This window comes from Psychrobacter sp. TWR1-1-1 (genome assembly GCF_049895865.1).
In the GTDB taxonomy this organism is placed as follows: Bacteria; Pseudomonadota; Gammaproteobacteria; order Pseudomonadales; family Moraxellaceae; genus Psychrobacter; species Psychrobacter immobilis_A.
Genome location: NZ_JAFCTE010000004.1, coordinates 1 through 57671, shown reverse-complemented (window position 1 = coordinate 57671; position 57671 = coordinate 1). Strand labels below are relative to the sequence as shown.

Below are 57671 nucleotides of genomic sequence, written 5' to 3'. Positions count from 1 at the left end.
CAGTTGCGGGTTTGGCAATCATATAAGCCGTACCAAGGCTCAGTACTACGGCTGACACCGTCACTTGATTGGCAGTCACCTTTTGCTCGACCAACGCATCACTTATTGGGCGCAGCTGATCTTGAAACTGAGACTTGAGCTGATATAGCGACATGAGGCAAGCCAAATATAGTAAGTCTATTAATGTAGCAACAAAAGTTGATCAGGTAAATACTTAAGCGTTGTTAGCAGTCAAATTATCATAAATGAAATCCTGACTTACAGCTTAGTGATTCACGATTTTATCTTAACGCTCGATATTTGGTCATCAAACAGTCGGCTTTTACAAGGAATCTTAGCCGCTCATGTCAGCATTGATCGTTTCATGTGATACAATTTCCAGCTTCTTAAAAACGCCTTTGAAAATGCCGCGAGCCAATCACCATGCAAAGCCTAGTTACCCTTGTTCTGGTATTAATGCCAATGTTTATTGGCTTTGCCATTCCTTCTCATCCAACCATGACAAAGCTTGCAGATAAAGGCTTATCTTATCTGGTATTTATCATCTTAGCGCTGATTGGTATCGAGCTGTCACAAGTTGAAGGACTTGGCAGTCAGATAGGCGAAATTGCGCTGTATGTGACCATACTATCGATTTTGACAATTGGCAGTGGTTTGTTTGCCCTGATGTTATTTGACCGACTGCGCCCATGGCATGCCAAAAAACCCAGCGTAAAATCTAAAGAACATCGCGTGAGTATCCGTGGTAGCCTCGCTCAAGTCATCTGTGTCGTCATTGGTATGGTGATTGGTTATTTCTTACCAGACAATTATATGCCGCCTGAAAATACCATGACGGTGATGCTGATGATATTAATTTTGTTGGTCGGCATTGGCTTAAAAGGCTCAGGTATTACGCTAAAAGAAGTGCTGCTGAATAAGCGCGGCGTTGAGATGAGTGTCATCTTTACACTAGCTGTATTGGTTGGTGGCTTGATATTTGCGCTGATGTTCAGTGAGGTATCGTGGACCAAAGGCTTGGCACTGGCGTCAGGATTTGGTTGGTACTCGCTATCAGCAATCGTCATGACCGATGCTTATGGCGCGGTTTGGGGCAGTGTCGCGCTATTTAATGACTTGGTGCGTGAGTTTTTTGCGCTGATATTTATTCCCGTGTTTATGCGTAAATATCCATCAGCAGCAGTTGGACTTGGCGGCGCGACGAGCTTGGATTTTACCCTGCCAATTATTCAGCAATCAGGTGGTCTAAAGGTCGTGCCATTGGCGATTAGTTTTGGCTTTATTATTAATATTGTCTCGCCAGTGCTGATGGTGGTATTTTCGGCGTTGGGGTAAGGTTAAATTTTGATGATTGGTAGTCATTAACCATCATCTGCAACGTTATTCAAATAACTCACAGTGCTTGGCATATTCACCATATTTTTGCATATCAGAATCATATTCAAGATTCAAGATTCATCAAATCATGAACTTCACTACTCGCCATTAAAGTTGCGCGGCGTTGTTTGCCTCAATATTTTTAAGATTGAGCTTTTCAAAACTTGGATCTATAAACGCTGTATCTGTAACTATAATCTTATTTGAGCACTCATAAGTACGGATACGCTCAGCATCGATATTATATTGCAACACTAAATTATTCTTAATAATTAGCGCGCGATTGCGTGATAAAGAATCGAAACCAAAAGTCGCTAAAGCATCTTTATCTATTTCACTTGTCGCTGCATGACCGAAAATAAAAACATTGGCTTTTGGGCGATCATTAAGATTTTCTGCTATTTTCACAAATACTGCATCATAGATATCAGATAGCTGACTGCTCATTTGCGAGAAAAACCCATTGAACTCCATTTCAAGTGCCTCGCCTCCCTCAATTATTATTTCACAGCCTTTAGCATCAATTACTACATTGGGTCGCGTTTCAGGGCATTCGTCTATAGCATCAAGCACACCATCGCCATCTAAATCGCTATCTGCCTGCATCGTTCTGATATTTTCATCTTTAGGTAGCTTTTTAGACGGCGCAGTTGTATTAGTTTGACAACCAGCTAAAGCAATAGATGCTATTAATAATAAAACGCTATAAAGTCTCATCAGTAGCCTTCTTCTATATAATTAAATACTACTTTAGCATTCATAAAAAATTAATTAAAAAAAGTATAACCTAAGCCATCTCTAGATTTTTTTCCACCTGACACGCCTTATCATGCCACTGGATAAACTCATCAATATGAGAAGGTACTCCACTGCCACTTTCCCTAGCAACCTCTTTACCAATCATACTATCGACATAATGACAAGCACGATAGCCTTGGGTAAAACGATCATAGTCAACAATCCACTGTTTACGCGCTTTTAACTCATCTTGACGTTGCTCAATGCTACTATCTATATCTGTGTTCTCAGAGCCAAACCAAAAGTCTTTAGCAGGGATATCTTTAGCTAACTTCTTATTTTCAACCTCACTCATACGCCACGGCTTGGCAGTAATCCGCGCTCGAAAGCACTGTTGCACCTGACACAGACGGACATAATTGGTATCCGCATGGAAATACGCAAACCAATCTTCTACCACGTTATCACTTGGCGATACAACATCGTGAGTCGCAATAATACGAAAGCCTGCAGGTGTTTGATATAAACGAAAGCATTCGGTAGGATGATTAGCAATACGTTTTTTGATCAAATCTGTCATATAAGGCAGTAACGAGGCGGCATCATCAGCATATTTTTGCGCGCGGGCCTTGTCTTTAACACTGGCTTGTTGCCACAAATAGACGGTCGCACCAATCATAACAGCCAATAACCACAACCATGATAGTCCTAGCCAAGCGATGACACTGGCAATAAGTATAAAGACAATAACAAAAAACCAAATTTTAATTTTGCTGGCGGGATTGCTTTGATTAATGAGAAAGGCAGGCATAAAGCCATGATGGCTATAATCATCAGGATAGTTATGACGCAATAAATCATCATTATCGACATCGATAATCGCAATATTATCGACGTTAGCCACTTGTGCGCCATAGCTGTTACGCGTAACGATAAGCTTCGTGACTGCTGAACTATTATTCGATAATTTATTTTCTGGAAAATCATGCTCAGAAATAATCTCTTCACGAATAGGAATGCCGTTGCCTTCGTTATACTCTTCCCTGCGTTCGCGGCGTAAGATATCTTCACCTGCCAGCCAGAGCTTATGCGCCTCACTGACTCGCAATTTAGCATGGGATAGCGCTTCGCTTTGACTGATATCTGACCAACCGTAACGTTTGATAGTGGCTTGCTTGGAAGGGTTACTAGACGTTTCTAGCGATTCAAAGCGCTGTTTGTGTTGCGCCCAGTATTTGGGGATGAGCATGAGATTTGCCTTCGAGTAGTTATTTTTATCTTATGGTTATTTATGAATAAATGACAGAAACTAAAACTCGATACACCTGTTTGAGCCTAGGTCATTTTGATGATAATTAGCTTTGTGGTTTTTTAAATCAGTTACTAAGCTATAAACTCTACGATTCATAGATCTGCCTTCCTCGGTGTCAGAAGGTGCAATAGAACCTTTAATACCGCAATCAAGAGTAGTCAGACGACTAGGCTCAATTCTGTGATTTAAAATTAGGTAATTTTTGACAATGAGTGCTCTATTCTTAGCCAGTGAGTTTGATTGCAACATTGAGGTAGAAGCTTTATTGACCTCATCCTTCGAGACATGAGCTTCAATTTTTATAGTAGCCGTATCATAGTTATTCATCTGTTCTGCTACTCTATCAAGCTCATCATGATACTGTGGCAATAGCTCACTGCTATCCTTGGTAAAAAAAGCACGATACTCCATCATTGGAGGCATACCAATAAGACTTGTAATCTCAGGACAACCTCTTTCGTCCACTACCACGTTTTCTGTCGTATTTGGGCATTGATCTAAATCATCAGGCACGCCGTCGCCGTCGCTATCCAAGTTAACCACAACCGTTGGCATGTTGATGGTTTGAGCTTTTTGGTTAGACAAGTCAGGCGTTTGACATGCGGATAGCGTTAAGACGCTGATCAAAATAACAAACGTACTTCTTAATAGCGTATTCATAAATTATTTCTTCTAAAGCTGCTGACAGACTTCTTTATAATGCTTCAAAGAATGCTGCTCATCAGGGTGATCACTAGAGTATGCTTTATCAGCTTCTATTACCGCCCCAAAAACTCTTTGATTCAACGATGACATTTCAGCAGCATGCTTTTCAGTTTCAATATTAGCACCTTCATTATTAACACCAAGCTGAATTTTATCCCTGCAATCAAACGCCAAAATTTTATCAGTAACAATCCCTTGCTCTACTAAATAATCTTTGACTAATTTCACGCGATTACTCGCTAAGCGCCTATTATTAGGCGTGGCGTTAGTGGCTTTACGGTTTTCAGCTTCAGCTTTGGAGATATGGCCTGATAAAATGGTAACTAAATTAGGGTTGTTACGCGTTTTTTCAGCGACCTTTTGTACTTCAGTTAAATAAGCTTCGTTGGTTAGGGTAAGACTATCTGAGGTGAAATAGACTCTAATATCCATTACTATTGACCCAATCAAATTGACCGCCACTGGACAACCATAGGGATCAACCTTGACCCCTTCAGCAGTGTTAGGACAGTTATCAATTTCATCGGGCACGCCGTCATTGTCTGTATCTGCAAGTGGCTCTATCAATACCTTAGGTGTGTTGTCTGCCTTTGTATCTATTGTATTATTTTTAGGGGTAGATTGGCAGGAGGCTAAAATAAAACTAGCTATTACGATGGCTATCGCCATCCATGACTGAGTCTTCATACGCCATCCTTAGTTTAGTTAATAACTTGATTCAAACCTTAAACCCCACTCGCCTGCTTGGCAAACAGTCTCATTAATGGCTTAATTTTGCCAACTCGATACATACCTTCGCTACGAATTTGTTGAATAGGACGCATCTGTGCAAGTGACCCTGCAAATAGCCAGTTAAGCGCCGAGAAGCTGTGCATCATTAGGCTATTATGTGGACGGCGCAAACGCTCGTAGCTACGCAACGTTTGATTGCTGCCCCAACTGGTTCCACCACTACGTTCAAAATCATGTGCCAATTGCTCGCTTAAAGCCTGTACATCGAGCATGCCCAGATTCAACCCTTGACCCGCCAGTGGATGGACGCCATGCGCTGCATCACCGATCAAGACTAGGTTGTCCGCGACGTAGCTTTTCGCTTGTTGCGCGGTCAGTGGAAAGCTAGCGATTGACTCAATCTGAGTGATAGCACCTAGCTCATAGTTACTGGCAGCAGCCAATTTATCAGCAATGACGCGCGCGTCCTCCTCTATCAACGCCAATGCTTGATTGCGCGGCAATGTCCATACGATCGACTGCCAATGTTGTGGGTTGGCTTTATCTGCATCAGTAATATCAGCGAGCGGCAATAACGCCAGCGTACCTGTGGGCAGCATTGATTGGCGCGCAGTCGCTTGATGCGGTTTTTCGGTGTGAATCGCACAGCAAATAGCGGTTTGATTATAATCGAGTGTATCTAGCCCAATCGCCGCTTGTTGGCGTACAAATGAGCCACGACCATCGGCACCAACCAGCAGAGCCGCTGCTATAGCAGTATGATCATCTAAAGTCACACGGTAGCCTTGCTCTGCACCCAGCCAATCCATATTGATAACTTTATGTCCAGCGATGACGGTTAAATAGTCACTGACATCATCCTCAGATAAACGCTGCCATAACGCATGTTCAATGACGGCAGGCTCAACCATGCTACCGAGTATTTGCGGTAAATGACTGTTAGGATAATTATCAGCACTGTCACCAAATAATAGCTCACCCATACCGTTTAGTTGCCACACCTGCATTTGCGAATAATCGGCTTTGCGCTCTGATGCTGCTATCTTTTGCCATGCGCCCACGTCTTTAAGTAAGTTAATACTGGCAAGACTCAAGGCATAAACGCGCGCATCCCGCTTGCCAAGCACCTGTTGCCATTCTGAGTCATCACGTGCAGGACGGGCATCAATTAACGTCACAGGCATTTTTGCTTGTGCCAACTTTAAAGCAAGCGTTGCCCCAACAATACCGCTACCGATAATCAGCGTATGATTATTTTTCATAAGTTATTCCTACAGTTAAGTGCAATCGTATAGAACATTGGTCTAGACCATTAATATACCGTGATATGGCAAGCTAGGATTTTAATCCCATCGCGTAGTTAGCGACTAGTGGCTTAATATTTGGCAGTTTATCAAAGGCAACCAAGGCCACATTTCGCGCCAACTTGATGACTGGGTTCGGATGGGTAAAACCATGTACCACGGCATCACAGAAGCGAATGACGCGTTTTTGATCGCTTAGACGTGCTTTCTCATAGCGTTTTAACAGTTGCGTATCGCCGATGTCTTCGCCTTTTAGCACTTGCGCGCTCAGCATTTGTGCCAGCACATGGGCATCGCGCATACAGAGGTTAAAACCTTGACCAGCGACAGGGTGCAAGGTATGAGCAGCATTACCCATGATGACACAGCGACCCTCTACTTGCTTGTCTGCCAGCACGCGTGTCAGTGGATAAGCGCCGCGGCGACCAGCAGCGACAAACGTTCCCGCACGCTCACCAAAGGCTTGCTGCAATGTCGCTAAGAAATGCGCATCGTCTGCTAAGTATTTATGTTCTTCCCCTTTTGGGCATACCCAAACTACTGAGCGTCTATGACCATTTTGATAGTCATCATTGCCGTCACCTTCTGGATCGGTCAATGGCAACACCGCCAGTGGCCCTGCTGGACTAAAACGCTCTATCGCCACATGTTCGTGTGGCTTGTCCGTTTCTACCACACCGACGATAGCGGTTTGCTGATAATCATAAGTTGTCGTGCCAATATTTAATAATTGACGTACCGTCGAATCGCGACCATCACAAGCGACCAAAACGCTGGCCTGCAATTGCTGCTCATGTTCCTCTTCACCATAATAGTTAAAGCTGAGCGTCACCCCATCCGCTTGTTGGGTCACGGCGCTGACACTGGCATTATCGATCAAAGTGATTAATGGCTCTTGCTGCGCGGCTAATAAAAGCTTACGTCCGAGCCACGCATTTTCCATCACTTGTCCAAATGACTCGACCCGCTCTTCAGCTTTGTTTAAGTGTGCACGCCCAAAGCTGCCTTGCTCACTAATCTGCACCACATCGATACGACAAGCATGACTTTGCAACTCATCCCATAACCCAATTTCTTGATAGATCTGTACCGTACGACGTGACAGTGCTGTATTGCGGCTGTCTAGATAATGGCTGCGATTGCTGTCATCATTTGGACTGATGGTTGGGTAGCTATTTTTTTCTAATAACGTGCTAGCAATACCGTGATGCGCTAGTAACAGTGCAAAGGACAATCCTACATGACCACCACCAGCGATGAGTACTTGCTGCTCAGTAGCTGCCTTTTTATGTTCAAACTTTTTTTTAGCATTCGATAAATTTACATCAGTATTTTGCATTATTATTCCTAATTTTCATGTCTATTTTACGCTGTTGGGCGCACGTACTATAAGCGATGAATAATCGCTAGAATTATTTTAATTTTTTAGGGCGTATTGAACATTCATACATCGGCATAGCCTTAGTCGAATACGTAATACGCCCTAACCTTCGTCAGCTTTCATCATTTTATTCATATTTTAAACCTCGCGACGAAGTACTATGACATCACCCATAGATTACCACAAATCGCCTCCAACTCTGTCGCCTTAACAGTAGCCAAAACGTATAACTGAAACGCTTGATTTCGTCACGCTCTAAACGTTATTTGACATGCCGTAACCCGCTCAAAAGTAGACATAAAAATATCAATGTCGATAAGCGGTTGCAATCGTCGTACAAAAACAGTGGCATCTGTTCGACGTATGGCTTGAAATTTAAAATCTATCGACCATAATAAAGGCAAGACCGTTACTTATCATCACTCCTAAAACGAATAATAATTCTACCGTCATTTCTATCTCTATAACGTAAAGCCAAGACCATAACGACCGACCATTTTATCTCTTAAACCCGCAATGCCATCGAAACCAAATCATAGCGTTGGGGTACATAATAAAAGGATAATCGCTTGACTGATTCCATGAGCCGCCGTATAAAGTTTGAATCATTGACACCCGCACAGCTCAAAACCGTGCTTGGTGAATACAACAACCACATGAAATATATCCAACAACGCCTCGATATCAAAATCATGCAGCGTCAAGGTGACTTCTGTTTGAGTGGCGACATATCGAATGTCGAGCGCGGTGAACGTATTATTTATAAACTGGTAGATGAGGCACAGAATACCAAGGACATTAGTGCAGCGGAGCTACATCTTATTATCCAATCGAGCATTTCTCGTGATGAAGATATGGAAGCGGATGAGCAAGAAGCCAAGGATAATGCAGACGCTGAGACGGACTTAGAATCAGCTCACGAGTTTACGCCAGTTAGCTTACGCACGCGTAAAGGTCGTATCATTCCTCGCGGTGGCAATCAGCAGACCTACGTCCAAAACGTACTGAACTCTGATGTCTCATTCGGTATTGGCCCTGCTGGTACGGGTAAGACCTATTTAGCCGTGGCTTGCGCCGTGGATATGCTTGAGCGTAATGAGATTGAGCGGATTTTATTGGTGCGTCCGGCGGTAGAAGCTGGTGAAAAACTGGGCTTTCTGCCAGGTGACTTGACGCAAAAAATCGATCCCTACTTGCGTCCATTATATGATGCGCTATATGAGATGATCGGCGTTGAAAAAGTGGGCAAGCTGATTGAAAAACAAGTCATCGAAATCGCACCCCTTGCCTATATGCGCGGTCGTACGTTAAACAACTCGTTTGTCATCTTAGATGAAGCGCAAAACACCACGCCTGAACAGATGAAAATGTTTTTGACCCGTTTGGGTTTCGGTTCACGAGCAGTAATTACAGGTGATATTACACAGGTCGATTTGCCACGTGGTCATAAGTCAGGCTTAGCACAAGCAATGGAAATCTTAAGTGGTATTGAAGAAATTCATATCACCAAGTTTGATTCAAAAGATGTGGTACGTCATCAATTGGTACAGAAAATTGTAGAAGCCTACGATGTTTATGATGAAGAACAAGTAGCGTTAGAAGAAAAGCGTAAGTTTGAGCGCAGAAAAGAGCAAGAGCGTAAACAAGTTATTGCTAATGCTGCAGCCAAGCTATAAACGGTCTAGCCTGCTACTTAATGTTATAAAAATGCAAAGCCGGATTACTGTCAGTAATCCGGCTTTTTACGACGAGAGCTTTTTAGATTTAGTCATAAGTTCTATCAGATGATAAAGCACACCATCTTACAATAAAGTAAAAGGATAATGGCATGAGCCAAGAGAAGGGTAACAACAGTTTTGACAACCATGATGCAAATGAGCGTGCTGGCGATGATGCCAGTTTGGCAGCACTTGATATCAGTGCCACCAATAGTATTGATGATGACATACTGGACACTTTTTATGATCGTAAGCACTTACAGTCTGTGATGATGGCAGCGTTGGATTATATCGATGGGCGCATTAAAGAAGGTCTAACGCTACCCTATTTTGTAGATATCGACCCTGAGCTATGGCAAGAGAAATCTAAAGTATTAGACATATACATTACCGATGAAATTGAGGGTCAGGCATTAAATCTGGAAGCACGCGGTAAGGATTATGCGACCAATATTTTATCTTACCCAAGTGATCTGCCAGCCGCAATTATTGAGCTGATGCCAACGCTACCTCTCGGTGAGCTGGTCATCTGTCATGGTGTCATAGTACGTGAGGCTACAGAGCAAGAAAAGACAACTGCACAGCACATTAGCCATTTACTGATACATGGTGTGCTGCACTTATTGGGTTTTGATCATGAGCTTGGACAAGCCGAGCAAGATGAGATGGAACGGTTTGAAATTGAGATTTTAGCAGGTCTCAGCCTTCCAAACCCTTATACTTAGTTCATATTTTTTAGTGACTAGTCTTTGGTCATCGGTAGCTTTTGTGCTTGACTCATCTGATTAATCATCTGATCCAGTCCTTTGACATGGACATTACGCTGCGGGAATGGAATGTCGATTTTTTCATCATCCAAGGCGTATTTGAATTGCTCCAACAAATCACACTGCATGGTCCACCAGTCAGCATTGGTTGTCCAAATATTTAGCGTCAAGTCTACTGAGTTATCACCCAAATTGGTGACACGTACGATAGGTTCAGGGTCAGTAAAGGCCAAGGGATTATTTTTTGCCAAATTCAGCATCACGTTTTTGGCAGTTTTGATATCGGCATCATAGCCAATACCGACCGTGATATCGACGCGGCGGTTGGGTAGCGCCGTATAGTTCGTCACAGCTGAAGTCGTAATATCACTATTTGGGATGATAATATCGTGATTGTTTATCGTCGTTAGGTGGGTATTGACCAAAGTGATTTCTGTTACGGTCCCTGTGTAGCTGCTGATTTGCACATAATCGCCGCGCACAAAGGGGCGAAACGTTACAATCATGATGCCAGCGGCAAAGTTAGACAACTGATCTTTTAGTGACAGACCAATGGCTACTGCAGCACCGCCCAATATAGCGACGACCGAGGTGGTCTGTACGCCAACCTTACTCAAGGCAGCTAATGCAACTACGACCAGTAACACTCCGTAGATTAGACGACCTAAAAAGTTCGCAACGGTGTCATCTAAGCGACTACGCAACATCATTTTGTGAGCAACGGTGACTGCCTTTTTGGCAAGCCAGCGACCTACGACGAATATTAATATCGCTAGCGCAACTTTAATGACCAAGCTTAATGCGTTACTGGTTAAGTTGGCAACATCTATTGTAAAACCTAAAAATTCCATACTGACTCTTTATTTTATAGCGGTGTGTGGTATTCGTTTGTTATAAACATTGGTATCTTATCTGTTTGCAGCGTAGCTAATGCTCATCATCTACATATTGAATTCACCCTAATAAGTAACATCCACTTTATCGCTGTAACGATAGGTACGTATCAAACGCAGCTCAACGATATCTTCCATGTCTTTGGTGAATTTACCAAAGGGCGCTGCTTGGCGTACCGATTGTTTTGCTGCTTCATCTAATAATGTGGAGTTGGAGCTTTCAAGCAGACGTATGGCTTTAATATTACCATCACTACTGATGATGACCATAAGGCGCACTTCGCCCGTGATACCTTGTGCCCGTGCCTGCATGGGATAATGCAAATTCCCAATGCGTTCGACATGCTCACGGAAGGTATTAATATAATCAGCCGCGGCACCACGCGTCGTCGAGTTGCTATCGACCGTCACTACTTTTGATTTGGTTGCATAGACTTGCTGACGTTGAGACAGCTGTGTCTCTAAAGTAGCAATTTGTTTACGCAGACGCTCTTCTTGCGCCATCATATCATCTTGTGCTTGCTTGCTATCATTATCAGACTCCACGCTCGCTTGACGCCAGCTTAAGGTGGTACGCAGATAGCTTTCTTGATAATGCTGCTGGCGGACTTGACGCTGCAGGCTAATCACATCTTGCGTCTCACTTATTTGCTCAGCAGACAATGGGCTGATTTGGTCGTTCTCTTGTCTTAATTGCTCCTCCACTGTGCCGCCACCTTCTTGGGAGGCATTAGCAATAAAGTGAGCGTCTTCATTTGGCTGCATATTGTCGGTTAGCGCTTTTGCCACATCTTGCATCATTGCCGCAGGATCTTTGCCCATCGAAAAGCCAATACCAAAAATAATAATGGCGTGTACGGCCACAGCGATAACGATGGCCACCGGTAAACTAACATCCCGCTTAGGTGCTTGCGCGGAAAAATGATAGCTTTGTGAATCTTTGATATAGGCCACAATGGGTCTCAGCTTATGAATATGAGCTTATAAATACAAGACAGCAAGTAATAAGCGTTATGATAATGGGCAGGATTTATACTGGCGCTATCATAACATGACATAGAATTCTGTCGCTAGCACAACCGTTGCCGACTCATTTTAATCCACTTACACATTATTTGTCTCCTTTGGTCAATTTATTGACGAGCTGAACCAGCAAAAATGATATAACACCAATGCGAGTATGTCATCGCTAGACCGTATTTTGAACATATAAGCATTGCCAATTAAATGATTTGCGACAAAACCCATGTGTCCATTTTGAAGCCATCATATTTGTTATATACTGTTTTATAATTTTTGTGTCATTAGGGCGGGTTAAACAGGCATAAATAGACAGGGCTGATTTAGAAAAAATGCTTGTAATGACCACTCGCCAGCTTTCATTAAAGAACAGTCTGTCTGTCATTTTTTAATCAGTCGCTCTTTATGCCATTGAGTCAGCTACCTCCCCTATAATTATAAGGATAATAAGTTTGAGTGATTTTGATAACAGGAATAATTCAGACAATTTTGATGAATTTTTTGAAAATATGGGCTATCGTTTCGACGAATCATTTAGCGATGGTTGGGAGCGCCTTACCCAATCAATCAAACAGATATATCATAGAACGACTGATAAATTCGAAGATGAGTTGTCGCTGCCAGTGGCACAGATTTATGTCAATGATGCGCTGCAGAAGTTCGTCACTGATAATGTAAAAGCCATCTTAGAGTTACGTGTTGAGATGCATGATGACTGGTTCCGCTTATACTGTACGGTCGATGCTGGTGGCATTTATGCAGAGGTGGCGAGTAATTTTAGTTTGATTCATGTACAGCTCGATCGTAACGTCCAGCGATTTGTCTTTGGTCAACAGACTTATACTGATGTGCTAAATCTACGTTGTGAGTCGTTTATTAAGCGCCAAGGTATCAAACTGTTTATTTGGTTTTATCACACTATCCTGAAAAAAGATCCTTTAGGCTTTATTCTCTCTTATATCAATATCGCCCGTGCAAAAGACGAGGTTATCTACCTTGATATCAATCGCTGGTTAAAAAAGAACAAAAAAATCATGAGCACTTTGCATAAAGTTCAAGTCAACTATGGCGAGCTTGAAGAAGAGCAAATGATCTTGAAAACTCAAATCAATTATCGTGATTTATTGGCTGCCAGCAGTAACGAAGATATTATCGGCGATGATGATGAGCCTGAGCTGATGCAAGGCCCTATTAACCCAATAGATGATGCTACCGAACCGAGTCAGGTATAAATCCCCTAGTATAAAAATCATGATTTTCAATTCATAAAAAAGCGCTGACACTTAGAGACTATTTTTGTCTTTTAGCGTCAGCGCTTTTTTATCAAGCAAATTTTCAATGGCTTCTAAAGCGTGCCGTCATCAATCATGCAACTACCAGTAATTTTCTACCGCAATATTTCCCTCGCCGCGACGATTCATCACCAAACCTAAAGTCTTGAGCGCTTCTTTGGTATCTTCCACCATGTCTGGATTACCACATAACATGACGTGCGTGCTATCAACATCCAAGGCGATGCCCGCTCGCTCTTGCAGCGTGCCATCCAGCAGCAGCTTGGGCAGACGCTCTGTCAGTGCGCCTTCGACAGGTTCACGGGTAACGATGGGAATAAAGATTAGTTTTGCAGGATTGTCAACCAAAGAACCAAAGTCTTCTTGCAAGCTTTCGATCTTTTCAACATAAGCAAGCTCTTCTATCGAGCGCGCACTATAAGCCAAGATGATGTGCTCGTAATCTTCCCACGTCTGCAAATCTTGCAGCATTGATAAAAATGGTGCCAAGCCCGTTCCAGTCGCGAGCAGCCATAAATCTTTTGGTAAAGGCTTTTGATAACGTGCTAACGTCAAAAAACCAAACGGCATGGTATTAAGTAGTAGCTCATCGCCCACTTCTAAATGCTGCAACTGCGACGTAAATGCACCATCAGGAATCACAATAGAGAAAAATTCTAATACTTCATCAAACGGCGAAGAGACGATGGAATAAGCCCGAAAAATGTCTTCATCAAGCGCGGCATCAGTCTTTTCATCAAGTGTGTTTTCTTGCTGCTTATAGTAGTTTAACTGACTGGGATTAACGCCCAAGCGTACAAACTGCCCCGCAGTAAACTTAAAGCTATCAGGACGGCTGACAGTGAAGCTAAATAGGTTTGGTGTCCACGTGGTCTTACTAAGCACGGTTACTGTCTGAATATTATCACTCATAAGAATTATCGACTCACTTTTTAGTAATCATTATTTTTATCAAAACTTTGAACGACACACAATAAAAGATGCGCCAAGCTTATCATAAAGCTGGCGCATCTTGGGTTTCTGACCGTAATAACAGATAAGCAGCGGTATCAGCATACCCCTACTTACCCTTTTTATTTACCAAATACGTGCCAGACTTGCCCATTCAATCATGCTGTTTGGCAAAATACCAAAGAAGATAATCATCGCAGTTACCGCAATAACCATAATCCCGCCAGTACGCATCGCCCATTGGCTAGAAACGTCAAACTCAATGAACTGTTTAGGACGTTTAAAGAGGGTGAGCATTACGCGCAGATAATAGAATAAGCCGATCGCACTACCCAAGATAATCATCGCTGCTAAGAACCAATTGGTTCCTTGTACCGCTGCCAATATCGCAAATAGCTTGGTAATAAAACCTGCGGTCAACGGAATGCCTGCCAATGACAACATCATAATAGTCATAACCGCAGTCAATACGGGACGACGCCAAAACAGCCCTTGATAATGAGTCAGCTCATCAGCCTCACCAGATAAACGATAAGGGCTCGACATCAAGGTCACAACACCAAAGGCACCGATAGAGGTTAATGCATAAACAGCCATATACATACTAGAAATACTATCCGCTGCCGCGCCGATACTGACGATGACAATCAACACATAACCCATATGGGCAATGGATGAATAACCCAATAGGCGTTTGAGGCTGGTTTGACGTACTGCTAATAAGTTACCGATCAAAATAGATAAAGTTGCCATGACCATTAACAGCATTTGCACCGATGGCAAGGCCAATAAAGACGTATCGATTAAGAAACGAACCGCCAAGCCCATCATAGCTACTTTTGATACCGATGCTAAAAAGGTAGCGATTGGTGCTGGAGCACCTTCGTATACATCTGGTGTCCACATATGAAACGGCGCAGCAGAGAGTTTAAAGGCGATACCAAACATCATCATCGCCGCACCAAGTATCAGAAGTGGCGACTCAAAAACATCACCCAATACCATACTGATTGGCTTAAAGGCGAGCGAGCCTACTTCGGCATAGATAAATGCCATACCCATGAGTAATGTCGCCGATGCCGTCGCTGACAGCACCAAGTATTTCAGCCCTGACTCAAGCGAGCGGTTGCGCATATAGGTATATGACAGCATGCCGTATAGCGGTATAGACAGCATCTCTAAGCTCATAAAGAATGACGCTAAATGCTGAGCACTGACCATCAGCAAAGCACCAATCGTCGATAGCAACATGAGCAAATATAGCTCTTCTTTATTATCTTTGAGGTTGGCGAGATACGCATAAGATAACGTACAGCAAGCCAATGCACAGATAAAAATAATCACCATATTAAACTGAGCAAAGTTATCAATAACGAATAACTGCTCAGCATTTGGCACGAGAGTACCGCTATTCACCATACCTGTCATTTGCCCAATGAGGGTAAATAGACCAATATTTAAGCCGACGACCGTTATCGTACCAGTCACCATATGTGAGCGTTTAATTGCGATGGCAATCATGACCACCAATACCGTAATAACAACGGCAATGATTGGCGCATAAGGCAACAATCCCATCAAATCATTCATCGTAATATCATTCATGACTTAACGTGCCTCCATTGCATCAAGCAGTTGCGACGCATCTACTTGTGTGACTTGACTGTATATATAAGCATTATTGATCCACTGCATCGCATGACTTGAAGTATCAAGGAACGGCTGTGGATATAGACCAAGCCATACCAAACCTGCAGCGAGCATCAATAACAATGACAACTCACGCTTGCCCAAATCTTTTAATGGACGCGTAGGCAAACCATGTGCTTTGGTTTCTTGCATAGCGACTGCTTCGATATTGTTTTTGCCAAATAATGCACGGTGAATCAAAATAAGCGAGTATAGCCCTGCTAGTACCAGACTGAATGTTGCAAAGACCACAAATACGGGATACTGAGCAAAGGCACCAAATAAAATCATGAACTCGCCGATGAAGTTACCTGTCCCCGGAATACCGAGCAACGCGGCACAGAAGAACATCAGTATCGGTGCGTAGTAACGGAACTGACCCCACATACCACCCATCAAGGTTAGATCGCGCGTATGTAGACGCTCATATAACTGCCCTGCCATGATGAATAGCGCTGCTGAGCTTAAACCATGTGCCAGCATCTGAATCATCAGACCTTGTAAACTTAATAAAGTACCGGCATAAATTGCTAATACCACAAAGCCCATATGCGAGATACTGGTATAAGCCAGCAAACGCTTCATATCGGTCTGCATAAAGGCGAGCCATGCACCATAGAAGATACCAATCGTACCTAAGGTCATCGCAATCGGCGCAAAATCTTGTGATGCTGCTGGGAATAACGGCAACACGAAACGAATCAAACCATAAGCGGCGGTTTTAATCAAAACCCCTGCCAAATCCACCGAACCTGCCGTTGGTGCTTGTGCATGCGCATCTGGCAACCAGCCATGGAACGGAATAATAGGCAGCTTAACCGCAAAGCCAATAAAGAAGCACAGCATGATCGGATATTCCCAGCCGCCAAGTGACGTACCGAGCAAATCATTATAATTAAAGCTCACCACCCCTTTTTGGGCGTAGCTGATAATGACCAATATCAAAATGCCGACCAGCATAATAAGCCCAGACGCTTGGGTGTAAATAAAGAACTTAGTCGCTGCATATTCCTTGGTTTTGCCAACCACATCATGACCCCAAATCGCGATCAAGAAGTAGATAGGAACCAGCATCATCTCCCAAAAGAAGAAGAACAAGAACAGATCAATGGCTAAGAAAACACCAATGACGCCGCCCAAGCTCCACAAAAGGTTAAGATGGAAAAAGCCAACTCGACGCTGAATCTCATTCCACGAACAAGCCACTGCGGCAATACCGAGCAATCCTGTCAACGCCACCATCATCAGTGACAAGCCATCCATCGCTAAATGGAAGCTAATACCAAAGCTCGGTATCCATGGCACACTAAATTCAGCGACCCAAGGCACAGCAGCATCTGGCGCAATCACTTGCTTACTCATGCCACTAAAGTCGCCGTATTGCCACATCACTAGCGACAATACAAAGGTCAACGTCATACCGATTAGAGCAATCCATCGCGGCAGACGTTTATTAAAGCGCTCGACCAACCAACATAACAACCCGGCAATAAAGGGAATTGCAATTAATGCTGGTAGCATCCACGTTTGTTGTAACTCAATCATCTTATACCACCGTCATCATTACCAGCACTAGTAATACAGCCATGCCCAAGCCAAAGCTTGCAGCGTAACCTCGAAGTGACCCAGTTTGCGTCGCAGACAATACCTTATTACCAGCAGATGCCAGCTTAGGCAAGACGAGCCACGCTTTATCGATAGGGTCGGCTTTAAATAAGCGGCCGATGAACAAAAAGGGTTTTACAAAAATTACATCGTATAGCGCATCGAAACCTAAGCCGTGATAGCACCAGTGATATAGCGCCCCGCCGATACGCGAACGCTTAAAGCGGGTGAGCATGCGACCTTTATCCACCACATATAATAGCGCCGCTATTATTAGACCAGCCAGCATCGCACCCATGGCGATAAACTCAGCCGTATGCTTACCATGCGCTTGACCAGCGACTTCCAATAAATGCCCAACACTCTCTGGCAATACGCCTTGTAATGGCGGAGTGATAAATGCACCCACTGCCGTTGATAATACGAGCAACACACTAAGTGGCAGCCAATACGACACACCAGATAACTTATGCGCGTGCGTCTTTTCTTCACCAAAGAAGATAATCCAAATCATACGGAAGGTATAAAGTGCGGTTAAGAACGCACCAAACACACCCATATAGAATAAGACCATATGACCGGTGGCATAAGTTTCCCAAAGAATTGCTTCTTTAGAGTAAAAGCCAACGGTGACCCAGGGTATCGCTGCCAATGCACCGCCACCGACGATATAGCACCAAAATACCAACGGTATCTTTTTACGTAGACCGCCCATCTTAAAGATGTTTTGCTCATGGTGTACCGCAAGGATGACGGCACCTGATGATAAGAATAACAGGGCTTTAAAGAAAGCATGGGTCATCAAATGGAAGATAGCGCCTTGCCACGCGCCAACGCCGAGTGCTAAGAACATATAGCCAATTTGGCTCATCGTTGAGTAAGCAAGAATACGTTTGATGTCGGTTTGTGCCAGTGCACAGAATCCAGCAACGACCAACGTCAACGCCCCGACGCCGCCGACCCAATATAATAAAATACCAGGGGTCAGCTCAAACAATGGATGTAAGCGAGCGATTAAATAAACACCTGCCGTGACCATCGTTGCCGCGTGAATAAGCGCTGATACTGGCGTCGGACCTGCCATCGCATCAGCAAGCCATGTATGTAATGGCAGCTGCGCTGATTTACCCATCGCGCCGCCAACCAACATCATGGTGGTCAACATCATCGTTGGATTGTTGATATCGAACACTTCTGGTGCACGGGTAATAATCTCTTGAATATTAAGCGTACCGAATTCGCGGAATAATAAAAACAGACCGAAGGCTAAGAATACATCACCCACGCGCGTCACCGTAAACGCTTTCATCGCTGCAAGACCATTGGCGCGGTCATGGTAATAAAAACCGATCAGTAAGTACGAACAGATACCAACGCCTTCCCAGCCAAGATAAAGCAAGAACAAGTTATCTGCCAAGACTAGCAATAACATGCTGGCGACGAACAAATTCATATAGCTAAAGAAACGGGCAAATCCAGTGTCGCCTTTCATATACCAAGCAGCAAAAAGATGGATTAAAAAGCCAATCCCAGTGATGACACCCGTCATCGTCAGTGCCAAACCATCAAAGCTCAGACCGAAACTTGGGGCAAAATCTCCGACTTGGAACCATGTCCAAAGCGGAATCTCTATGACCGTTCCTGCTGGATTATTGGTTAAAAAAGTATAACTAACGATTAGCGTGCATAGTGCTGATAACAGCATACTACCGACACCGACAATCGCTGCCACCTGCTCTGTTAGCTTGTCGCGCATAAAGGCCAAAATCAAAAAGCCAACGAGCGGGAATATAAAGGTTAATGGTAATAAACTCATGACATCATCCTTTCATCTCATTGGCGCTGTCGACATCGAGATGCCCACGCTGATGATAAAACCGCAATAATATTGCCAAACCAATGGCGGCCTCTGCTGCTGCCAAGGTCAAAATAAAGATAAACATAATCTGTCCATCTGGATCAACCCAACGACTACCTGCCACCACAAATGCCAATGCTGTTGCATTCATCATGATCTCAAGGCTCATTAGCATAAATAGGAAGTTACGTCGTACCATGACGCCGCACAGACCAATGGCAAATAAGATACCTGCCAAAATCAGTCCATGGCTCATGGGTATCATGCCCAGTACATTCTGCGCCTCAGCAACAGGCTGTACTAAGCCTGCTACCTCGTGGGCAAACGGCACGTTTGACACATCTTGTGCCACGCTCGCTGCTAGTACCATTAGTCTGACTCCTTGCGCGTGACTTTATTCACACCCAGCTGCGTACCTGCATTCATACTTACATAGTCATGCGGGTCAACATCTTTATATTCGTAAGGTTCTGCCATTTTCGCCGCGTCAGCATCTATAGGCATGCCGTGATCATCGTAGTGTTTGATACTTGCGACATTAGCATTAGATCCTTGACTATCATTACTGTAGTTTGCATTAACAGTAACCTCATCAGCGATAGACTCTTTACCCAAATGATAAGCGGCGACTAAGGCTGCCAATAGTAGCAATGCAGCCACTTCTATCAACATCACATATTTAGTAAATAGCACCGTACCGACTGCTTTGGCAGATATTGTCGAGCCACCAATCATTGCCGCTTCGTCATGACCCATACCAATCATCGCATACAGCACAACCGCGATAATAATCGTTAACCCTGTCGGTAGCGCCCAAGTGCCCGCATCAAGCCAGCGCTCTTCACGCTCATCATTGCTCATACCTAAGTTCAGCATCATAATAACAAAAACAAACAGCACCATAATGGCGCCGGCATAGACGACAATCTCTAACGCACCAGCAAATGGCGCGCCTAGGACGAAAAATATCCCTGCGATTGCCAGTAATGACACAATCATCGATAAGATAGCATGCACTGGATTGGCTTGAGTCACGACGCGCAGACTGGCAAATATGGCCACTGCTGCAAGCGAATAAAACCCAGCCAGTTCAGGATGATTCAAAATATTCATCATGGTAGCAAGCTCCTTAGATCAATCGGTGCAGCTTCGTTTTGTGCTGCGCCTTTTGGTTTGTCCGCTACCGCCATACCCGTCACACGATAATAGTTATAATCAGGATATTTACCTGGCCCTGAAATGAGCAAATGCTCTTTTTCATAGACCAAGTCTTGGCGCTTATATTCACCCAACTCAAAGTCAGGCGTCATTTGAATGGCTGTCGTTGGACACGCCTCTTCACACAAGCCACAAAAAATACAGCGCGAAAAGTTAATTCGAAAAAACTCTGGATACCAACGACCGTCTTCACGTTCCGCTTTCTGTAAGGAGATACACCCTACCGGGCATGCCACCGCACACAAGTTACAAGCCACACAGCGCTCGTCTCCATCAGGGTCACGCGTTAGAACAATACGTCCACGAAAACGCGGCGGCACAGGTACCGGCACCTCAGGATAAAGGATGGTGTCACGCGGTCTGAGCGCATGACTATTGACCATCCACATGCTGCGGACAATGGTAAATAGTCCAATGACGGTCTTTTTTATGGTAGTAAACATGGGATTATTATCCTTATCAGCTTTACCCTAGTTCATCAATGATGGCTAGTGATGACTACTAGTAATGATTACAACGTTGGGGAAAAGATCAAAATGACCGCAGCAGTAACCAACAGATTAATCAGCGTTACTGGCAGACAAACTTTCCAGCCAAAGTTCATCACTTGATCATAACGCGGACGCATGAGTGAGCCTCGAGCCAAAATAAACATGGTCATAAAGAACAGCGTTTTAATCATGAACCAAAAAGCTGGTGGAATAAATGGAATATCTAAATTAAAAGGTGCAAGCCAACCACCAAAGAATAAGCACGTCATCAAGGCAGAAATCAGTACAACGTTGACATATTCGCCAATAAAGAACATACCGAACTTCATGCCAGAATATTCGACATGATAGCCTTCAGCCAGCTCTTGCTCTGCTTCTGGCTGATCAAATGGATGCCTATGCGTAACGGCAACACCAGCAACCACAAAGGTCAAAAAGCCAAAGAGCTGCGGAATGATATACCAACCATCAATTTGCGCCTCAACAATGGCGCGTAAGTTAAATGAGCCGGTCAATGCGACTACGCCCATCAGTGATAAGCCCAAGAAGACTTCATAACTGATGGTCTGTGCAGCAGAGCGCAAACCACCCAGTAGCGAGAATTTATTGGCAGAAGCCCAGCCACCGAACATGACGGCATAGACAGCAATACCTGCCATCGCAAAGAAGAACAGAATACCGATATCCCAATCAGCCACGCCAAGCGTCGGCGAGATAGGAATAATGGCAAATGAGGCCAATGCGGTAAACATCGCGACCGCAGGTGCCAACGTAAACATAAACTTATCGGTAAAGTTTGGCGTCCAATCTTCTTTAAAGAAGATTTTGAGCATATCAGCAACCAGCTGCAACGAACCAAAGGGTCCGACGCGGTTTGGACCGTAACGGTCTTGCCAGAGTGCTAGCATGCGGCGCTCATAGACAATCATCATAGCGGCAACCATAACCACGACCAAGAAGATGACCAGTGACTGCCCGACCATAAATAAAATGGACCAAGCATCAAAGCTCATGCTACCAGCCAAGAAGCTTGGCACATCAGGGATAATACGGGTAACTTGCATATTACACCTCCTGTGTGGTGGTCGGTGCTGTGTTTATTTGCGCAGCATCGTTATTGTTCATCATATCGTTAGCCATGCTACCCATCATCGTCACTGGTGCATCCACTTTGCGAACCGACGCTGGCATCGATGGGTGAATAATACTCACCTGCCCAACTGGATAACCAATACAGCCTTCTGCCAAATAACCGACAATCTGTACTGGCAAGGTAATTTGTTGCTTATCGATTTCAATCGCTAAGTAATCGCCATTAGCGATGTTCCAGTCCTTAGCATCATCCATCCCGATACGCCATGCAGCAACAGGCAGTTGCTCCGCAACCACTGGGCTACGTGACGCCATCATAGAGCTGGCATAAATATTATGGATAGGCACCAGCTTGGCTTGGCCTTGCTGCATATCCGTCGTCGTCGCAGACATGGCTTCTGGCGCAACATATTGACGTATTTCTAGACGTGCTAGCTGCTCAAACATGCGCACACCTGGGTCGCCATTTTTTAGATGACCGCCGACCTTGTCTTGATACTTGTTCCACGCTTGTGGTGAGTTCCAACCTGCCGCATTGGCAAAAGGAATCATCGAGCTTGGGGTTTCTTTACCACTATAACCTTCCATTGAGAAAGTCAAACCGGTGTCTAAATCTTTTGGCTGCATCGGCTCATGCACAGATATCGGTGCGCGCATAGCAGTACGACCTGAATAACGGCGCGGCTGACGTGCAATTTTGAGACCTGTCATACGGTAATCGGCATCAGGAGCAGCATTTTTAATACCAGCAAGCTTAGGATGCGTGGCGATCAATGCATTGATAACGTCATCTAGCTGCGTCCAATCAACATCACGACCCTCGATGCTGCTATGCACTGCATGTAACCAGCGCCAGCCCTCTTTAATACTGCTCATTGGATGGTAGTATTCGTTGTCGTAAACTTGGAAGAAACGCTGTGCACGACCTTCAGCCGATATCAACGTACCGTCTGCTTCTGCAAAGCTTGCCGCAGGTAACACAATATCGACGTCTTTATGCCAATCAAGCAACTGATGATCTAGCGCAATGACGGTTTTGTCGGCTAATAGTTGAGTCAACTTACTGGCATCAATGGCATCAGTCAGCTGATTTTCAGCGACAATCACCACATCGAAATCAGTCGCCAGTAGCTCTTCGACTGATTGACCGCCAAGCATGCAAACACCCATGCTATTGGCATCGGTAACCGTTAGGTAAATACCTGCTTGTGCCTGATATTTATTATTTACTTCTTTCAGTTCAAGTTTTTTAGCAGGAGCGCGTTCTACATTGTCTTGCGTTTCTGTATCAACACCAGTTTCAGGTTTGTTTGGTTTAGCGGATAGCTCTTTATCTTCTATTTGCGCTTGCTCATCACGGACTTGAGCATTATACGTGTCCACTTGCTGCTGTTCAGTCGATTTAATGGCTGAGCGTTTTTGGGTCAATGCTTGAGTAATCTGCGCCGCTGCTTCGATCAATGCGGTAGAAGATAAGCTACTACCCGAGATAACCAATGGCTTGTCCGCTTGAATCAAGTCATAAGCAATTTGCTTCGCTAATGCTTGCATACCGTCAGTCTCAGTACTGGCATTAGTACTAGTAGCAGTATCGACATATTGCTCAGCTGCTTGTGGATCTGCGATTTCTGCTAAATCATCAGCGAAATTGGTAATCTCATCAGCGACTTTAAAGCCAAGTTTAGTGATGTCTTCAGGCGTTGCAACCACACTCACTTTACTGATGTCTTCTAGCTTAGTTTGCGTTACATCGATGACATAAACTGGGCTTAGCGCATCTTGTGCAATACGCTTGACCGGCTCAGCAAGCCAAGGTTGCGTTTGCAACGCCGCTGCCATTTTCAGGCCTTCGTTTTTTGCCGCCTGGCGTACTGACAGCGCAACACGTGATGAGGTTTGAGTGATATCTTCACCCAATACCAATACCGCATCATAACTTTCGATATCAGTCATGCTTGGGTTATAAATGCCATCAGTACTCAATACTTCGATGCATTTATTAACCAATGCTTGCTGCTGATGATTCAAACCTGTTGAGAAGTTATCAAAGCCAACGAGGTTTTTTAGTGCAAAGTTGGTTTCTAAACTGGCACGCGGTGAGCCAATACCGATGACTTTTTTGTCTTTGATACGCTTAATAGTTTCATCGAGTGCGTAGTCAATATTGATTTTGACATGCTTATCGTTGATACGCTCAAGCGCTTGCGTTGGGCGATCGTCACGATTGACATAGCCATAACCAAAGCGGCCACGATCACATAAGAAATAGCGGTTTACTTCACCGTTATAGCGGTTTTCAATACGGCGTAATTCACCATAACGCTCACCCGGTGAGATGTTACAACCTGCTGAGCAACCATGACAGATGCTTGGCGCATACTGCATGTCCCATTTACGGTTGTAGCGCTCAGAGTGCGTTTTATCCGTAAACACACCCGTTGGGCATACTTCCGTTAAGTTGCCTGAGAATTCGCTTTCGAACTGACCATCTTTATCACGGCCAAAGTAAACGCGATTGTTTGAGCCATAAACACCCAAATCTTCGCCGCCTGCATAGTCTTTATAAAAACGGACACAGCGATAGCAAGCGATACAGCGGTTCATCTCATGCGCGATGAATGGGCCAAGCTCTTGGTTATGATGCGTGCGTTTGGTAAAGCGATAACGACGACGGCTATGACCTGACATATACGTCATGTCTTGCAAATGGCAATGTCCGCCCTCTTCACAGGTTGGACAATCATGTGGATGGTTGGTCATCAGTAGCTCAACCATCGACTTGCGAAACGCTTTGGCTTCATCGTCAGTGACAGAGATATACATGTCATCGCCAGGAGCGACCATACATGACATCACAAGACGGCCGCGACCTGCTTCCATATCTTCTTTGTTTTGGAATTGCTTGACCGCGCACTGGCGGCACGACCCTACTGAGCCAAGGGCTGGATGATAACAAAAATACGGCACATCAATGCCGAGTGATAAGCAGGCTTGTAGCAAGTTATCTGCGCTATCTACTTCGACAGTGGTTCCATCGATATGTATGACTGCCATGCCGCTCTCCTTATTTCACTTCTGGCTGTTGATTGGCTGCCGCATCAATGACATCGACACCAACCGCCTGCGCGATTTTTTGATCAAACTCTGGACGGAAATATTTAATCGCACTCATCAGTGGTTCCATCGCACCCGGCGCATGTGCACAGAAAGTTTTACCAATCCATAAGTCACGCGTAAGGCCCTCTAGTTTTTCTACATCGCCCACTTGCCCTTCGCCATCGTTGATAGCGGTAAGCAATTTGACACCCCAAGGCAGACCGTCACGGCATGGCGTACACCAACCGCAGGATTCGCGTTGGAAGAAAATCTCGAGATTACGAACGAGTGGCACCATATCTTGTGCTTCATCCACCACCATAATTAGCCCAGTACCCATACGGCTACCTGCTTTTTGAATGCTGTCAAAATCCACCACCACATCTAAATGTTCAGTGGTTAAAAAGTCAGTAGAAGCACCGCCCGGTAGCCAAGCTTTCAGTGTTTTGCCTGCTTGCATACCACCCGCTAAATCTTCAATGATTTCGCGTGCCGTATAACCAAACGGTAACTCCCACAGACCTGGGTCATTGACTAAACCTGAGCAGCCAAACAGTTTGGTACCCGGTGTCTGGCTCTTGCCTTTGATGTTAGATAATGACTGATACCATTCAACACCATGGTTTAGGATGGCTGGCATGTTACACAAGGTTTCAACGTTGTTGACAACGGTTGGACGACCCCATGCACCAGAAATTTGTGGAAACGGTGGTTTGGTACGTGGATTAGCACGGCGACCTTCTAAGCAATTAATCAATGCGGTTTCTTCACCGCAAATATAACGTCCAGCGCCAGTATGCACATGCAGATTAAAACTAAAATCTGAGCCTAAAATATTCTTGCCCATGAGATTGTTAGCCAAGCATTCTTCGATGGCAGTGACCAGACGCTGGGCGGCTAAGATATATTCACCACGGATAAAGATATACCCGTCAGTTGCACCAATCGCATGAGCGGTAATCAACATACCTTCAATCAGCTGAAACGGTAGGCGCTCCATTAATAGACGGTCTTTAAAGGTGCCCGGCTCCATTTCATCTGCATTACAGATGAGATAACGTGGTAGACCATCTGGCGGTGACATAAATGTCCACTTGAGACCAGCATTGAAACCTGCACCGCCGCGACCTCTGACGTTGGCAGCTTTAATCATGTCACCGACTGCTTTAGGCGATTGACCCAAAGCTTGCTTTAAGCCATCAAAGCCTTTTAAAGACTCATAGGTGGTCAAATCTAGTACGGCATCATGATGTGCTAGACGCCATGTTAATGGTTTGGTTTCGCTAGTCGCTGTGGCTTTATCGCCATAAATTGGAATGCGCTGCTCATTAAGCTGGCTAGGTGCTTTGCCTTGACTACGTTGAGCAATCTGCTCTGAAAGCGTTAATCTCATGCGTATAGCTCCAATAATTGCGTGACTTCTTCAGGCTGAACAGGACCATACGTGTCTTCGTCAATCAACACAGCAGGGCCTTTGTCACAGTTACCTAAGCAGCAAATTGGCAATAGCGTAAAACGACCATCAGCCGTTGTCTGACCATACTCAATACCCAGCTGCGATCTGATTTCAGACGATAACGCCTCATAGCCTGTCAAAAAACAAGCCACTGAATCACAGATAAGGATGACGTGGCGACCGACAGGCTGACGATAAATACGGTTAAAGAAAGTAGCAACCCCGTCCATATCTGACATCGGAATGTCTAGAATATTGGCAATGGCATTCACTTGTGCGTCATCGACCCAGCCGTTGCGCTTTTGCACAATCTTTAGCGCATCGAGCGAAGCAGCACGTGCTTGTGGGTAATGGTGCATAAACTCATGAATAGCCGCAATTTCCTCGCTAGTGAGAATGCTTGCCACATCTACTTTTGGCATTTTGTCGGAAACAATTTTCATAGTCTTCTATCTGTCCTCACTCATCACGCTTTATCAGCTAATAGCGACAGTCTTATAAGTGTCGCTATATGGCAAGATATCAGCATTTTGGTGTGCCATTTGGCAATGATATATTGATAAACGTATTTCTTTAATAACGATAATTTTCTGATCAAAGCATTAGACTAAAGTGCTAGCGATCACAGTACTAACGATCACAGTCAGCCATTACAATATCAATCGATGCCAAATACATGATGGCATCAGAGACGAGCGAGCCATTAATCACCGATGGCATCTGCTGCAAATGCGCAAATGTCGGCGTACGAATACGGGTACGATAGCTCATCGTCGCCTTATCTGAGGTGATGTAATAGCTGTTCAAACCTTTGGTCGCTTCTACAATCGTCGTACACTCGCCCGCTGGCATCACCGGACCCCAAGATACTGAGATAAAGTGATTAATCAAGGTTTCAATATCGTTTAAGGTACGGTCTTTTGGCGGTGGTACCGCTAGTGGATGATCGGCTTTGTAAGGGCCTTGTGGCATGTTATCCATGCACTGGCGAATAATACGTAGCGACTGACGCATCTCTTCGACTTTGACCATACAGCGATCATAAGCGTCACCGTTATAACCGACTGGCACTTCAAAATCGTAATTTTCATAGCCCATGTATGGACGTGCTTTACGCAAATCAAAGTCAACGCCTGTCGCGCGCAGACCAGCGCCCGTCACGCCCCAAGCAAGTGCTTGCTTAGCATTGTACTGAGCAACACCTTGGGTACGACCTTTGAGCACGCTATTTTGCAATGCCGCTTTGACATATTCGTCCAAGCGTTTTGGCATCCAATCTAAGAACTCACGAACCAGACGCTGCCAGCCACGTGGTAGATCAGCAGCAGTACCGCCGATACGGAACCAAGCGGGATGCATACGATAGCCAGTCACGGCTTCGATGACGTCATAGGCTTTTTGGCGATCGGTAAACATATAGAATACCGGGGTCATGCCGCCCGCATCCTGAATAAACGTACCGACGAACAGTAAGTTATTGGTGATACGGAAAAACTCACTCATCATCACACGAATGGTTTCAGCGCGCGGTGGAATCTTAATTCCTGCAAGCTTTTCGACCGACATGATGTACGGTAGCTCATTCATCACACCGCCGAGATAATCGATACGGTCGGTATAAGGAATAAATGAGTGCCAAGTTTGACGCTCAGCCATTTTTTCTGCACCGCGATGGTGATAGCCGATATCAGGGATACAATCGACGACTTCTTCGCCATCAAGCTGTAAGACTAAACGGAATGCACCGTGAGCAGATGGATGGTTAGGACCGATGTTCAAGAACATAAAATCTTCATCACGGCCTGAACGCTTCATGCCCCACTCTTCTGGGACAAAACGCAGGTTTTCTTGCTCGTATTGCTGCTTGGCGGTGTTCAAGAAGTACGGAGTAAATTCAGTCGCACGCGCATGATACTCTTTACGCAGTGGATGACCTTCCCAATATTTTGGTAATAAGATACGGGTCAAATGCGGATGACCGGTAAAGACAATACCGAACATGTCCCATACTTCGCGCTCATACCAGTTGGCATTTGGCCAAATATTAGTGGCGCTCGGTACATTGACATCGTCTTCACTCAGCGCGACTTTAATACGCACATCACTATTACGCTCAAGCGACATTAGGTGATAAAACACTGTAAAGTCACTGTCAGGCAACCCTTGGCGATGCTGACGCAGACGCTCATCTATCGCTGACAAGTCAAATAGCATGACGTATGGCTGGGGTAATTTACGCAAGAATAAAAGAACGTCGAGCAAATCAGCACGTGCCACCCAAACCGTTGGAATCTCATCCACAGTGTGCTGCACGACAAACTTACCGGCATACTTCTGCTCCAGCTCGGTGATAACCGCTGGAATAGGCTTAATATTAGGATCTATGTTTTCAACTACCGTGACCATGAATGATGTATTCCTTCATTAATCATCATTGAGCTATGTTGAGCCTAACCGAGCTATGTTAATCATAACTGAACCATGTTAATCATAACTGAACTACGCTAAACATAAGCGAACTACGATGAATATATGCGTACTGAGCACTTTTACGGATTGTGTATGATTGAGCCAAACTAAAACATGATATAACCAAATAATTTATGCCTAATATGCTATTTATCAAATGCAGTTTGGCTACAGGCTCGCTGATTAAATACTGTCTGGACTACGCAAGTTTTTCACAGCGATACGATCTGCTTGCTTACGGTCACGCTCAGGCGTCATTTGTGGCTGATAGATACCCTGATCATTGACATGGATACCTAGCGGGCGACGCTCTTTAGTAATCGACTCTTGCAGCAACATCAAGCCTTGGATCAACGCTTCTGGACGCGGCGGACAACCGGGCACATAGACATCAACAGGGATAATTTTGTCCACGCCTTGCACGACCGAATAGATATCATACATACCACCCGAGTTAGCACAGGCACCCATCGAGATAACCCATTTTGGCTCAAGCATTTGCTCATAGAGGCGCTGAATAACCGGTGCCATTTTGACAAAACAAGTACCAGCAACGATCATCACATCCGCCTGACGGGGTGATGCGCGAATAACTTCGGCACCAAAACGTGACAAATCATGAACGGCGGTTAAGGTAGTGGCATATTCGACGTAACAGCAAGAGGTACCAAAGTTAAATGGCCAAAGTGAGTGCTTGCGCCCCCAGTTTGCTGTTGAATGGACAAGGTCTTCGAGACGACCCATAAAGACGTTTTTATTCACTTCGTCTTCGATTGGATCATTGACCGTTTGGCTGGTCTGTGCAGGATAGACATCTGCATCAGGGTTGGCTTTTGTTAATGTGTATTTCATAACATACAACCTTTATATTAGGCGAAGCGCAGCAATCATCTTGCTTCCGCTATCCCCTTAACTTCTATTATTAATAAGCGACCATTTTGCAGTAACGTGCCACAAGACCGTCAAAAGCGATTAGCGTTTGACTTTGTCTTGTTGCGCAGATGTAGCAAAATCCATGGAAGTCACATTACCAGTAGTATTAATATGATCGATATTTTGCAAGTGACGACGGTTGGTCTCGATATTGTTCGAGACATTAATCTGCCCTGAAGACTGGGCTGGTATCTTGCCAGTTGGATCGACCATCAGCTCATCGACGCCATCAAACTGCGTAATATCTGCCAAATTAAAACCTGCCGGAGCTGCATATAGACGTGGTTGCTTGCGGCGCTTGTCCGATGGTGCCCAATTCATCGCACCCAGACTGAGCTCGTATACCAAGCCTATGATCAAGATGGTAATGAATATCGCGGCTGCGGCAAAGCCCAGCCAGCCTGCTTCACGTACTGAAACGGCATAAGCGTATAAATATAGCGCTTCTAAATCAAAGATAACGAAGAAGATTGCCACCAAATAGAATTGGGCAGACAAACGAATACGGGCGTTGCCAGCTCCGACAACACCCGCTTCAAATACTTCTTCTTTTTGTGAGCCCTGAGAGCGACCGCCAAGCAAACGCGGCACAACCAGCATAAAGACCACTAGCCCAATGGCGGCTAAGATAAAAGCAATGGCTGACCAATTAAAAGCAGACATGATAATACGTGCTCCTCACCCAATCGAGTGTCAAGCTCAGCGCACATACTCACAAACTATAGAGTGGTAATAGCGACTGGCATAACGCAGACGAAAACACAAAGTAACTGCCATTGGGTCTTAATAACTCAATGGCTCATATAGATACTGTGCTGGTAATAACCAATTATCAAGCTTATTGACGACGATGTCAGACATGACCAACTATAGATACTCCGATGTATAACGGAGAAAGGCTGGTCGCCTAACGCATCTTCTAACAACGTAAGATCAACGTATTAAATCAATATCATATTCGATAGTTTATTTAATTGATTTAATAGCTCATTACACGTGGTCAACAATGACGAGACAACTGGCATAAATTATTTACGTACTATACGCATATCAGTGCCTAAAAGCTAGTTTTTAACTGTATTGAACGGTCACTTTATAGGTGAAAGAAACATGTTTTTTTTGCCATGAATTATGATATAGACGTTACCTTATATTAAGCCCAAATCCACATTTTTGAATGGACGCTAGTATATATAGTATAAGTCACGAAAAATTAACGCTTTTTTACTGGGTGCCGATCCTTGAACTCCTCCCCAATGTGACGGTTTTTGCTTTATAATAACCCGCCTAATTGCATGGTAGTATCAGCGGCTGTTTTAACGATGGCTCTCTTGATTAATTGTCACAAAATATTAATGGTCATGAGCGTGATTAGCGGATAGGTTGATTAACCTTATCGACGCCATGTTTTGATATCGAAATGATGCAACCAACTATAATGCTATGTTGCCATTTTGCGCTATCGATCTGCCTCATACGTGCTGTTTTTATCTCACTGAGCAACGCTTGATATCAACACTCGCCTTTTTTGCTTTCTTTTTGCTTTTGTCTTACAGGTCACCTTATGAGTCAACTTAATCCCAAACAACAAGAAGCGATGCTTTACGTATCCGGTCCATTGCTTGTGCTAGCAGGTGCCGGCTCCGGTAAGACATCGGTGATTACCCGCAAGATTGCGTATCTAATCGAAGAATGCAACATGCCAGCCGAGCGTATCACCGCGGTGACCTTTACCAATAAAGCGGCGCGCGAGATGAAAGCCCGTGTCAGTAAATTGCTGCCGAGTGAAAAAACTCGCGGGCTGACGGTGTCTACCTTTCACCAATTTGGGCTACAGTTTTTGCGCTATGAGCTGATTCATACCCCGCTCAAAGGTAACTTCTCCATCATGGACAGTGACGACAGTAAGCGTTTGCTGATGGAGCTGATGATGCGTGATAATTTAAGCGGCGCTGAAAGTCGTGAATTGGTCGGCAAAGCCATTAAAATGATTTCTGACTGGAAAAACGACCTAATTGCACCAGATAAGGCGATGGAAACCTTAGACGATCCAGAAGACATGATCTTCGCGACCCTCTATGCCTTATATGAGCGCAATTTGCGTGCTTATAACGCCGTTGATTTTGATGATTTGATTGTCCTGCCGACCAAGATATTACGTGAAAACAGAGAGCTGCGCGATAAATGGCAAAACCGTATTCGTTACTTGCTGGTCGATGAATATCAAGATACCAACACCGCCCAGTATGAGATGATTAAATACTTAGTCGGACCGCAAGGGCGTTTTACCGTCGTGGGCGATGACGATCAATCTATCTATGCGTGGCGCGGGGCAAAACCTGAAAACATGGCGCTACTCAAAGAAGATTTCCCAAAACTCAAAATCGTCATGCTTGAGCAAAACTATCGCTCGACCACGCGTATTTTGACCTCTGCCAATGCCGTTATTACCAATAACGAGCATTTATTTGAAAAGAAACTCTGGTCAGATAAAGGTCAAGGTGAAAAAATTCGCATTATTAACTGTCGTAATGATGATGATGAGTCTGAGCGTGTGGCAAAAGAGATTGTCACTCATAAACTGCGTTTCGGTAATGAGTGGGAGCAGTATGCGGTTCTATATCGCAGTAACTTTCAGGCGCGCATGCTAGAGGCGCAGTTGCGTCAACTGCAAGTGCCTTATAAATTATCTGGCGGTCAGTCGTTCTTTGCGCGTAGTGAAATCAAAGACATCATGGGCTACCTACGTTTGATTCTGAACCCTGAAGACGACAGTGCGTTTTTACGTATTATTAATACGCCTAAGCGTGGAATGGGGCCAGCAACGCTAGAGAAGTTAGGCTTATTTTCACAAGAGCATAGCATCTCGCTACTCGCTTCTTGTACGCATGCAGGGCTCGCGCATGTTTTGCCATCGAAGGCTTATGGTACGATAAAGGAGTTCGGTGAGTTTATTGAACATTATACGCGTGAGCTGGATCAGCATCCTGACCCTGTGCCTATCGTCCGTCAAATGATTGATGAAACGGGTTATATCGACTTTGTGCGTAGCGACGCTAAAACCCCGCAACAAGAAAAAAACCGTATCGATAATATTGATATGCTCTACACTAGTATTCAATCACTGATTAATCGGGCCGAAGAAGACGAAGACCGCACTATTGATACCATCATTCGTAAGCTGGTGTTGCTGGATATGCTCGAGCAACAGCAAGAAGAAGAAAATACCAACAAGGTTAACTTGATGACCTTGCATGCAGCAAAAGGTTTGGAATTTGATTTTGTGTATATCATGGGGCTTGAGGAAGAAATGCTACCGCACCGCAATTCCATCCTAAGCGAGACGGTCGAAGAAGAACGGCGCTTGATGTATGTGGGCATTACTCGTGCGCGTCGAGAGCTGACATTGACGCTAGCGACTCAGCGCCGTGCGGGCGGTCAGATGCGTGTCACTTCTGAATCGCGCTTTTTAGATGAGTTACCAGAAGAGCATATCGACTGGCCAGCCAAGGCGAAAAAGAAAAAAGCGACTAAAGACCCTGAGGCCGTTGCTGATGAATACTTGGCTAATATTCGCGCTTTATTGGGTAATCGTTAGCGTTAGGCTCAACGCTTGAGAGCATCACCAGTTAGCGACATGAGAAATTAGCACTTATTCGACATTTTAGTGTTTGTTATTATTTATACTTTCTAAAAACTTTGGAACCTATATGCCTACCCCTATGCCTGATCAGGAACGACCATCTACGCTACAGGGAGATTACAATCCAGCAGAGTATAGCGGCGAATATAAGCTTCTATACCTGCAAAGTTTGGTTGCTGACAAGGCATACGAGGCGATTACTGAGTTTTTAGAAAAGCAGTCCAAATATGAGATTGCTAGCCTATTAGAATCGTTCCCTAGCCAAAATCGCTTATTGATTTGGGCACAAGTACCAGAAAACATCAAAGGCGAAGTACTTGCCGAGTTAGAGTTTGATACACGCCAGCCGCTGTTAGAAAACGTCTCATCGAAAGACATTTCCTTATTTACCCAAGACCTTGATGCGCAAGACATCTCTGAGATTTTAGACACCGTCACCGAAAGTGTGCGTACTTCGGTGATGGCAACCTTGGATGAAGACATCCGAGTGCAGGTCAATAAGCTCGATACCTATGCTGACTGGGAAGTCGGGCGTTACATGGATCCTGACCTCATTCAGATTAGGGATGATATCACTCTTGCAGAAGTACAGAACTGGCTACGAGAAAATGACGATTTGCTCGATGATGAAAGCCAAGAGCTGCTGGTCGTCGATCAAAGCCAACAATTACTCGGGCTGCTCAGTCTGGTCGATTTGATTAAACACGATCAAACTACTTTAGTCTCAGAATTGATTGATAACGCCATCACCATTAATGATCGCTTAGACATCCAAGATGCCGCGGCGATTTTCCGCTCAGAGGACATTCGTTTTGCCCCCGTTATTAATAGCCACGGTGAATTGGTCGGTCAGTTAAATGGCGAGGACATCATGAAAATTATCCAAGATGATGTCGATAGCACCATGAAAAACCTCGCGGGTGTCAGCCAAGATGAAGAACTGTTTGCTCCTATTTTGACCAGTGCCAAAAGCCGCAGTATTTGGCTAGGCATTAACTTGTGTACCGCCTTATTGGCTGCCGCTGTGATTGGTCAGTTCGAGGCGGTACTGGCAAAAGTGGTGGCGCTGGCGATACTCATGCCTGTGGTCGCGAGTATGGGCGGTATTGCTGGGTCGCAGACATTAACTGTCGTCATTCGCGGTATGGCGATGGGTCAAATCGGTGGTTCCAACCGTTTGTGGTTATTAAATAAAGAGCTGTGGGTTGGCGCGATAAACGGTATCATATGGGCGATAATCATGGCGATTATTGCCCAATTATGGTTTCATGACATTAAAATCAGTGCCGTCATTGGTTTTGCCATTGCCATCAATATGACTGCTGCTAACGTTTCGGGCATTAGTATTCCACTGCTCCTAAAACGCATGAATATTGACCCTGCCCTATCCGCCTCGGTTATTTTAACCACCGTGACAGATATCGTCGGCTTTATGTCATTCTTGGGTTTGGCGAGTGTGTTGATACTATAATCACATAGCCAACGTTAAAACTATATTATTTACAAGCAATATTATTTAGAAATTATCTTATTTAGAAATTATCTTATTTAGAAACAATATTATTTAGAAACAATATTATTTAGAAACTATCCAACCGTTAAGTGAGTGCGTTATGCAAGCTGTACAAGTTAAAGTATTAAACCCTAAAATTACTGAAGATAAAGCCTTCTCGTTACCGACACGCGCCACTGATGGCAGCGCTGGTATCGACTTGCGCGCTTGTATTGATGAGCCATTGACGATTAAAGCCGGTGCCACGCATTTAATTGGTACTGGTTTGGCGGTTTATATCCAAGACCCTAACTTTGCAGGGATGATTTTACCGCGCTCAGGTCTTGGTCATAAGCACGGTATCGTCTTGGGTAATTTGGTTGGCTTGATTGATGCCGATTATCAAGGTGAGCTGATGGTCAGTATTTGGAATCGTAGTAATGAAGACTTTGTGTTGAATCCTGCGGAACGTATGGCACAATATGTCGTCGTACCCGTTGCCCGCCCTGAGTTTGAAGTGGTATCAGAATTTAGTGATACCAGTGCACGCGGTGCAGGCGGCTTTGGACATTCAGGCCGCCAATAATTAGTTATCATTACTGATTTGCCATTTTAATTGTACTTTAGTCATCACAAAATCACCATCACGTGAATCACGCCATAAGGAGAGTAAGCGATGCCGTCTTTTGCTGCGCAGCAATGCTTATTTCGTGCTTATGATATTCGTGGTTCACGCCAGCATTTCACTACTGACTTTATTCAAGCATTGGGCAAGGCATTTGCTCATCTTTATAGTGTCGCAGATTGCAACCCAACCGCAGCTCCTGCCAAAGCCTGCCTGCCAAAACCAAGTATCGACCGTAAAAGAACCGTCATTGTGCTTGGTTATGATGTGCGTCTCGGTAGTGATATTATCGCTCAGAGATTGGCTGATATACTGACTGAATATGGCTTACAAGTTATCCAGCTGGGGTTAATTACTACCCCCATGATGGTTTTTTGGGCAGAGCAATATTCTGGTCATGGCATCATCGTTACCGCCAGTCATTCTGCTAAAGACATTTTAGGTATTAAATGGTTGGTCAACCATCAATCTCCGAGCCATGCAGAGATTCAGTTGCTTTGGCAAAAAACACGGTCTACCTATGCTTGCCACCTCAATCACGCTCAAGCACAGGTTGATGCTCAAAATACGCTGAAAAATACAACTGCTAAATCTATTTGTAATCAGCCGTTTAATTTATCTGATACACAAGTCGCGACGACTTATATTGAGGCTATCGCTCAAGTTTTTAAGCAAATCCATCCCTGTAATACACAACACTCCAAAGATAACCAACAACCACCTGACACCCTTGATGTGGTGGTGGTCATAGATTGTATGCATGGCGCGACCAGTAATATCGCCCAGCGTTTATTTGAGCATTTTTGCCAGCAGGTCATCATGATTAATGACACCGCAGATGGCAGTTTTCCCTCTGGCAATCCTGATCCCACTGAACCACACCGTCTCAAACAATTACAGCGAAGTGTGCGTCAACATCAAGCAGATATAGGTATCGCTTTTGATGGCGATGGCGATCGCTTAATGATCGTCGATAATAGCGGTAAAGTTGTCACGCCCGATCACTTGCTATATTTATTAGCGCAAGTGGCGCTGACCGAACACCCTGGAACGCTGTGTTCTAAAGGCCCAGTCCATTTACAACTGCCTTTTCAAATCCTTTTTGATATTAAATGCTCCCATCATCTACCGAATCTTTTGTCTGAGCTTGGCGCAACACCTGTGCTCAGTAAAACGGGCAGCAGCTTTATGCGCCGACAGATGCAGCAGTCTGCTGGTCAAATTGTCTTTGCGGGTGAATTGTCAGGGCATTTCATATTTAACGATAGCCGTTTTATTATTTATGATGATGCCATGTACGCCGCATTACGATTGCTGTATTGGCTAACGGCTTACGATGCTCACGGTAAAAAATCTCTGACTGATATTACAGAGCAATTGCCTGCTATGGTCAGTACGGCGGATCATTATTTGCCGATGCCTAAAACCCTTAAAAAAGACGATACTATCGTCGTACAGCTGACAAAATTTTGTCAGTATTTACGCCAGCTCGTGGAAGCGACCGTGGCAGAAGATTCTGGTGATCATTGGATAGCTACTAGCCAGCCATCGCTTTGCCGTTGTTCGATAAGTCGGCAATATATGACGTCCAAGCAAGCCAAATGCTTATTGCCAGTGGGGACAAAGTTGAGCTGTATTGATGGCGTGCGTTTGGATTTCGCCCATGGTTTTGGGGTGCTCCGCCAATCAAATACCAGTCACAATCTTACCGCACGCTTTGCTGGTGATAGCATAGAAGACTTACGCGACATTCAAGCAAAATTTGCCGCTTTATGTCGCCCATTTGATAAAAAACTGGCGGAACAAATTGTCGCTATTCCTGCCGAATAGTTTTGATCAAAACAGTTACCGTCAAAGTAGTTGCTGTCACATAAAAATATGATTTTTTAATACCATAACTTAGGAGTTTATAATGACGCTTAATTTAGATGATGCCAAAAACACTGCTGAAGTATTGACCACAGCGCTGCCTTATATCCAGCGCTTTGTCGATAAGCTTATCGTGGTCAAATACGGCGGCAATGCGATGACGGATCCTGCGCTTGAAAGCTCATTTGCCCGCGACATCGTCTTGTTAAAAACTGTTGGCATTCATCCCGTGGTCGTGCATGGCGGTGGTCCACAAGTGGATAACTTATTAAAAGAGTTGGGGCGTCAGTCAGACCGTATCGATGGTATGCGCGTCACCGATAAAAGCACCATGGATATCGTCGAGATGGTCTTAGGTGGTAGCGTCAACAAATCTATTGTTAGCTTAATCAACAAGCACGGTGGCCGCGCTATCGGTTTGACGGGTAAAGATGCCAATTTAATCCTAGCCAAAAAACTGATGATGGAAAAAATTGGCGCAGATGGGATTGCTGTGCCCGTCGATTTAGGGTTTGTCGGTGATGTAGTCAGTGTCAATAAAGACGTGATTAACATGCTCATTGCCTCTGACTTTATTCCCGTCATCGCGCCACTTGGGGTCGATAGCGAAGGCAATACGTACAATATCAATGCCGACTTGGTTGCAGGTAAAGTAGCCGAATTCTTACAAGCTGAAAAGCTCATGCTTCTAACCAATATCAAGGGTGTGCTGGGTCGTGACGGCGAAGTCGTAACTGGACTCACACCAAAGAAAGTCGACAGCCTCATTGAAGACGGCACTATCTCAGGCGGCATGATTCCCAAAATCCAATGTGCACTTGATGCGGTGCGTAGCGGCGTAAAAAGCGCGGTGATCGTCGATGGTCGCGTGCCTCATGCCACGCTGTTAGAGATTTTTACCAATGAAGGAGTTGGTACATTAATCAGTCGTGATTTAGGCTCATCATTGGCCGAGTAGCAGGAGTAAATCATGGCATTGTGGCTCTGGTGTCTACTTTTTATCTTAGAAAGCCTATATTGCTGGTGGATTATTGGCTATGGTGGCGCAAAATGGATAGAAGGCTGGAAGTCATTTTTCCTCATTGATTGGTTTGCTCTAGATTGGAATGCTGAACAAATTCGCTTTTACGTCTTGCTTATATGGCTCGCAAGTGTGATTTGGTTTATTTTAGGTGTTATAAAGCCCGAGCTAAGAGGTTCTTAGCTCGGGCTTTATTGATGGTAGCCGTATTCTTTTACGAAAAAAATTTATCAAAATCAGCTTCATCATAACCGCATAGTAATATATTCTTATTTTTATCAGTCAGCTCACCTTCAACGATCGGACGCTTAATCATACTGGTATTTTCTACGAGCAAATCAATGGCGTTATCTAGACTAGCATCAGCCGCTTGCTTTTGACTGTCGTCTAGTTTTCGCCATGTCGTACCGCGCTTATTGAGCACTTTATCAATGCCTAATTTATCTACCCAGCGCTGTACCGTTTCTTTATCGATACCTTGTTTTTTATAATCATGAAAATCATAACTGACACCTAGCTCGTCTAGTTTGGTAAAAGCTTTTTTCATGGTGCTGCACGATTTGATACCGTAAATAGTGATGGTCATAAAAACTCCAAATCAATGATCATTATTCTGTTTATTATACCTAAGCCTATGGGTATTTGGTTTATGATAACCAAAACCTTAAAAACCGCTCAAATTTTCAAATTTGTATTCTTCGTCATGCGTAAACGCCCTATCATATCGTCGCAATTTTCGCCAAATTACGCTATGCTATGGCATTGTGAAATTTCACCCAATTTATTCGTATTAATCAATCTCGAGCCAACTATGAGCAATACTGTGACATCTGACCAAGCTGAAAACAATCATTATAACCCACAAGCGATAGAAGCGGCGCAGCAAGCCAAATGGGCAACTGACAAGCGCTTTGAAGTGAGCAATGAGCCAAGCGATAAGCCAAGTCGCTATATGCTGTCGATGTTCCCTTACCCAAGCGGTAAGCTGCATATGGGTCACGTGCGTAACTATACGATTTCTGATGTACTGAGCCGTTATTATCGCCTCAAGGGCTATGAAGTCATGCAGCCTATGGGCTGGGATGGTTTTGGCTTGCCAGCAGAAAACGCGGCGATTGCCAATCAGACGCCACCTGCCAAATGGACGTTTGCCAATATTGACAGCATGCGCGCGCAGCTTAAATTACTGGGTTTGTCTATTGACTGGTCACGTGAATTTGCTACTTGCAGCCCTGAGTATTATCAGTGGGAGCAATGGTTGTTTTTACAGCTATACAAAAAAGGCTTGGTCTACAAAAAACTGTCAACAGTCAACTGGGATCCTGTTGATAATACCGTCTTAGCCAACGAGCAAGTCATCGATGGTAAAGGCTGGCGTAGTGGCGCTGCGGTCGAAAAGCGCGATATTCCGATGTATTACTTTAATATCACCGATTATGCTGACGAATTGCTCGATGATTTGGATCAGCTAGAAGGTCACTGGCCATCAGAAGTATTGACCATGCAGCGCAACTGGATTGGTCGCAGCGCAGGCATGGAAGTACACTTCCCTTATGAGCTTGCTGGCGAGACCAATACCTTAGATGTGTTCACTACTCGCCCTGATACTTTGATGGGTGTGACTTATGTGGCGGTCGCCGCCGAACATCCGCTAGCGCAGTATGCGGCTGAGCATGATGAAGCGATTGCGCAATTCTGTGCGCTTTGCAAAAAAGGCTCAGTTGCAGAAGCAGACCTAGCTAAAGCTGAAAAAATCGGTATGGCTACTGGTCTTACGGTCACGCACCCACTCACTGGCGAAGAAGTGCCAGTATGGGTTGCCAACTATGTACTCATGAGCTACGGCTCAGGCGCGGTGATGGCTGTCCCTGCTCATGATGAGCGTGATTATGAATTTGCGATTAAATACAGCTTACCGATTAAACAAGTCATCGATATCCCTGTCGGCTATTTCGATGCGTTAGAAGCAGATGCAAAGGCGAACGATACTGAGATTAATCGTGCTTATACCGAACGCAATACTTTGGTCAATTCAGGTGAATTTGATGGGCTAGACTTTGAGCAAGCATTTGAAGCGATGCTGACCAAACTAGAACCACAAGAGCTTGCTAAGAAAAAAATCCAATACCGTCTCCGTGATTGGGGTGTTTCTCGCCAGCGTTATTGGGGTTGTCCTATCCCAATGGTAAACTGTGAGCATTGCGGTACCGTACCTGTCGAAGAGCAAGATTTGCCCGTTGTCTTACCGACTGATGTCGTTCCTGATGGTCGCGGAAATCCGTTAAAAAACATTCCAGAGTTTGTCAATACAACGTGTCCTAAATGCGGTAATCCTGCTGAACGCGAAACCGATACCTTTGACACCTTTGTGGAGTCAAGCTGGTATTATGCACGCTTTGCAAGCCCAAATGATGCGCAAAGCATGGTCAACAAATCTGCCGCCAATAAGTGGCTGCCTGTCGATCAATACATCGGCGGTGTTGAGCACGCGGTGATGCATCTACTCTATGCACGCTTCTTCCATAAACTGATGCGTGATGAAGACTTGGTGTCAGGAAATGAGCCGTTTGCTAATTTGATGACGCAAGGCATGGTATTGGCAGGGACATTCTATCGCCTAAATGCGGATGGCAGTACCACGTACTATTTTGCAGAAGACATTGATATCGACTATGACGAACGTGGTCAACCAATTAAAGCTATCTTAAAATCTGATGGGCAGCCGGTGACCATTGGCAAAATCGAAAAAATGTCTAAGTCAAAAAACAACGGTGTCGATCCGCAAATTACCATCGATAAATACGGCGCTGATACTGTTCGTCTCTATACGCTCTTTACCGCGCCTGCGGATCAAACGCTAGAATGGTCAGATGATGCGCTCAAAGGCCCTTATAACTTCGTTAAAAAAGTATGGCGTATTGCTACTGAACACATGCAAGCGCTTACTGCCGCGAACCTAAGTATCGAGACGCTGAACAATGAAGTTTTGAGCACTGATGGCTTAAGCAAAGAAGCCAAAAACTTACGCCGTAAAACCCATGAAACGATTGCTAAAATCGATAGTGATTTGGGTGATCGTTTGGCATTGAACACGCCTGTATCAAGTTTGATGGAGCTTGCCAACGAGCTGACTGGCTTTAAGGCCAATAGCAAGCAAGACCTACAGGTACAGCATGAGGCATTGACGGATCTGCTGATTATGCTATCCGTATATGCGCCGCACATTGGTGAACATTTACTTGAGCAATTGGGTTTAGATACTATTACCTTGAATTATCCAGAAGTTGATAAAAATGCTCTGGTACAAGATATGATCACGATGGTGGTACAGGTCAATGGCAAAATGCGCGGTAAAATGGATGTCGCCCCAAATAGCGATCCAGAACAGCTAAAAGCACAAGCACGTTCGATGGAAAGTGTGGCAAAATTCTTGACTGGCGACATCAAAAAAGAAATCGTCGTCCCTAATAAGCTGGTAAACATCGTGGTGGTAGGCTAGATTTTTTAGGCTCAGTACTTTTTATTAGTTTAATGATTAGTCTGAGCCTTTTCATAATATTAGGATAGCGATTATGTCGTATAAATATCGAGCAGGTCAGTCACCCAAAGCCAACTTAAGCAAAAGAGACGCTTTTGCCAAAAAATCAAACGGACAAAAACTGGTGGCGGCTTTTCTGACTGCCCTGCCAATGTTTACGCTATTAGGTGCAACGGCAGCTATTAGTGGCTGCGGCTTTCAACTGCGTGGCTATGATGCGCCAATGCTGCTTGATGTCGCCAAAACAGCCGTGATTCTCGAAGACAATCGCACCTCATTTCCGCTTAAGCTGCCATTGACAAGACGCCTAAAAACTTTAGGTGTTGAGGTCATTGACAACATGACAGCAGCTGATGTTGCGAACAATAACAAACAGGCAAGTGCTGAACCCATTGCCGCTATCACCATCAATAACGTGCGTTTTAAGCGTTATGAGCTGGTCGGTGTCTTGACAGAGATCCGTTTGGTACTTTCAGCAGATGTCAGCTATCAGACCATGGAAAATGGCAAACCAATTACGCTAAGCAACCCCATCCAAGTCGAGCGTAGCTATCAATATAATGAAGCGTCGGTGAGCACTGATGATCAGCAAGGCGATCAAATTCGTGACTGGCTCTATGACAGTTTGGCACGCCGAATTACTGATCAATATGTCGCCATCTCCCTACCCAAGGTCAGCTCTTCTGGAGTCAGACAATCTGTGCAAAGCGGTAATGGCTCAACATCGATCGCGGTGGTGGTGCCAAACCCATAGTTTATAATGCGCAACACATTCCACGTTTATTTTCATCAATCTGTGTACTTATTACCCTATGCAAGATACCTTTATACAAGCCTACCCAAAGCTACTACAGCCTTCCGTTGCAGTCGCGGGCTTGTGGCTGGCGCATGGTGATGAGCCACTACTCAGTCAATGGCTCATCGATGCCCTGCGACCACATTGGCGCGCGCAGAATTACGCGATTCAGCGTATTGAGCTGATATCAGTCAAGAGCTGGCAAGAAGTATTGTCAGAGCTTGGTAGCCAGTCTTTATTTGATGATGCCAGTGCACTCATCGTGACGGGCAATCATAAGCCTGACAAGGCCGTTATCACTGAGCTTGAGCGCTTTGCCGTTGAAGCTCAAACAGGGACGCACAGTCATAGTTTATTATGGCTCACGCCCAAACAAGACAAGCGAGCGCAGAGCAGCAAGTGGTTTACGCCATTTGCTCAATATGGTCATGTCATTGATTGCAATTTATATAATGAGCAGCAACGACAGCAGCTACTGCAAATACAAGCTCAGCAGTTTGGTTTACGGCTATCGCAAGAAGCCTGGCAGCTGCTTATGTCGCATACTGAGCACCATCTGCTAAGCGCGTATCAGACCTTATGGCGGCTATCCTACTTATTTGCGCCGCAGTTAGTCGCTAAGAATATTGAGGCTAGTCATCAGGCTGATCACTCTACACAACTGCCAAATAATGTTGCCTTAGACATTAAGGATCTACAAGCTGCGTTGGTCAGTGATGCACAGTTTAGCGTCTTTGATTTATCGGATGCCATGCTTGCCGGTAACAGTACGCAAGTCGCTAAAATCATGTTTCAGCTCAAAGCCACCGACGAGCCAACCACCTTGGTATTATGGGCGGTTAGTAAAGACATGCGGCAAATTATGCAATTGATGGATGGGCAAGATCCGCAAGCGCTTGGTATTTGGCGTAGCAAACAAGGGTTGTACCAGCAAGCTTGCCGTCGCCAGTCAAAAACTCAAACGGCTGAATGGCCTGCCCTGCTTTATAAATGTGACCAAGCCATCAAAGGACTCGTGCGTCAGCCAGCGTGGGAGTTATTATTGCAGGCAGCGTTAGAGCTATCTGGAAAGCGTTTGTTTGTCGTTTAATCATTTGAAGAAATTTAACAACTTGTTTAACCAAGTTTTCTTATCGTAAGTTCTGTTATTAACTGAATAAGGAAAGTTTTTTAAAGTTTCTGTTATATCTGCTTCTTTTTTTCTACCCCATTCATGATTTAGCTGCGTCATAAGTTCAATTTGCTTATTAAAGCGTATAACTCTTTGATCTTCACTCATGACACTATTCTCTTGCTCATACTCGCCTGCTACCCTAGACGTTACCATCTCAAAAAACTCATAAATGAAATCATCTACATCTAAAAAAGATTCTCTAGATAACTCACTACCGCGCTCACATATTACATAGTGGTAATAGCCACCGCTTATCTCCAAGTGTGGCTCACCAAATCCAGAAGGCATATCTCTTAAAATAACATCATCAATATTTAGCCCTATCTTTTTACTATAATCGTTAATTATTTTTTGAATTTGCTGATGGTTTAACATTACATTCTTCCTTTGTTTATTATTTCCATAATATAGTCTGCCTTATCTCTACTGCTGAACTTCTTAACCTTTCTTAAACTAATTACCATTCCCTTTTGGACTTCAAGCCTCTACTATATGTACACTTGATTTCATTGTGACTGGATTGTTGTTATGCGCAAAATAAGCAAAAAGTCTGCTATCAAATGGGGTGTCATCGCCTTAATCATCGTAGCATTAGGGGCTTTGGCCTATACTTTTTTAAAACCAGAAGAAGAAAAACCCAGTTATTTAACCGCACCTGTTGAGGTTGGTGATATCGAAAACAATGTCATGGCATCAGGTAAAGTTAAAGCACTTAATACCGTTGATGTCGGTGCACAGGTTTCTGGTGAGGTCACAAACCTCTATGTAGAAGTGGGTGACGAGGTGAAACAAGGCGATTTGATTGCACAGATTGATCAAGTGACTCAGAAGAACAGCCTGAGCAATGAGCAAGCCAGTCTTGAGCAAAGCGAAGCCGCGCTACAAAGTGCGCAAGCAGAATCGTTAAGCAAACAAGCGAGTCTAAAAAGTGCCTATGCTGATCTTGCCAGCCGTCAGTCTGAGCTTAAACAAGCACAGTCTGATTTTGCACGTTTGCAAGACTTAGTCGCTATCGATGCTATCTCACAACAAGAATATGATACACAAGCGACCAGTGTCGAGACCGCAAAAGCAGCCGTTGCCAATGCACGCGCTGCTATTGATACGGCACAAGCCGCCATTGCAACAGCCACTGCAAACATTAATAGCCAACAAGCAGCATTACGAAAGTCTCAAACCAATGTCGCAACGGCTCAAGAAGACCTTAGCTATACAACGATTCGCGCGCCAATATCAGGTACTGTCGTCTCAGTGACCACTGAGCAAGGCACGACGGTCAATGCCAATCAAACAGCCCCGACCATCGTAACTTTAGCAGATTTGTCTACTGTTAGAATCAACGCACAAATCTCCGAAGCCGATGTTATCAATGTCAATGCTGGTATGCCCGCCTACTTTAATATCATCGGTAATCCAGACAAGCAGTATGATGCGACACTGACAGCTATTGAGCCGGCACCCGAGGAAATTAGCAAGACCAGCTCAACCGATTCTGCTATCTACTATGTTGGCTATGTTGAAGTAGCTAACCCTGAGCGATTATTTCGTATTGATATGACCGCCCAGATTTATATCATCATCGATCAAGCCAAAGACGCGTTGCTTGTGCCATCAGCAGCCATACAAGAAAGACCCGCGAGAAATCAAACTGAAGGTCAAGCAAAAACCAGCAAGGTTGTACGCGTACTAAATGATGACGGCACAGTAGAACCTCGCACAGTAGAAGTGGGCATTGATAACCGAGTAAATGCGCAAATTTTAAGTGGTTTAAAAGAAGGTGAGCAAGTCATTATCGGCGAAGGTAGTGCCAATGCTTCAGGTAAAGGTGGTGGTCGTACTCGTATACCTGGTGGTACTCCAAGGATGTAATTAATTCTTTGACTATGTTAACGATGGAGGGGCTGAAAAACCTTGGCCCTTTCATCACGACACTCACTATCTTTGATTAAAGACATTGCTATGACTATATCTCAATCTACTAAACAGCCGACTGACAGCAGTAGCGCTTCGATAGAAAACGACTCACCGAATGATACTGCAGCTACCGCTGACAAACCAATTATGGAGCTGTCGGGTATTATTCGAGAGTTTGCTGCCGGCGAGCAAACCATTCGCGTATTGCACGAGGTTAATTTAACGATGAATCAAGGTGAAATGGTCGCGATTATCGGGCAATCTGGCTCTGGTAAATCTACTCTAATGAATATCTTGGGTTGCTTAGATCAGGCGACAGCAGGTGACTATAAGATTTATGGCCAATCAGCAAACAAGCTAGAGGCAGATGAGCTGGCTGAGTTACGCCGAGAGCATTTTGGCTTTATCTTTCAGCGCTACCACCTACTTGGTGACATTAGCGCTAAAGATAACGTTGCCGTCCCTGCCGTGTATGCTGGTATGAATACTGAGGCACGAATCAATCGCGCAGAAAAGCTCTTGACCGATCTAGGTCTTGGTGAAAAGGTAAATAATCGTCCTAGCCAGCTCTCAGGCGGCCAACAGCAGCGTGTTTCTGTTGCTCGCGCTCTGATGAATGGTGGCGATGTCATCTTAGCTGATGAGCCAACTGGCGCACTAGATAGCAAATCTGGCGAAGATGTGATGGCGATCTTACATGATCTAAATGCTAAAGGTCATACCATTATCATGGTCACTCATGATCCCAAACTTGCCGCACAAGCCGAACGGGTTATTGAGTTAAAAGATGGCTACGTTATTGCTGATTATAAAACTGAGCATTATAAACCGACAACTCAACACCCAGAATCTATCCTCGGTGGACATCGTAAAAGTGCCTTCGGAAGCTTTGTGGATCGTTTGCTCGAAGCTTTTAAAATGTCCTTACTTGCCATGCGTGCACACAAGATGCGCACATTGCTGACCATGTTAGGCATTATCATCGGTATCGCTGCGGTTGTGTCTATCGTTGGTCTTGGTCAAGGCTCTCAGCAGCAAATTCTCGCAAATATTAGCTCGCTAGGAACCAATACTATAACAGTGAATGACGGCTACCCTAGAGGCGACCCGCGACGTAAATATAATGACGACAACCTCACACCAGAAGATGCAGAAGCGGTCAGCAGTCAACCGTATGTTATCAATGTGAGCCCTCAAGTCAATACCAGCTCTAGTGTACGCTATCGCAGCGTGCAGGAAGACTCGACCATCAATGGTGTTGGTGAGTATTATCTAGAGGTCACTGGTGAGACGCTGGCATTAGGTCAAGGTTTCGATTCGCAAAGTATCGACCTTCGCAGTCAAGATATTATTATCGATGACAATGCCAAGAGTGCTTTTTTTGCAGATATAGATAACCCTATCGGAGAAGTCATACTCATCGGTAGTGTGCCTGGACGAGTGGTTGGCGTCCTTGAGGCAAGCGACAGTGGCTTTGGACCAAGTAGCACGACACCCGTCATATATATGCCTTATACCACTGTGATGTCACGTATAACTGGTAGTGCAAATATTGATAGTTTTATAGCACTGTTAGATGATAGTGTCTCATCTAGTGTCGCTGAGTCAGCTATTTCCGACATAATAGAAGGTCGCCATGGTAAAGATGATTTTAATATTATTAACTCAGACTCTATTCGTCAGACCATTGAATCAACGACAGGTACTATGACACTGCTCATCTCATCAGTTGCTGTTATCTCATTGATCGTTGGTGGTATTGGTGTGATGAATATTATGCTAGTATCGGTCACGGAACGCACTAATGAAATTGGTGTACGTATGGCAGTTGGGGCTCGTCAAAACGATATCATGCAGCAGTTTTTGATAGAAGCCGTACTCGTCTGTATTTTAGGCGGCTTATTAGGTATTGGACTGGCCTTTGCTATTGGTGAAATCATTAATAATTTTGCTGGTGATAGCTTTAAAGTGATTTACTCATCAACCTCTATTATTGCTGCATTTATATGTTCAACACTGATTGGTGTCGTATTTGGATTCTTGCCAGCGCGTAATGCTGCTAAATTAGATCCTGTTGAAGCACTGTCTAGGGACTAAAACGTCGCGACTGACGTTTTAAATAGGCATTTACTGCCATGAAACAGCCACCAATAAGCCAAATTATATAAAAAAATGCATTTTTTTACTTTAATTGCACTTTTTTTATATTACGGGGTTGTAATTGTCCTGATAGTGTATATAATGTGCTCTCACGTTTAGGGATAGAAATTCTTTAAACGTTGAAACAAACTTAATGCCTATTTTAATGTTGATTGACCTAATATTAAAAATTAAGTTTAAAGACATTTTTTAGATGTCTAGTTTTAATAAGTTTGCCTTTAAGGAAACTTATCTTGTAGTAGATATAAACCTAGTAAAGGTATAGAGTTTTTAGAATTTACGAAAATGTAAATCCTCTTGCACTCAGATGAAGCACTACTTCATTTTATCTTCGCTCAGGGCCGATAGCTCAGTTGGTAGAGCAGTTGACTTTTAATCAATTGGTCCCGCGTTCGAGTCGCGGTCGGCCCACCATATTTAGTATTATGCTTGTTGTGTACATTGCCCTATCAGGTATTGGCATAATAAGTAACAAAGTTTAAGAAGCTTTCTTTTAGAAAACTTCACCGAATTTACGAAGTTGTAAATTCACTTGCAGAGTTAAAAAAGCCATGCTTTTTTATACACTCTTCAGGGCCGATAGCTCAGTTGGTAGAGCAGTTGACTTTTAATCAATTGGTCCCGCGTTCGAGTCGCGGTCGGCCCACCATATTTAGAAAGCCCAGTCATTATATTAATAATGACTGGGCTTTTTTTTATTTAAAATTTCACTTTATTTTTTACGGTTTCGTTTAAAAATAGTGAAGTCAGTGTCTTTTCGCCACAGTAGCTTATGCTTAATCGTGTCTTTGATCGTCCGTGGATGCTTGGGTGCTTGCGTAATCAGCATATCAAACGTTGCTGCATCTATTGCCAGCTCACGCCCATGTGCCATCATAACCATAGAAGGTTTTAACGCCTTTATTCTTTGTAGTGACTGAATATAGACTTTAGGATCATAAATAGGAAAAGGCGCCACAAACTTATGACGCAGTTTGATAATGAGGTCGGCCGTATAGACTTGCCGACTTGGTATATGAAATAGAGATAAATCACGATCTGTATGTCCGGGTGTTTCCAGCACTTGCCATTCATCAAATTTCGGCACACTATCCCCATCTTTAACGGTGATATCAGGTGTAAGATGGGCGGGATAATACAGGTTTTTAAGGGAGCGACCTTGACGTCTCGCCACATAATGCGCAAGATTTATGTCCACAAAATGCATGGCATGCCCACCGATACCGCTATACCATTGACGTTTTTTTTCTGCCGAAACAATGATACAGCCCGTCTCTTTTCTGAATTGATGAGCGCCGCCTGCATGATCAGGATGCATATGGGTCACCACAACGACTTTGAGATCGCTGATTGGTCGCTGTAACGTCGTTCTAATATAATCTAATACCATTGCTACATCAGGGCGGCAACCACCGTCCAGCAGCATAATTTTGTCTGGATATACCGCAAGATAAGTACTTTGAATATATCCTTCTAAACGTACAATTTCACATAAACTCATTTGCATTCCCTGCTACATGATTGCTCACTGTTATAGCATCCCTACTATAGGAGACGCTTTTAACGCGCCTTAATAGGATTTAGTATAACGCCCACCATTCAACTTGTAATGACTTTGAGTGAACGCTTGTGGCTATAAATTGCTTTTTTATAAAAATTGCCATCAAAAAAACCCAGCGCTAAAGCTGAGTTTTCGTTAAATTAGTAAAATTTTAAAAGTATCAGAAGTTTAAACTTAATACTACCTTATGCTAAATCACGAACCTTTGGCTCACGTTCCCACAAGCGTGACTTAGCATTTTCGATAAAAGTATCCAATTCAGCCAGTGGCGTGACAAAGGCATCTTTTTCGATAGGTAGCTTACTTAAGATAAACTCATCAGTCGCCCCGCAATAAGCAATCGCTTTGCAATGTCCATAGGCATCATTGAACCAATCTCGTGCTGAGCTGTCTTTTGCTAGCTTTTTAGCTTGCTCTGGCATAATGATACTAACGACCACATCAAACATCACTGATGGGCCGCCAGCGAGGCGCTCATCTGCTTGTATGCGAGTGTCGTCATCTAAGACAACTTCTTTATTGGGCGCAACGATTTTCACGCTAGCACCCTGCACTTTTGCCGCCTCTTCGAACTTTTTGATTTCACTATGCTTAGAGCCTTCAGCGACCAAGATACCAATCAAACGGCCTTTTAAACTCTTAGGCGTTAGACCAATCGTTTGTACTGCTTTCGATGTCGCCATATCCTGTACAGGAGCAGCGGCATCAGCAGGCTCTGGCAGTTCCATACCTAGCGCTGTTGCCACACGATTTGCCAAGTCTTCATCGATATGCGGCAGATGACTCAGCATACGAGTACGTACATGCGCCGTATCTACTTTACCTAACTCAAAGGCATAAGCAGACGCAATGTGCGCTTGCTCAGCTGGCGTCTGGCTACGATAGAACATCCGCGGCTGACTATAGTGATCGGCAAAACTTTCTGCACGCACGCGACCTTTCACACCATCATCCAACTGTTCGTGGAACGATTCAAAGCCACGCTTGGCGCTTTCACGTGGTCTAGTCGGATCTAAGCTTTGCGGTTCATAGAGCACACGAGTCTTAGGTACCTGCATCTGCATATGACCATCTTGCTGATTATTGGCAAACGGGCATTTCGGCGCGTTGATTGGGATTTGGGCAAAGTTAGGCGAACCTAAACGTGATAACTGGGTGTCTAGATAACTGAACAAACGACCTTGTAATAATGGATCGTTACTGAAATCAATGCCCGGTGGCAGATGCGATGGACAGAACGCCACTTGCTCGGTTTCTGCAAAGAAATTATCCGGATAACGGTTCAGCACCATTTTACCCACGACTTTCACTGGCACCATCTCTTCTGGAATCAATTTGGTGGCATCTAAATGATCAAACGAGAATTTATCAGCCTCTTCTTCAGTAAATAGCTGGACGCCAAACTCCCATTCAGGATAGTCGCCATTATTAATGGCTTCAAACAAATCACGGCGATGATAATCAGGGTCAGCGCCGGAGATTTTCACCGCCTCATCCCACGTGGTTGACTGTACACCAAGTACAGGTTTCCAATGGAAACGGACAAAGGTACTCTTGCCTTCTTTGTTGATTAAACGATAGCTGTGAATACCAAAGCCTTCCATCATGCGTAAACTGCGTGGTAGTGCACGATCACTCATCAGCCAAATTAAATTATGCATGGTCTCAGGACTTAATGACACAAAGTCCCAAAAAGTATCGTGCGCCGAAGCGGCTTGCGGAAATCCACGATCAGGCTCTGGTTTAACCGCGTGAATCAAATCTGGAAACTTCATCGCATCTTGAATAAAGAAAATCGGCATATTGTTACCAACGATGTCCCAATTGCCTTCTTCGGTATAAATCTTCACAGCAAAACCACGCACATCACGTGGCGTATCTTTTGAGCCTTTGTTACCTGCAACCGTAGAAAAACGGGTAAATAAAGGCGTCTGTTTACCTGTTTCAGTCAAAATTTTCGCCGTGGTATATTTTTCGAGCGACTCAGTGAGTTCAAAATAACCGTGAGCAGCACTACCACGCGCATGGACGATACGCTCAGGAATACGCTCATGGTCAAAATGATGAATTTTTTCCCGTAATACAAAATCCTCTAGCAATGTGGGGCCACGTGCGCCTGCTTTTAGAGAGTTTTGATTGTCAGAGATGACGACACCTTGTTGGGTCGTTAGCACTTTAGTGTCATCCCCTGCGCGCTGGTGAGTCTCACCGCCATTGCCACGTTCCGTATTCATATCTTTAGCGGGGTCAGTATGATCAATATTATTTTTCATTATGCATCCTAGCTAGTAATTAAAAGTAGGCTCTGTACCGAGCTGTCTTTAATATTAGCCAAAAAATATGACTAATTCATGGCACTCCTTGTTGATATTTGGTTAAAGTTTGCAGCCGTGATAAAGCCGTAATTTCAGCGTATTTAAACAGAGCTTCAACGTTGACGATAGATTCTTGTAATGTGGTGAGTTTTTAAGGTATGCTCTTAGGAAGCATTAAAACAGTTGATAAATAAAATGGGCATGGTTTTAGCCAACTATTTATCTTTTTTATACGATTATAAGGTGACCTACCATGTTATCAACTTCAAATACTCCGTCCAAAAAACCTTATCACTCATTGCTAATGGGTGCGTCAATCGGACTAATGGCACTGACTTTCAGCCAAACAGCTGCCGCTATTACAACCAAAAATATTACCTATACCGTGGATGATCAAGCATACGAAGGCTATTACGCCAAAGCCGATAAAGCGAATGCGCCTTTTATTTTACTCATTCATGACTGGGATGGATTGACAGACTATGAGCGTAAACGTGCTGACATGTTAGCAGGCGAGGGCTACAATGTATTAGCGGCAGACATGTTCGGACAAGGCGTTCGCCCTACTTCTATTGAAGAAAACAAACGCTTAACTGGGGAGCTATACGATGATCGCAATAAAATGCGCCGCATACTTCAAGGTGCGCTGAATGCTGGAAGACTACAAGGTAATGATGTGCGTAAAGGCACTACCATGGGATATTGTTTTGGCGGTACCGTTGCTCTGGAGCTGGCGCGCTCAGGATTTGAGCAAAAAGCATTTGTACCCTTCCATGGTGCCTTTGATATTCCAACGGGTCAAAGTTATGACAAGACAACTGGAGAGATCTTAGTATTCCATGGCTCTGCTGATGAATCTGTCTCTCTAGAGAGCTTCGCAACTTTGGGTAAGACGCTAGAAGCCGCCAACGTACCGCATGAGATGGTGACATACAGTGGTGCCCCACATGCCTTTAGCGTGTTCGGCAGTGATAGATATGATGCACGTGCAGATGAGCGCTCGTGGAACCACTATTTGGATTTTTTAGCAAATGAATATAAATAACTTTAATTTATATCCTATAAGAACAGCGACCCTTAATTATTAACCAGCCTATCTCATTGATAAATGAGTCGATTAAAAGCCAAGGAAGCCAATTATGTTATTGAAGAACGACGTATTGCGTGCGCGTGTTAGATTGTTAGGCGCATTTTTAGGTGAGGCCATTTCTCGCCAATCTGGGGAGGATACCCTACGTACTATCGAAACATTGCGCAAAGGCTTTATTCAGGAGCGCCGCGAGCATAATCCAGCACACAAACAGCAGCTGATCGATCTTATTGCCTCATTAGACAATCAAACCTTAAAAAACGTCATTCGCGCATTCTCTATTTACTTTTTCCTTGCCAATTTAACGGAAGAAAACTATCTGCGTGAGCAACGCCGTACTATGCGTGCTCAGTCCAATCAAAGCTGGGAAGGATCCTTTCGCCGCACCTTGTTAGAATGCCGTGAGCGGCAAATCGAACCTGCGCAAATCAAAGAGCTTATTGATCACCTTAAATTTATTCCTGTTTTTACGGCTCATCCTACCGAAGCCCGTAGACGCACCACCATGAATATCTTGCAGACCCTCTATGAGCATACCGATGCCATGAGCGACTATCCCGAAGGCAGTCTAGCCTTTATGCAAGCCAAGCAAAAAACAGCAGAAACCATTGACTTACTGTGGTCATCAGACGAAGTTCGCAGCCGAAAACCGTTGGTTTATGATGAAATAAACAACGGCTTACACTATTTTGATGCCAGCTTATTCACTGCCATTCCCAAAGTGTATCGTAATATAAAAGACGCTATCGTCGATATCTATCCTGAGTTAATCGACTACCCTTTACCCGCCTTTGTCAGTTTTGGCTCTTGGATTGGCGGGGATAGAGATGGCAATCCATTCGTCACCCACGAAACTACTGAAATGGCGGTATTGATGCATGCCAATACTGTACTGCGTCATTATCAAGTATTGGTCAGAAAATTGCGTCGTGAACTGATTCATAGCGATACTATCGTCGATATCGCGCCAGAGATTTATACCCGTATCAAAGACTACAGTACACTCGATCAAAAAGTCTTTTGCTACAATCCTGATGATTACAATAATGAGCCGTACCGAAGACTGCTGTCCATTATTCTGGCTAAAATAAAAGCGACCAACCAGCATATCCAAAGCCAAGGCACAGATAAAGAGGCTGCAAAAGAGGCTTATTCAACACCGACGGCCTTGCTAGATGATTTACGCCTTATTCGCAAAAGTGTCAATACTCATGACAAAGCGCATGGCGAAGGCTTACTGCTTGATACCATTCGCTTAGTCAAAACCTGTGGATTCCATTTAGCCTCGCTAGATATTCGCCAAGATTCAGGATATCACGGCGAAGTCATTGCAGATATTTTTGCTAGCGCCTCGAATCTACCCGACTATCGCACCCTCAGCGAAACAGAGCGCCAAGAATGGCTAACGCGTTTGCTAGAAAAGCCAGGTGCACCGCTGATTTATACCGACAACTTAAGCGCGCAAACACACGAACAGCTTGCTCTGATGAATTCTGTCGCTAAACTGCGTAAACTGGTTGGCGACGATACTTTTGGTAGCTATGTAATTTCAATGACCAATAACGCTAGTCAGTTATTAGAGGTACTGCTACTGATGCGTTTTGCAGGCTTATCGGGTATTGATAAGAACGGGCATTTATTTTCTGCCCTACCAGTTGCACCACTGTTTGAAACTATCGAAGATTTAAAAAATATCGATAAGATTATGCCAATGGTGTTGGACAATCCGCTATATCGGGAGTTACTTGAGCACTCAGGAAACATTCAAGAGATTATGCTTGGCTACTCAGACTCCTCTAAAGATGGCGGCATTATTACCTCCGCTTGGCAGTTATATAGCGCTCAGCAAACCATCACCGATATCGCCAATCAATATGGTATCACCACTCGCCTGTTCCATGGTCGTGGTGGTTCCGTCAGTCGTGGTGGTGGCTCAACCCATCAAGCCATTGCCGCGCAACCTGCTGGCACTTTACATGGACAAATCAAATTCACCGAACAAGGCGAAGTACTTTACGCCAAGTATGCCAATCCAGATACTGCGGTGTTTGAATTAACCATGGGAATAACGGGGGCGCTCAAAGCCAGCTCGTCACGATTTGTCGAACAACCCAAACAGCTAGATAGCTATGAAGCGTTGTTTGCTGATTTGGCAGATGCAGGTGAACAGCAATATCGTGAGCTGACGGATAATACTGAAGGCTTCTATCAGTTTTATTCTGAGGCCACACCAGTACAAGAGATTTCATTGCTCAATATTGGCTCGCGTCCTGCTCACCGTAAAAAAGGACTGCCAAGCAAATCGACGATTCGGGCGATACCATGGGTATTTGGCTGGTCATTGGCGCGCTTTACCCTTCCCGCTTGGTATGGCGTAGGCAGTGCTTTAGATAGCGTCAAAAAAGACGAAGTGTTAATGAAGGAGATGAATAAAAACTGGCCATTTTTCAATGTCTTTATCAGTAATATTGAAATGGCTTTTACAAAATCCGAGATGAATATCGCCCGTGCATACAGTCAACTGTGTAAAGACGAAAGCTTGCGTGAGCAAGTCATGCAGGCAGTGATTGATGAGCATGAACTGACGCACGCAGGTCTCAACTCCTTGCTAGAGCAGGCGTCTTTACTCTCAAACCAACAAGAATTGGCTAATTCATTAGAATGGCGTAACGCCTATTTAGACCCCATTAACTATATCCAGATTGAGCTACTCAAACGTATGCGCCAATCCGATAACACTGGCAATGACAATCTGGAAAATGACGATAGACCTGCTGTCGAAGATGCATTAATTCGTAGTATCAACGCCTTGGCAGCAGGGCTACGCAATACGGGTTAATATTTATAAATAGGTTGGCCTTTACGCATTCGAACTTACATAAAGCTGAGTTGATTCATGGTGTTATCACAGTGAATCAACTCAGCTTTTTACGTTAATAGAGTTTTTCAAATACTAATATTTGATTGTTAGATGGCATCTCATAACGCTTACTTAACATTAAATGATGTGTATTTGCCAAATCTATAACGTCTTCTAAATGACGGATGCCACTGTTAGCATCGCGCTGGCGCAAGCTATGATCAAACTGACGATTGCTTGCGCTGCTATAACTGCCATTTTCGTTAAAGGGTTCATAAACGATGAATTTACCATTTAAGGGTAGCATATCACCGACCAATTGGAATAATTTAGCCACTAACGTCCACGACATAATATGCAAGGTATTGGCGGTAAATACTGCATCATAAGGCGCATCGGCAACCTCATTGACTGGCACTGAATCACGCGATACATCAAAAGTGATCGGTGCATATAAATTAGGGGCAGGATAAGCAACATGCCAAGCATTGATAGTGGCGTGATTGACAAACACATCACTGGTCTGCCATGTTAAATAGGTCAATCTAGGGGCAAAATATACGCTATGCTGACCGGTTCCAGAACCCACTTCTAATACATGAGTAGACGCTTGTAACTCTTGCTGTAAAACTTCTAAAATCGGCTGCTTATTATTTTCACACGCTTGAGAAAATGCTATTCCAGCAGGAGCAATCGATTGGTTATTATCTAAATCATGATTCAACACTGCTAATATCCTTATATGTCTTCATTGCTGTAGCTTTGATATTAATAATAGCGACAAGCAAAGCGTCGAAAAAACTAATAAATACCCGCTTCTACCCCAGCTGCCATTGTCATCGCTAACTCTTCGACTTGCTCAGTAAATACCTCTTGCCAATCACCTTGTAAAATCAGCGCTTCTTGAATCCATGACCAACGCAGCCCAGTTGTAATAGTCTTCATAGCAAGCTTAGTACCCGTACCATCATGACCTGCGCGAATATATAGTGCAAACGGCATACCCTGCTTTTTCTCTAAAACCTGATAATAACAGCGATCAAAAAAGTCTTTGGTCAGTCCTGCCATATAAGCCAAGTTCTCAGTCGTCCCTAATAATAGTGCGTCAGCTGCCAATACATCTTCAGGCTGGGTATCTTGGGGAGATTTGATTATGACATTGATATCTATATCAGGATGATTGGCACCATCATAAGCCGCTTGCGCCAACTTCTTAGTATTAGGTGATGGCGCATGCGCAACAATAAGTAAGGTTTTGCTAGCCATCTCAACCATCCTTATAAAGGTCACTGGTTTTTGGAATTAACAATTCTTGGAATCAGTAGTTCTTAGAATTAAAAGCTCTTAGAATTAAAAGCTCTTAGAATTAAAAGCTCTTAGAATTAATGGCTTCTGGAATGGTAATCATCCCAACCATAAGACACTTATCAAATAGAATTAAGCTGCGTGGTTTAGTTTCTGCATTGGCGTAAAACCGCCATTGCCCATATTCGGGCGCTCGTGGTTGTAGTGATAT

At 44.2% G+C, this 57671-nt stretch carries 46 protein-coding genes and 2 tRNA genes (1 of these 48 running past the window's edge); 19 read left to right on the top strand and 29 right to left on the bottom strand.

Annotated features, from left to right (window positions below; all coding sequences use genetic code 11):
• A protein-coding gene (locus ACP69U_RS05515) for an alpha/beta fold hydrolase (protein WP_426138052.1) crosses the window boundary here: on the bottom strand, positions 1-154 show its 5' end (the start). The gene continues 2603 nt to the left of window position 1, outside the view; only the first 154 of its 2757 coding nucleotides appear in the window; its start codon is at positions 152-154; its stop codon lies beyond the left edge, outside the window.
• A gap of 269 nt (positions 155-423) precedes the next feature.
• On the opposite strand from ACP69U_RS05515, the gene ACP69U_RS05510 reads away from it, so the two are divergent.
• Entirely contained in the window at positions 424-1335 is a 912-nt protein-coding gene (locus ACP69U_RS05510; RefSeq protein WP_270896330.1) for a lysine exporter LysO family protein, read from the top strand.
• 150 nt (positions 1336-1485) lie between these two features.
• Here the strand turns inward: ACP69U_RS05510 and ACP69U_RS05505 are convergent, their stop codons facing one another.
• The 6 genes from ACP69U_RS05505 to ACP69U_RS05480 all read right to left on the bottom strand — a co-directional run bounded on the left by ACP69U_RS05505 (position 1486) and on the right by ACP69U_RS05480 (position 7507).
• Positions 1486-2094, bottom strand: a complete 609-nt coding sequence (locus ACP69U_RS05505) for an OmpA family protein (protein WP_426138051.1) — start codon at positions 2092-2094, stop codon at positions 1486-1488.
• A gap of 70 nt (positions 2095-2164) precedes the next feature.
• The gene (locus ACP69U_RS05500) at positions 2165-3364 is read right to left on the bottom strand and encodes a hypothetical protein (protein WP_426138050.1); all 1200 of its coding nucleotides are present in this window, start codon (positions 3362-3364) and stop codon (positions 2165-2167) included.
• A gap of 60 nt (positions 3365-3424) precedes the next feature.
• Complete coding sequence (locus ACP69U_RS05495; protein WP_426138049.1) at positions 3425-4087, bottom strand: OmpA family protein; 663 nt, start codon at positions 4085-4087, stop codon at positions 3425-3427.
• 12 nt (positions 4088-4099) lie between these two features.
• Positions 4100-4819 carry an OmpA family protein gene (locus tag ACP69U_RS05490; protein ID WP_426138048.1) on the bottom strand — a complete coding sequence of 240 codons (720 nt, stop codon included), beginning with the start codon at positions 4817-4819 and terminating at the stop codon, positions 4100-4102.
• A 38-nt stretch (positions 4820-4857) separates the two neighbouring features.
• The gene (locus ACP69U_RS05485) at positions 4858-6126 is read right to left on the bottom strand and encodes an FAD-dependent monooxygenase (RefSeq protein ID WP_426138047.1); all 1269 of its coding nucleotides are present in this window, start codon (positions 6124-6126) and stop codon (positions 4858-4860) included.
• A 73-nt stretch (positions 6127-6199) separates the two neighbouring features.
• Positions 6200-7507, bottom strand: coding sequence for a UbiH/UbiF/VisC/COQ6 family ubiquinone biosynthesis hydroxylase (locus ACP69U_RS05480; RefSeq protein WP_426138046.1), 1308 nt, complete (start codon positions 7505-7507; stop codon positions 6200-6202).
• 611 nt (positions 7508-8118) lie between these two features.
• On the opposite strand from ACP69U_RS05480, the gene ACP69U_RS05475 reads away from it, so the two are divergent.
• Both ACP69U_RS05475 and ybeY read left to right on the top strand, forming a co-directional pair.
• Positions 8119-9225: a PhoH family protein gene (locus tag ACP69U_RS05475; protein ID WP_426138045.1), complete on the top strand. Its 1107-nt coding sequence runs from the start codon at positions 8119-8121 to the stop codon at positions 9223-9225.
• Between the two features lie 152 nt (positions 9226-9377).
• Complete coding sequence (gene ybeY, locus ACP69U_RS05470; protein ID WP_426138044.1) at positions 9378-9992, top strand: rRNA maturation RNase YbeY; 615 nt, start codon at positions 9378-9380, stop codon at positions 9990-9992.
• A 17-nt stretch (positions 9993-10009) separates the two neighbouring features.
• Here ybeY and ACP69U_RS05465 read toward each other — a convergent pair whose 3' ends face one another.
• Together ACP69U_RS05465 and ACP69U_RS05460 are read right to left on the bottom strand one after the other, a co-directional pair.
• Positions 10010-10885 carry a mechanosensitive ion channel family protein gene (locus ACP69U_RS05465; RefSeq protein WP_045451667.1) on the bottom strand — a complete coding sequence of 292 codons (876 nt, stop codon included), beginning with the start codon at positions 10883-10885 and terminating at the stop codon, positions 10010-10012.
• A 108-nt stretch (positions 10886-10993) separates the two neighbouring features.
• Entirely contained in the window at positions 10994-11881 is an 888-nt protein-coding gene (locus ACP69U_RS05460) for an energy transducer TonB (RefSeq protein WP_060490580.1), read from the bottom strand.
• Between the two features lie 518 nt (positions 11882-12399).
• On the opposite strand from ACP69U_RS05460, the gene ACP69U_RS05455 reads away from it, so the two are divergent.
• On the top strand, positions 12400-13179 hold the full coding sequence (locus ACP69U_RS05455; RefSeq protein ID WP_238049375.1) for a hypothetical protein: 780 nt from the start codon (positions 12400-12402) through the stop codon (positions 13177-13179).
• A 141-nt stretch (positions 13180-13320) separates the two neighbouring features.
• On the opposite strand, the gene ACP69U_RS05450 is transcribed toward ACP69U_RS05455, so the two are convergent.
• The 14 genes from ACP69U_RS05450 to ndhC form a co-directional block, all read right to left on the bottom strand.
• Entirely contained in the window at positions 13321-14151 is an 831-nt protein-coding gene (locus ACP69U_RS05450) for a ferredoxin--NADP reductase (RefSeq protein ID WP_426138043.1), read from the bottom strand.
• Between the two features lie 165 nt (positions 14152-14316).
• Positions 14317-15795 (bottom strand): NADH-quinone oxidoreductase subunit NuoN, encoded by a 1479-nt coding sequence (nuoN, locus tag ACP69U_RS05445; RefSeq protein WP_087815854.1) that lies wholly within the window; start codon positions 15793-15795, stop codon positions 14317-14319.
• A gap of 3 nt (positions 15796-15798) precedes the next feature.
• Positions 15799-17424 (bottom strand): NADH-quinone oxidoreductase subunit M, encoded by a 1626-nt coding sequence (nuoM, locus tag ACP69U_RS05440; protein ID WP_201539525.1) that lies wholly within the window; start codon positions 17422-17424, stop codon positions 15799-15801.
• A 1-nt stretch (position 17425) separates the two neighbouring features.
• The gene (nuoL, locus tag ACP69U_RS05435; RefSeq protein ID WP_426138042.1) at positions 17426-19300 is read right to left on the bottom strand and encodes an NADH-quinone oxidoreductase subunit L; all 1875 of its coding nucleotides are present in this window, start codon (positions 19298-19300) and stop codon (positions 17426-17428) included.
• Positions 19301-19304: 4 nt separating this feature from the next.
• Positions 19305-19613, bottom strand: a complete 309-nt coding sequence (nuoK, locus tag ACP69U_RS05430; protein WP_045445153.1) for an NADH-quinone oxidoreductase subunit NuoK — start codon at positions 19611-19613, stop codon at positions 19305-19307.
• A gap of 98 nt (positions 19614-19711) precedes the next feature.
• Positions 19712-20458, bottom strand: a complete 747-nt coding sequence (nuoJ, locus tag ACP69U_RS05425; protein WP_426138041.1) for an NADH-quinone oxidoreductase subunit J — start codon at positions 20456-20458, stop codon at positions 19712-19714.
• Complete coding sequence (gene nuoI, locus ACP69U_RS05420; protein WP_045444743.1) at positions 20455-21003, bottom strand: NADH-quinone oxidoreductase subunit NuoI; 549 nt, start codon at positions 21001-21003, stop codon at positions 20455-20457. Before nuoI ends, nuoJ begins: the two co-directional genes overlap by 4 nt.
• Positions 21004-21071: 68 nt before the next feature.
• The gene (gene nuoH / locus ACP69U_RS05415; RefSeq protein ID WP_426138145.1) at positions 21072-22064 is read right to left on the bottom strand and encodes an NADH-quinone oxidoreductase subunit NuoH; all 993 of its coding nucleotides are present in this window, start codon (positions 22062-22064) and stop codon (positions 21072-21074) included.
• Between the two features lie 52 nt (positions 22065-22116).
• Positions 22117-25197 carry an NADH-quinone oxidoreductase subunit NuoG gene (gene nuoG, locus ACP69U_RS05410; protein ID WP_426138040.1) on the bottom strand — a complete coding sequence of 1027 codons (3081 nt, stop codon included), beginning with the start codon at positions 25195-25197 and terminating at the stop codon, positions 22117-22119.
• 10 nt (positions 25198-25207) lie between these two features.
• A complete protein-coding gene (gene nuoF / locus ACP69U_RS05405; protein WP_426138039.1) occupies positions 25208-26632 on the bottom strand; it encodes an NADH-quinone oxidoreductase subunit NuoF in 1425 nt (474 codons plus the stop codon).
• Complete coding sequence (gene nuoE / locus ACP69U_RS05400) at positions 26629-27138, bottom strand: NADH-quinone oxidoreductase subunit NuoE (protein ID WP_109592522.1); 510 nt, start codon at positions 27136-27138, stop codon at positions 26629-26631. Before nuoE ends, nuoF begins: the two co-directional genes overlap by 4 nt.
• Before the next feature lie 187 nt (positions 27139-27325).
• Entirely contained in the window at positions 27326-29101 is a 1776-nt protein-coding gene (gene nuoC, locus ACP69U_RS05395) for an NADH-quinone oxidoreductase subunit C/D (protein WP_426138038.1), read from the bottom strand.
• Positions 29102-29347: 246 nt separating this feature from the next.
• On the bottom strand, positions 29348-30016 hold the full coding sequence (locus tag ACP69U_RS05390) for a NuoB/complex I 20 kDa subunit family protein (RefSeq protein WP_025653094.1): 669 nt from the start codon (positions 30014-30016) through the stop codon (positions 29348-29350).
• A 120-nt stretch (positions 30017-30136) separates the two neighbouring features.
• Positions 30137-30760, bottom strand: a complete 624-nt coding sequence (gene ndhC, locus ACP69U_RS05385; protein WP_426138037.1) for an NADH-quinone oxidoreductase subunit A — start codon at positions 30758-30760, stop codon at positions 30137-30139.
• A gap of 901 nt (positions 30761-31661) precedes the next feature.
• Between ndhC and ACP69U_RS05380 the strand changes: the two genes are divergently transcribed.
• The 6 genes from ACP69U_RS05380 to ACP69U_RS05355 all read left to right on the top strand — a co-directional run bounded on the left by ACP69U_RS05380 (position 31662) and on the right by ACP69U_RS05355 (position 38930).
• Positions 31662-33695: a UvrD-helicase domain-containing protein gene (locus ACP69U_RS05380; protein WP_426138036.1), complete on the top strand. Its 2034-nt coding sequence runs from the start codon at positions 31662-31664 to the stop codon at positions 33693-33695.
• 112 nt (positions 33696-33807) lie between these two features.
• A complete protein-coding gene (gene mgtE / locus ACP69U_RS05375) occupies positions 33808-35211 on the top strand; it encodes a magnesium transporter (RefSeq protein WP_426138035.1) in 1404 nt (467 codons plus the stop codon).
• Between the two features lie 142 nt (positions 35212-35353).
• Entirely contained in the window at positions 35354-35818 is a 465-nt protein-coding gene (gene dut / locus ACP69U_RS05370; RefSeq protein ID WP_045444733.1) for a dUTP diphosphatase, read from the top strand.
• A gap of 90 nt (positions 35819-35908) precedes the next feature.
• Positions 35909-37687, top strand: a complete 1779-nt coding sequence (locus tag ACP69U_RS05365) for a phosphomannomutase/phosphoglucomutase (RefSeq protein WP_426138034.1) — start codon at positions 35909-35911, stop codon at positions 37685-37687.
• Positions 37688-37769: 82 nt separating this feature from the next.
• Positions 37770-38684 carry an acetylglutamate kinase gene (argB, locus tag ACP69U_RS05360; RefSeq protein ID WP_055124537.1) on the top strand — a complete coding sequence of 305 codons (915 nt, stop codon included), beginning with the start codon at positions 37770-37772 and terminating at the stop codon, positions 38682-38684.
• A gap of 12 nt (positions 38685-38696) precedes the next feature.
• Complete coding sequence (locus ACP69U_RS05355; protein WP_372861444.1) at positions 38697-38930, top strand: hypothetical protein; 234 nt, start codon at positions 38697-38699, stop codon at positions 38928-38930.
• A gap of 31 nt (positions 38931-38961) precedes the next feature.
• Here ACP69U_RS05355 and ACP69U_RS05350 read toward each other — a convergent pair whose 3' ends face one another.
• Entirely contained in the window at positions 38962-39333 is a 372-nt protein-coding gene (locus tag ACP69U_RS05350) for an arsenate reductase (RefSeq protein WP_426138033.1), read from the bottom strand.
• A 225-nt stretch (positions 39334-39558) separates the two neighbouring features.
• Here ACP69U_RS05350 and leuS point away from each other — a divergent pair, with 225 nt between their 5' ends.
• The 3 genes from leuS to holA all read left to right on the top strand — a co-directional run bounded on the left by leuS (position 39559) and on the right by holA (position 44171).
• Complete coding sequence (gene leuS / locus ACP69U_RS05345) at positions 39559-42246, top strand: leucine--tRNA ligase (protein WP_426138032.1); 2688 nt, start codon at positions 39559-39561, stop codon at positions 42244-42246.
• A 73-nt stretch (positions 42247-42319) separates the two neighbouring features.
• Complete coding sequence (locus ACP69U_RS05340; RefSeq protein ID WP_426138031.1) at positions 42320-43039, top strand: hypothetical protein; 720 nt, start codon at positions 42320-42322, stop codon at positions 43037-43039.
• Positions 43040-43097: 58 nt separating this feature from the next.
• Positions 43098-44171 (top strand): DNA polymerase III subunit delta, encoded by a 1074-nt coding sequence (gene holA, locus ACP69U_RS05335; RefSeq protein ID WP_426138030.1) that lies wholly within the window; start codon positions 43098-43100, stop codon positions 44169-44171.
• Here the strand turns inward: holA and ACP69U_RS05330 are convergent, their stop codons facing one another.
• Positions 44172-44630, bottom strand: coding sequence for an Imm63 family immunity protein (locus tag ACP69U_RS05330; protein ID WP_404642179.1), 459 nt, complete (start codon positions 44628-44630; stop codon positions 44172-44174).
• 153 nt (positions 44631-44783) lie between these two features.
• Here ACP69U_RS05330 and ACP69U_RS05325 point away from each other — a divergent pair, with 153 nt between their 5' ends.
• The 4 genes from ACP69U_RS05325 (at position 44784) to ACP69U_RS05310 (ending at position 48978) form a co-directional block, all read left to right on the top strand.
• The gene (locus ACP69U_RS05325; protein WP_426138029.1) at positions 44784-46124 is read left to right on the top strand and encodes an efflux RND transporter periplasmic adaptor subunit; all 1341 of its coding nucleotides are present in this window, start codon (positions 44784-44786) and stop codon (positions 46122-46124) included.
• Positions 46125-46316: 192 nt separating this feature from the next.
• On the top strand, positions 46317-48266 hold the full coding sequence (locus ACP69U_RS05320) for a MacB family efflux pump subunit (RefSeq protein WP_426138144.1): 1950 nt from the start codon (positions 46317-46319) through the stop codon (positions 48264-48266).
• 401 nt (positions 48267-48667) lie between these two features.
• Positions 48668-48743, top strand: a tRNA-Lys gene (locus tag ACP69U_RS05315).
• A 159-nt stretch (positions 48744-48902) separates the two neighbouring features.
• Positions 48903-48978, top strand: a tRNA-Lys gene (locus ACP69U_RS05310).
• Positions 48979-49041: 63 nt separating this feature from the next.
• Here the strand turns inward: ACP69U_RS05310 and ACP69U_RS05305 are convergent.
• Together ACP69U_RS05305 and ACP69U_RS05300 are read right to left on the bottom strand one after the other, a co-directional pair.
• A complete protein-coding gene (locus tag ACP69U_RS05305) occupies positions 49042-49830 on the bottom strand; it encodes an MBL fold metallo-hydrolase (protein WP_198330131.1) in 789 nt (262 codons plus the stop codon).
• Between the two features lie 245 nt (positions 49831-50075).
• On the bottom strand, positions 50076-52163 hold the full coding sequence (locus ACP69U_RS05300) for a catalase (RefSeq protein ID WP_426138028.1): 2088 nt from the start codon (positions 52161-52163) through the stop codon (positions 50076-50078).
• A 295-nt stretch (positions 52164-52458) separates the two neighbouring features.
• Between ACP69U_RS05300 and ACP69U_RS05295 the strand changes: the two genes are divergently transcribed.
• Positions 52459-53250 (top strand): dienelactone hydrolase family protein, encoded by a 792-nt coding sequence (locus ACP69U_RS05295; RefSeq protein ID WP_426138027.1) that lies wholly within the window; start codon positions 52459-52461, stop codon positions 53248-53250.
• A 94-nt stretch (positions 53251-53344) separates the two neighbouring features.
• Positions 53345-56134: a phosphoenolpyruvate carboxylase gene (gene ppc / locus ACP69U_RS05290; protein ID WP_426138026.1), complete on the top strand. Its 2790-nt coding sequence runs from the start codon at positions 53345-53347 to the stop codon at positions 56132-56134.
• 94 nt (positions 56135-56228) lie between these two features.
• On the opposite strand, the gene ACP69U_RS05285 is transcribed toward ppc, so the two are convergent.
• Together ACP69U_RS05285 and ACP69U_RS05280 are read right to left on the bottom strand one after the other, a co-directional pair.
• A complete protein-coding gene (locus tag ACP69U_RS05285; RefSeq protein WP_426138025.1) occupies positions 56229-56882 on the bottom strand; it encodes a DUF938 domain-containing protein in 654 nt (217 codons plus the stop codon).
• A gap of 74 nt (positions 56883-56956) precedes the next feature.
• The gene (locus tag ACP69U_RS05280) at positions 56957-57421 is read right to left on the bottom strand and encodes a flavodoxin family protein (RefSeq protein ID WP_198330136.1); all 465 of its coding nucleotides are present in this window, start codon (positions 57419-57421) and stop codon (positions 56957-56959) included.
• Positions 57422-57671 lie beyond the last annotated feature (250 nt).

What these genes read in the sequence shown, in the direction of transcription:
- ACP69U_RS05510 (WP_270896330.1), top strand. Translation starts at nt 424, where the DNA reads ATGCAAAGCCTAGTTACCCTTGTTCTGGTATTAATGCCAATGTTTATT.
- ACP69U_RS05505 (WP_426138051.1), bottom strand. Translation starts at nt 2,094, where the DNA reads ATGAGACTTTATAGCGTTTTATTATTAATAGCATCTATTGCTTTAGCT.
- ACP69U_RS05500 (WP_426138050.1), bottom strand. Translation starts at nt 3,364, where the DNA reads ATGCTCATCCCCAAATACTGGGCGCAACACAAACAGCGCTTTGAATCG.
- ACP69U_RS05495 (WP_426138049.1), bottom strand. Translation starts at nt 4,087, where the DNA reads ATGAATACGCTATTAAGAAGTACGTTTGTTATTTTGATCAGCGTCTTA.
- ACP69U_RS05490 (WP_426138048.1), bottom strand. Translation starts at nt 4,819, where the DNA reads ATGAAGACTCAGTCATGGATGGCGATAGCCATCGTAATAGCTAGTTTT.
- ACP69U_RS05485 (WP_426138047.1), bottom strand. Translation starts at nt 6,126, where the DNA reads ATGAAAAATAATCATACGCTGATTATCGGTAGCGGTATTGTTGGGGCA.
- ACP69U_RS05480 (WP_426138046.1), bottom strand. Translation starts at nt 7,507, where the DNA reads ATGCAAAATACTGATGTAAATTTATCGAATGCTAAAAAAAAGTTTGAA.
- ybeY (WP_426138044.1), top strand. Translation starts at nt 9,378, where the DNA reads ATGAGCCAAGAGAAGGGTAACAACAGTTTTGACAACCATGATGCAAAT.
- ACP69U_RS05465 (WP_045451667.1), bottom strand. Translation starts at nt 10,885, where the DNA reads ATGGAATTTTTAGGTTTTACAATAGATGTTGCCAACTTAACCAGTAAC.
- ACP69U_RS05450 (WP_426138043.1), bottom strand. Translation starts at nt 14,151, where the DNA reads ATGAGTGATAATATTCAGACAGTAACCGTGCTTAGTAAGACCACGTGG.
- nuoN (WP_087815854.1), bottom strand. Translation starts at nt 15,795, where the DNA reads ATGAATGATATTACGATGAATGATTTGATGGGATTGTTGCCTTATGCG.
- nuoM (WP_201539525.1), bottom strand. Translation starts at nt 17,424, where the DNA reads ATGATTGAGTTACAACAAACGTGGATGCTACCAGCATTAATTGCAATT.
- nuoL (WP_426138042.1), bottom strand. Translation starts at nt 19,300, where the DNA reads ATGAGTTTATTACCATTAACCTTTATATTCCCGCTCGTTGGCTTTTTG.
- nuoJ (WP_426138041.1), bottom strand. Translation starts at nt 20,458, where the DNA reads ATGATGAATATTTTGAATCATCCTGAACTGGCTGGGTTTTATTCGCTT.
- nuoI (WP_045444743.1), bottom strand. Translation starts at nt 21,003, where the DNA reads ATGTTTACTACCATAAAAAAGACCGTCATTGGACTATTTACCATTGTC.
- nuoH (WP_426138145.1), bottom strand. Translation starts at nt 22,064, where the DNA reads ATGAGCTTTGATGCTTGGTCCATTTTATTTATGGTCGGGCAGTCACTG.
- nuoG (WP_426138040.1), bottom strand. Translation starts at nt 25,197, where the DNA reads ATGGCAGTCATACATATCGATGGAACCACTGTCGAAGTAGATAGCGCA.
- nuoF (WP_426138039.1), bottom strand. Translation starts at nt 26,632, where the DNA reads ATGAGATTAACGCTTTCAGAGCAGATTGCTCAACGTAGTCAAGGCAAA.
- nuoE (WP_109592522.1), bottom strand. Translation starts at nt 27,138, where the DNA reads ATGAAAATTGTTTCCGACAAAATGCCAAAAGTAGATGTGGCAAGCATT.
- nuoC (WP_426138038.1), bottom strand. Translation starts at nt 29,101, where the DNA reads ATGGTCACGGTAGTTGAAAACATAGATCCTAATATTAAGCCTATTCCA.
- ACP69U_RS05390 (WP_025653094.1), bottom strand. Translation starts at nt 30,016, where the DNA reads ATGAAATACACATTAACAAAAGCCAACCCTGATGCAGATGTCTATCCT.
- ndhC (WP_426138037.1), bottom strand. Translation starts at nt 30,760, where the DNA reads ATGTCTGCTTTTAATTGGTCAGCCATTGCTTTTATCTTAGCCGCCATT.
- ACP69U_RS05380 (WP_426138036.1), top strand. Translation starts at nt 31,662, where the DNA reads ATGAGTCAACTTAATCCCAAACAACAAGAAGCGATGCTTTACGTATCC.
- mgtE (WP_426138035.1), top strand. Translation starts at nt 33,808, where the DNA reads ATGCCTACCCCTATGCCTGATCAGGAACGACCATCTACGCTACAGGGA.
- dut (WP_045444733.1), top strand. Translation starts at nt 35,354, where the DNA reads ATGCAAGCTGTACAAGTTAAAGTATTAAACCCTAAAATTACTGAAGAT.
- ACP69U_RS05365 (WP_426138034.1), top strand. Translation starts at nt 35,909, where the DNA reads ATGCCGTCTTTTGCTGCGCAGCAATGCTTATTTCGTGCTTATGATATT.
- argB (WP_055124537.1), top strand. Translation starts at nt 37,770, where the DNA reads ATGACGCTTAATTTAGATGATGCCAAAAACACTGCTGAAGTATTGACC.
- ACP69U_RS05355 (WP_372861444.1), top strand. Translation starts at nt 38,697, where the DNA reads ATGGCATTGTGGCTCTGGTGTCTACTTTTTATCTTAGAAAGCCTATAT.
- ACP69U_RS05350 (WP_426138033.1), bottom strand. Translation starts at nt 39,333, where the DNA reads ATGACCATCACTATTTACGGTATCAAATCGTGCAGCACCATGAAAAAA.
- leuS (WP_426138032.1), top strand. Translation starts at nt 39,559, where the DNA reads ATGAGCAATACTGTGACATCTGACCAAGCTGAAAACAATCATTATAAC.
- ACP69U_RS05340 (WP_426138031.1), top strand. Translation starts at nt 42,320, where the DNA reads ATGTCGTATAAATATCGAGCAGGTCAGTCACCCAAAGCCAACTTAAGC.
- holA (WP_426138030.1), top strand. Translation starts at nt 43,098, where the DNA reads ATGCAAGATACCTTTATACAAGCCTACCCAAAGCTACTACAGCCTTCC.
- ACP69U_RS05330 (WP_404642179.1), bottom strand. Translation starts at nt 44,630, where the DNA reads ATGTTAAACCATCAGCAAATTCAAAAAATAATTAACGATTATAGTAAA.
- ACP69U_RS05325 (WP_426138029.1), top strand. Translation starts at nt 44,784, where the DNA reads ATGCGCAAAATAAGCAAAAAGTCTGCTATCAAATGGGGTGTCATCGCC.
- ACP69U_RS05320 (WP_426138144.1), top strand. Translation starts at nt 46,317, where the DNA reads ATGGAGCTGTCGGGTATTATTCGAGAGTTTGCTGCCGGCGAGCAAACC.
- ACP69U_RS05305 (WP_198330131.1), bottom strand. Translation starts at nt 49,830, where the DNA reads ATGAGTTTATGTGAAATTGTACGTTTAGAAGGATATATTCAAAGTACT.
- ACP69U_RS05300 (WP_426138028.1), bottom strand. Translation starts at nt 52,163, where the DNA reads ATGAAAAATAATATTGATCATACTGACCCCGCTAAAGATATGAATACG.
- ACP69U_RS05295 (WP_426138027.1), top strand. Translation starts at nt 52,459, where the DNA reads ATGTTATCAACTTCAAATACTCCGTCCAAAAAACCTTATCACTCATTG.
- ppc (WP_426138026.1), top strand. Translation starts at nt 53,345, where the DNA reads ATGTTATTGAAGAACGACGTATTGCGTGCGCGTGTTAGATTGTTAGGC.
- ACP69U_RS05280 (WP_198330136.1), bottom strand. Translation starts at nt 57,421, where the DNA reads ATGGCTAGCAAAACCTTACTTATTGTTGCGCATGCGCCATCACCTAAT.